Genomic DNA, 57671 nt, shown 5'->3' with positions numbered 1-57671 from the left:
GGAAAGAAGAGACATGCCCCAGTGCAGTGCAGTTACAAAGAACAACATACCGAACAGACCATATACGATAGATGGAATACCGGAAAGTGTCTCTGCGGTAATACGGATCAGCTTTACAAAACGGCTGCCTTTTTTTGCATATTCCACAAGGAAGATCGCTGCAAAGATTCCTACCGGAGCGGCAATCGCCAGAGATACCAGTGTCATGATCAGGGTATTGATCAATGACGGGAGAAGGGAAACGTTCTCTGAGGTATAGGTAAGGCTGAACAGACTTGCATTCAGATAGGGAATACCTTTTACAAGCACATAGCCGATCAGGAAGAACAGCAGTGCAAAAGTGATCACTGCTCCCAGCAGTGTGAGAAATGCCAGGACTCCTGCACCAGGATGTCTTGCATAAGACTTCAGCTGGTCTCCTATGGTAAGTGTATTTCTTTTTTTCATGTTTGCTTCTGCCGCAGGATCTGCGGCTACAGATACGTTAGTTTGCATACTCCGCCCTCCTGTTCAGCAGTGAAAGACTTAAGTTGATGATCAGGATAAATACAAAGAGTACAACTCCTGTTGCGATCAGTGCTTCTCTGTGAAGTCCTGATGCATATCCCATCTCTGTTACGATGTTTGCAGTCATGGTACGGACACCCTGAAGAAGTCCCTTCGGCATACGTGGCTGATTTCCGGCTACCATGATCACGGCCATGGTCTCACCGATGGCACGTCCGATCCCAAGGACAACGCCTGCCAGGATTCCTGACTTTGCTGCCGGAAGCATAACAAAGAAAATGCTTCTTTCTTTTGTTGCGCCAAGTGCAAGTGAGCCTTCATAATAGCTTTCCGGAACGCTTCGTACTGCCGATTCCGTAACTCCGATGATCGTCGGAAGGATCATGATTCCCAGAAGGATACATGCTGCCAGCATACTGCTTCCGGTTCCTCCGAACAACTGGCGGATCAGCGGTACCAGGAGAACCAGACCAAAATAGCCATATACGATGGATGGAACGCCTGCCATAAGCTCAATACCGGATTTCAGTGGTTTATAGATTTTTTTCGGGCAATATCTTGCCATAAATACGGATGTAAAAAGTGCGATCGGAACTCCGATAAGGATTGCTCCTGCAGTTACATAAATACTTGCCACGATCATTGGCAGGATTCCGAATTTATCGTTTGTTGGTCTCCATTCTGTTCCGAAGAGGAATTTTAAGGGACCGATCTTTCCCATTGCAGGAAGGCCGTTTGCAAAAAGAAACACACAGATAAGAAATACTGCGAGAACCGATGCACAGGCCGCAATGAGGAAAACGACCTTCATGGCCTTTTCTCCTAAATGATTCATAAGACACCTTTCTCTCTGTTCCAGTGGATATCCACTGTGCTGATATATAACGGAGCGGCTTTCCTGACCTTGTCATGATCGCCGCTCTTTGTAAGATACTTCAATCGTTTTTTATCCGGGAATTTATTTGGTCACGTCTTCCCAGTCTGTGATGTCACCTGTGAAGATGGATTTTACCTGATCACTTGAAAGCTCCTCAAGGTCATTGTCGTTGTTTACGATGACTGCGATACCATCTTTTGCGATCTCTGTAGCTTTAACACCTTTCTCTGTTTCCTCGTCCTTCAGCTCACGGGATGCCATTCCGATATCACATACACCCTCTGTTGCGCTATTGATTCCTGTTGTGGAGTCGCTGACCTGAACTTCTACTGTGATGTTTTTGTTTGTTTTCTGATATGCCTCCGCAAGCTTCTCCATTACAGGTCCTACGGAAGAAGATCCCATAACTACGACTTTGCCTTTTGCATCTCCGGCTTTGTATGCCTCTGCTTTTTCATCTACTTTGATGTAGCCTTCTTTTTCGATGATGTCCTGTCCGTCAGAGCTCATGATGTAGTTGATGAAATCCTGTGCTGCATCGCTGAGCTTGTCGCCTGTTACGATGTTGAACGGACGTGCTACCTTGTATGTATCATCTGCAACGTTCTCTGCTGTTGCCTCTGCTCCGTCGATCTTTACTGCTTTTACTGTATCGTTGAGGGAACCAAGGGATACGTATCCGATAGAGTTCTCATCGCCTGCTACTGTGGTAAGCATTACATCTGTGTTGTTTGTGATGCTTGCTTCCTGTGTTGTCATATCTACTTTCTCGCCGTCTTTTTCTTCTTCGATCCCAAACAGCTCTACGAATGCTCCACGTGTTCCGGATCCGTCCTCACGGGAAATTACGTCGATCGCTCCGGATGGTGCTGCCATTACAACGGTTCCCATTACTGTAGTTCCGATAAGTGCTGCTGTTAAGATACCTGCGATTCTTTTTTTCATGATTTTTTTCTCCTCATTTCTATGATCATTTTTACTTGCTTACTGCTTAAATACAGGTGTTATTATAGGAATGGAAGGTAAAATATAAAATCGCGGTTTTGTAAAATGTTAGTAAAAAAATGTGATATAAAAAAAAGCTGCTTGCGCAGCTTTTTTTATATGATGTACTCGTCCGCCTTCACGGATTGCCAGTTCATCAGGTCTTCCAATGTTATATGATCCACCACACCTTTGATAGCATCGTCCAGCTTTTTCCAGAGGATCTGGGTGACACAGTTCTCCTCACGTTCACAGAAGGCTCCGTTGTCGTCCAGACATTCCACAGGGGAAAGGCTTCCTTCTGTGAGACGAAGGATCATTCCGACCGTGTATTTATCCGGGGTCTGCTGCAGTGCATAGCCGCCCTGAGGGCCACGGACACTGCGGACAAAGCCTGCTTTGTTCAGGATGGAGATGATCTGCTCCAGATATTTATCGGAGATCTCCTGGCGCTTCGCCACATCCTTCAAGCGGATCGGTTTTCCTGTATAATTTGTAGCAAGATCCAACATCAGTCTCAGCGCATATCTTCCTCTTGTAGAAATCCTCATGTAATATTTACCTCCAATATTTCAGTATTCTTCTGATTTATAGCCTTTTGCTCTTTCTGTTATTGTGCAGCTGTTCGGCCGGAAATATTCCTCTGTATTCCATGACCGGCACCCTTCTCTGTGATGCACAGGCAGCTTCCTGTATCTTCTTTCATAGGAAGCAGAATCTGCTTTGCAGACTTTATTCTTTATATTGTTAATAGGTTTTGTTTGTTTTCTCTATTATACCTGAAAAAGCTACAAGATACAAGCAAGTCCCCACACACTGCTTATTGCTTTTCGCGGGACCTTACCAGTGAACAATAACCACAGCCCCACAGAGGGCTTACTTAATTCGATGAAATCAAGAATAAAACCGGCGCTCCGGCAGCCTGCTTGGACAGGCATTCAGGAGCGCCGTAAATAATCACGCAGAATCACGCTTCGGGGCAAAAGAAGCGGTCTTCGGATCGATTATTTTGTAAACAGTGGTGTGGAGTAGTAACGGTCTCCACTGTCCGGAAGAAGTGCTACGATCACTTTCCCCTTGTTCTCCGGGCGTTTTGCAAGCTGGATCGCAGCATAGAGAGCTGCACCGGAGGAAATTCCTGTAAGGATTCCCTCTTTCTTGGTAAGGAGTTTGGATGTTTCAAATGCATCCTCGTTCTCTACCGGGATGATCTCGTCATAAACCTTGGTGTCAAGTGTGTCCGGAACAAAACCTGCGCCGATACCCTGGATCTTATGCGGGCCTGCTTTTCCCTCAGAAAGTACAGGAGAAGTTGCAGGCTCAACAGCAACTACCTTCACATTCGGGTTCTGGCTCTTCAGATACTCACCTGTACCGGTGATCGTTCCGCCTGTACCAACACCTGCTACAAAAATATCTACCTTTCCGTCTGTGTCATTCCAGATCTCAGGGCCTGTTGTTGCTGCATGTGCCTTCGGGTTAGCCGGGTTCTCAAACTGTCCGGGGATGAAGCTTCCCGGAATCTCCTTGGCGAGCTCTTCTGCCTTGGCAATGGCACCCTTCATTCCCTTGGCTCCGTCTGTGAGAACTACCTCTGCACCATATGCCTTCAGGATGTTTCTTCTCTCAACACTCATGGTCTCCGGCATGGTGAGGATCGTCTTATAGCCCTTGGCAGCTGCGATGGCTGCAAGTCCGATTCCTGTATTGCCGGATGTTGGCTCGATAATGGTTGCGCCTGGTTTCAGGATACCTTTCTGCTCTGCATCCTCGATCATTGCCTTACCGATTCTGTCCTTAACGCTTCCTGCCGGGTTAAAATACTCAAGCTTGGCAAGTACTGTAGCCTCAAGTCCCTCAGATTTCTCTACGTTCTTAACCTCTACAAGCGGTGTGTTTCCGATCAGTTCCAGTGCGCTTCCGTAAATTTTACCCATGATGATATCCTCCTTATTTCCTTTATGTCCATTTCCTTATTTCCTAGTAACTATATATGTTTTCTGTGATTTGATTGAATTATATCATAGTACAGGGATTTGTCAATACATTTCAGCCAAAAAGCGCAGGAATTTTTCTCCGGAAAAACTCCTGCGCTTCATATAATTTCATTTATTCTTTTTTAGGATTTTTACAAGCAGATGCATAGTCAGGCGGATATTCATATTCTTTATTTTTCAGATTCTGTTAATGTAATATCCCCATCGCTGCATTCCACATTTAAAGTCGGTGCTGAAGCACCGGCCTTGTTCTCATAAACAGAGGTGTCTTCCTCATTGTCGGTTTTTCCCCTGGAAAGCCCCTCCGTGTCCACATCTCCGTCTGTAGCTTTCAGATAAATATTGGTTTTCTCTGCACTGCCGTTCTTCATTTCTACAGAAACATCACCGCAAGAGCTATTGATCTTCATATCTCCGTTAAAGCTGCTGTTGTCTATCTGAATATCTCCGTCGCTGAGAGCTATCTGCCCATCTGCAAGCTCTGCCTTTTTTATGGTCACATCTCCGTTTCCGGATTTCAGCTGCATGTTATCTGTACATTGAAGTTCTTTTACATTCAGATCCCCGTCGGAAAGCTTTGCATCAAACTTTTCGAACTCGCCCTTATCCAGCATCAGATCTCCATTGAGAAGTTCCAGGGTCATTTCTTTACACAAAAGCTGATCGGCAGTAAGATCTCCGTCGGAAAGCTGAAGCTCCGCTTCGGAAAGCTGTGCCTTCTCCGGAATGTAAAGAATAACCGTATTCAATGCATCTTTCGTTTCTGTCAGATCCGCATGTGTAGAGAATATCCCCAGATCATAGGTTATATAATAACTTCCACTGCCGCCTGCAGACTCCTCAAGCGTGAGCTCTCCATCCTTATCCTTCCAGGTCAGAGGATTTTTCCTCCCGTTTTTCTCAAGCTTATATTCCATATAATAATGGTCATCATCTGAGGTACGGATATCCAGATCAAAATCATCAAAATCCACATTCAGCTTCGTAAAATCATCAATCTGTTCTTTTTTCATTACTGTAAGATTTTTACGACTGGAAGAATTTCCTCCGGATACATACATATGATCTGAAGTATATGTGAAATCTTTTCCCCCTGCAAAATATCCTGCTGTGGAAAGAACAACTCCCGCTACACAGAGTGCTGTACCTGTCATCAGCACTGTTTTTGCAATCTTATTCATTCTTATGCACCTTCTTTCTTGCAAGTCTGTTAACCAGACGGCCGATTCCCATTGCACACCATTTACATATATATATGGTAAGTACTCCAACGAGGATTCCCGCACCTGCCATCAGAAATCCACTGCCGACCATCATGCAGGCTGCTGCCAGAGATCTTGCGATCAATGTCATGCCGAAACCTGTGAGCACGATACCTCCGGCAATTGCTGATACCCCGGTAACTGCCATGGAAAAGATCACTGCTGCGATGACAAGCACCACTGCTGCCAGTACTGCAAGGCCTGCAAACAGCAGTGCAATGCTCACCGGCGATGCACAGATCACCAGAAATGCGAGAAGAATGATCTTTCCGGGGGAACGCTTCTTTCCTGCGGATGTACTGTACCCTGTTGTACTCAGGTTTCCTGAATCTGTCCGGCTATGTGCATGGGAGCTCTCTCCGTAATATGAACCTGCTGCCGGCAAAGCTGCTGTTTTTTCCTCGGTGATGTCTTTACTGTCACCAACACTCTCCTGTAAAAGGTTCAGAAGCAGTTCCCTTGCCGCCTCTTTAGGTTGTCCCAGTTCTTCCATAACCTGCTGTTCATTCTCAGGTCCAGCCTCATCGAAGTATTCCGAAAAATACTCAATGGCATTGTCATAATCTTCTTTTGGAAGCCGCTTCAGATATTTCTTCAGCTGCTCCATATACTCTTTTCTTGTCATTTTCGAAGTCTCCCTTCCACAATATCGTCTATAGTATCGCGGTATTCTCTCCACTCTTTCCTCAAATATTCCAGCTGCTTCCGTCCGTCTTCTGTGATGGAATAATATTTACGTTTCCGTCCCTGAAATTCCTCTGAATAAGTTGTCAGATAACCATCCGTCTCCAGTCTGCGAAGGATCGGATACAATGTGGATTCCTTGATAGAAGCTACCATCTTCACTGTCTGGCTGATCTCATATCCGTAAGAATCCTGCTGCTCTACAACAGAAAGGATCAGGCATTCCGTCAGCACTGCAGACACCGGATAATAATACATAGGCACACCTCTTTATATAATTATTTTATATATAAAATTTTTATATATAATTATTTTACATATATAGTACCACACTTTTTCCTGTTGTCAAGCACAATTTCGCAATTGCTTTTTCCAGACTCCTTCTTTATAATATTTACAAATACAAAATACTCACCCAGAAAGGACTTGAGCTTATGGAAAAAAAGCCCCGTCTGATGGCGATCGTCCTGTTTTTAACGGGTCTTATCTGTATTGGATTACTTTTTGGACTCAGCTATAAAACCTACCGGAAGATCGATGCCGTTGACCAGAAAATGACCTCTGTGATCAAACCGGTCCAGAAAAAGCAGAAATCCATGAAAGAGGATATCGAACTTTATACAGCCAAGATCGAAAAGAAACAGGCAGCCAACAAATACCTGCAGCAGCGGGCACAGACAGAAAAAGCTGTCAAAAACAACACCGTTGAACATGAACGGGCACCGGAAGCCGAAAACAGTCAGAAAACGACCAAACCCTCTGTTTTCAGTGAAGCCGGTGGTGAGGGATTCACCGATGGCGGTAATGATACCTCTTCTGCTTCCAACAACGGCCATATTGTCGGGATCGATCCCGGACATCAGAGTGAAAATGTTGATATGAGCGCCACAGAGCCGAACGGCCCCGGTTCCTCCACCATGAAGGCCAAGGCTTCCACCGGAACCAGAGGCTCCTTCAGCGGTCTCCCGGAGTATCAGCTGAATCTGGACGTTTCTCTTCTGCTTAAGGATATCCTGGAACAGCGTGGATACCAGGTAATAATGACAAGGACAGACAATGATACCGCTATCAGCAACAAGGAGCGTGCAGAGCTGGTCGCTTCCCAGGGTGCGGAGATCTGTGTCCGTATCCATGCAAACGGGGATGATTCTGCAGATGTCTCCGGTGCTCTGACCATGTGTCCGTCCCAGCAGAATCCTTATGTTTCCAGTCTCTATGACAGTTCCAACAAACTATCCAAATGCATTGTGGATTCCTACTGCGCAGCTACCGGCTTCCAGAACCGCGGGATCATCTACACAGATTCCATGACAGGTATTAACTGGAGCACGATCCCGGTGACGATTGTGGAAATGGGATTTATGACCAACCAGAGCGATGATCTGAAAATGGCGGATTCCTCCTTCCAGCAGACTATGGCAGAGGGGATCGCCAATGGAATCGATGCTTATTTCCAATAATAAAAAGGAGTTTGTTTATATATGAAAAAAAATACATTTCTATATATTGTGATCGCAGTGCTTGTCATCGCACTGGCAGGACTTGGGGCACTGAATGTCCGCTCCCTGGACAAGCTTGCATCTCTCCAGACAAAAGTTAACAAGCTGCAGAAAAGTGTGCAGGAGGTTTCTGATTCTGCCGCTGAGCTCAGCAGCAAAGCCGATCAGCTGGATGCTCTTTATCCTGATGATCCTACCGTTTCCAGCGCTGCTGCCGCAGCATCTTCAACTGAGGTCCAGGGTCCTTCCGCACAGGAAGAATCCACAGATACATCTGCAGCCTCCGATTCTTCCGAATCTTCTGGCAGCAAGGACAGTTCTTCTTCCACTCAGGAAGAAGGAACTCTTTCTCCATCCAGCGGAAGCACTTTCACAGACAATTCGGATTCCAGCATGGACAACCTTCTGAATCAGGTACAGTCTCTTCTTCCCACCGATAACGGAACCTGGTCCGTATATGTATGCAATCTTGCAAAAAATACCGAAGGTACCATCAATGATCAGCAGATGCAGGCTGCCAGCCTGATCAAGCTCTATATCATGGGTGCTGTATATGAGGATTATGACAGTCTTTCCTCCAAATACAGCAAGGATCAGCTGGACAATGCACTGAACTCCATGATCACAGTCAGCGACAATGATGCTGCCAATACACTTGTCAATTATCTTGGCGGCGGGGATAACACAGCCGGAATGGCCCGTGTGAATAAATTCTGTCAGGATCACGGATACACCAGCACTTCCATGGGACGTCTTCTTCTTGCAGATAATTCCAATGGGGATAACTACACTTCCGCAAAGGATTGTGGAAAATTTCTGAAGACCATCTATCAGATCGACAAGGGTACTGCTACCGATAACAATGATACTCTGGCAGGAGCCGAATATATGTATCGTCTTCTGAAAATGCAGACCAGGAAAAACAAGATCCCGGCTCAGATGCCTTCCGAGGTAAAGGTTGCCAACAAAACCGGTGAACTGGATCACGTAGAAAACGATGTCGGCATCATCTATGACACTGCAAAGGGGATCGACCTGGTAGTCTGCTTTATGTCACAGGATCTTAACGATACCTCTGCTGCACAGAACACCATCGCACAGGACAGCCGTGCGATCTATGGATACTATAACGAATAACAAAATAACAGACTTACCGGATCGGACAAAAAAAGGATGATGCGTCACCGAAACGCATCATCCTTTTTTCAGTTCTTTTCTTCTCCCTCTTCATAGGATTTTTCCCAAATCTCGGAAAATACTGCCAGCGGACAGTCTGTCAGCAGGCACATCAGAAGAAAGCACTCATATGGATTCACTATGTAGATCTCACTCATTTCGCAGCGGGCCAGGATCTCCTGGATCTCCTCCAGGAAATGGCGGTATCTCGTATACGGATCATCCTCTGCCATCTCCTGAGAGATTACAAAAAACTCCAGCGTGATCAGATCAAACCGCTCCACCGGAAATTTATGGTTCAGGATATTGTTGATCCTCTGGCGGCTGAAGCGCTTCTGGCTGAAATGCTTTGCCAGAATGGATGCGGACATCTTTTTGAGATTTCCCATTTTATTAATGGGGATCCCGCTGCAGATAACCTTTTCCAGATCCGAAGCACTGATATTCTCAGGCTTCCAGATCTTTTTGCCACCGTTTTCTTCCTCATCTTCCTGATACATGGCTGCAATGATCTTCCTTGCCCGCTCCAGAAGGATCATAAATTCCTGAAAAGCCTGGCTCTTCTCTGATTTCGGATCATCATGTCTTCCTTTCAGAAAAGCCAGATATTCCAGAAGCTTTTCTTCACTGTCCAGACAAAGCCCTGTGCCATACACGATCTCTCCGGTCTTTTTTTCCACCGGAGTCATCTGTTTGTAGGTTTCTTTATATTCCTCCGCTTTATAATAGCCAAGATGATTCCGGTAACAATACCAGTAGATCACTTCTTCCGGATTATGAAAATCAAAATCCTGCTCACGAAGCACCCGGGTCAGAAAATCTGAAACATCCTCTGTACTCATCCGAAGTCCGAACCCCAGCAGAAAAACTGTTTCACGCTTCACAGATGCCTGAGTCAGCCAATTATTCACCAGAGAACTCAGCTTGGCTGATGTAGGTGACATGGATTTCGGTGTGTAGGTTTCCTTGAAGGATTCCACAACGATCTCTCTGTAGACTTCCTGCGGCACCTGGGAAAAAGGCTCCTCAAGCTCTGCACGCTCATACACATATCGTTTCAGATAGTCACCAAAGGAAACCAGTTCCATCTCCTTGTAAAGATAATGAAAAATAACATCTGCATCCTCATCCTCAAAGGAATCCAGACTGACAACCTGGCGGAACTTCTGTGCTGCCTTTCTTGTAAATTCAAAGTCCTTCACTGAATCGAAGGCAACTGTCTGTTCAAAATCAAGATCCTGCATTCGATTTCTCATCGCAAATTTTCTCCTTATCCCTTTTCTTACTCCCCGGGTTTATTACCGTCCGGTACTGTGGCGCTCTGCCCAGCGTTTGAGAATATTTTTTTCTTCATAGCCGCTGATCTGTGCAAGGACCAGTGTCACATTATCTCTGCCGCCTCTTTCCAATGCCTGTTCCAGGATCTTACCTACTTTTTCTTCTGCGGTTTCTGTCCCGTCAAGGATCTTCTGAAGCTCCTGATCAGAAAGCATGTCTGTCACTCCATCTGAACAGATCAGATACGAGCTTCCCGGCTGATAACCGATCTCCACGATAGAAGGCTCCAGTGCCATGTTTTCTTCCTGAAAGCCCAGATACTGCGTCAGCGGAGCTTTTCCCAGCATTTTTCCGCCGATCACATGGTCCGTGGAAATCTGCTGGAACTTCCCCTGAAAATGACGGTAGATACGGCTATCCCCAAGGTTGCAGGCATAGATCGCCTTTTCACTGAAAGACAAAAGTGCCATGGTTGTTCCCATGCTTCTGATACCGTTTTCATTGCTGTAGCGACATACTGCCTCATTCATATTTTCGCAGGCTCCTGTCAGAAAAACCACAGGCTCTTTTTTCAAGGTCTTTTTGTTTTCTTCATAGAAGCCTCCCAGCGCTTCCACAGCTGCAGAAGCTGCCATTTCACCGCAGCTTTCTCCGCCCATGCCGTCAAAAACAGCCAGCATTGGAAGCTGCCAGTGCTGTGTATGACCTGCCAGGATTCCGTCAACCCCCTGGTTGTGCACCGGCAGGCGCACTCCGCAGCACCAGAAATTATCCTCATTATTTGTCCTCACCTTTCCGGTGTGACATGTATACGCATAATCAATCTGATAGGCCATTCTTTTTCCTTTCGTAAAAACCCTTCGACATTACTGCTGAAGCTCCACTACAGAATTACTCCAGTATTTGTCTCCCAGTTCTACATATTTGTCGTTATCGCTCTCTTTATCATGAACCTTACCATCTGCATCGATCCATCGGATCAGAAGGCCGTCCTGATAATAAAAATACTGCTTCTCATCTCCGTCCCATACATAAGTATAAAACATCTGCTCGCCCCAGTAAAAATATTCCTCATAAACGCCATCTGCGGAACTGCCGGGATATACAAGTACTTTGGCGATCTCTCCTGATCCATTATAAAAGCGCAGGCGATCCCCCTCTGTACCTTCACGTCTATAGCTGTCCAGAGCATTTTCTATGGTTGTCGCATGGTCACGTATCGTTTCCATTGCCTGTGCGAAACTTTTATCCGAATTGTCTGCAGTACCGAAATTTCCTTTGTTCAGAGCATCAGAATCATCGGAATCTGTATACGAAGGTTCCCCGTTATCCACAGGTTTCCGTATCGTTCGTACCGCAAGGATCCCGCCGATCAGCACAACAAGGATCCCGGCTGTTATAAGCATTCTGAAAATACCTTTCCGTTTCCTTCTGTCATCGTCATTTCCATCATTCTCTGGCACGGATCCTTCCCACTCCTGGAGATTCTGGTCACGGTCGTCTTCCAGATCTGTGATAGAGGTAACTCTGGGCTTTACAGCTCCGGTTTTTCTTATACCGGGATCTGACTGACGGGAACGTCCTGACGGATAACCGGACAGGCTATCCTTTTCGGATGCTGTTTTTCCGGATGCAGATTTCTGAGGCTTCTGTATTGTGCTCTGAGCCTTTGGCGTATTCCGGGCTGCATTTTTTGCTATTTCTCCGGCTATCGGTTTATCCGGCTGTATGGATACCGGCACAGGATTTTTACGTGCCTGACGGATCGCATCCGTATTCAGCTGACTCGTTCTTGCCAGCTGTCTGGCTGCACCCTCCTGAAGAAACTTCGGCATGGACTCCGGAACAGGTCTTTCCTCCACTGGTTTCGGTTTCTCATGAACTCCCTGTTCTCTGTTTGCCGCTCCATACCGGATTTCTTCCAGTGCTTCCCGAAACTTATCAGGAGTCTGATATCGTTCTTTTGCATCATAAGCACAGGCTTTTAAGATAACGGAGCCGAAAGCCTCTCCTGCATCCACAGGGGGTGGCGGTGTTTCGCCTGACATCCTCCTCGTGAGTGCGTTCTCCTTATCTCTGTATGTGATCAGCTGTTTTTCAAGATTCAGAAACGGAAGCCTGTTATGATTCATCAGTTTATATAACACCAGGCCAAGTGCATAAATGTCCACTCTGCTGTCGTACTGTTCTCCCCTGTACATCTCCGGCGCCATATAGGAATAAGTTCCCTTTTTGGAAAGGGTACTCATGGTTTTTTCCAGTTCTCTGGCGATTCCAAAGTCCCCCAGCTTGAAATCCCCGAACCTGGATACAAAAATATTCTCAGGTTTGATATCCCTGTGGATGATGTGAAGCTGCCCACAGTATTCCAGTGATCTGCAAAGATCGATACCCAGCTTCATCACTTCTTTTTCTGTGAGATTTTTTCCCGCATAATATTCCATGAAGCTTGTGAGATATTCCATGCGGATAAAAATATCCCATCCGATCTCGTCCAGATATTCCATCACCTTGTAATCTTCTACAGATACAATATGGGAATTTCCCCGGAAATACTCCATGGTGCTTACTTCCTGAATGCACTCCTCCACCAGATTTTCAAAATAACCGCGGACAGATTTTTCATCACCGGATTCTGAGCGCACACTGTCCAGCTCCCCTTTACTGGCGGGGATTGTGATTATCTTAATTGCCGAGTAAAAAGAACGTCCCTTCTCAGTTCTCTGAGCTTTATACACTCTTCCAAAAGAGCCTTCCCCGATCTTGCTTACGATCTTCCATTCCGGCCACGGGGAAATTGGCAGTTCCTTGTCCATCGCAATCCCTCCTCTCTCAGAAAATCCCTGCTTATAAACAGAAATCTCCCTCCGGATTTCCGGGGGGAGATTTATTTATATTAGCAAGGTATATCGACTTATTCTTCTACCGGTGCAGTTTCCTCTGCTGTCTCTTCAACAGCAATGGTCTCTTCCTCCGGAGCAGTCTCAGTCTTCTCTTCCTCTACGGAAATTTCCTCTGTATCCTCAGGCTCCTCGGAAGCTGTTTTTACCTCCGGCATTCCTGTGTCAAGACTGATCTCACTGTAACGCTTCATACCTGTACCTGCAGGAATCAGCTTACCGATGATAACGTTCTCTTTCAGACCGATCAGCGGATCGATCTTACCTTTGATAGCAGCCTCTGTCAGGACTTTTGTTGTTTCCTGGAAGGATGCTGCTGACAGGAAGGAGTTTGTAGCAAGGGATGCTTTGGTAATACCAAGCATAACCTGTTTGCCCTCTGCCGGCTGTTTGCCCTCTGCCTCAAGTTTCTCGTTAACTTCCTCAACATCAAGGACATCAACAAGTGTTCCTGGCAGGAACTCTGTATCTCCGTTATCCTCGATACGGATCTTCTTCAGCATCTGATGAACGATAACCTCGATATGCTTATCGTTGATCTCAACACCCTGCAGACGATATACACGCTGAACCTCACGAATCATGTAATCCTGAACTGCACGCACACCCTTGATTCTCAGGATATCATGCGGATTTACACTACCTTCTGTCAGCTCATCGCCGGCCTCAAGAACCTGTCCGTCAAGGACTTTGATACGAGAACCGTATGGGATCAGGTAAGTCTTGGAATCGCCTGTCTCCGGATCGTTTACGATGATCTCACGTTTCTTCTTAGTGTCGTTGATCGTGGCAACACCTGGGATCTCTGTGATGATTGCAAGACCCTTCGGCTTTCTTGCCTCAAAAAGCTCCTCGACACGAGGAAGACCCTGTGTGATATCTCCACCGGCAACACCACCGGTATGGAAAGTACGCATGGTCAGCTGTGTACCTGGCTCACCGATAGACTGTGCTGCGATGATACCAACAGACTCACCAACCTGTACCGGCTCACCGGTAGCCATGTTCGCACCATAACATTTTGCGCAGACACCAACCTTGCACTTACAGGAAAGGATGGTACGGATCTTCAGTTTGTCGATCGGTCCGCCTGTCTGGTTGCTTACGCCCTCTTTCATGATACGGGCTGCACGCTTCGGTGTGATCATGTGGTTTGCTTTAACAAGGATTTCTCCATCTTTATTCTTAACTGTCTCACAGGAGAAACGTCCTGTGATACGCTCCTGAAGGCTCTCGATCTCTTCTTTTCCGTCCATGAATCCACGAACGACCATACCGGAGATCTCTGCTCTGTTCTCACAGCAGTCCGCCTCACGAACGATCAGATCCTGGGATACGTCAACAAGTCGTCTTGTCAGGTATCCGGAATCGGCTGTACGAAGAGCGGTATCAGAAAGACCTTTACGAGCTCCATGAGCGGACATGAAGTACTCCAGTACGTCAAGACCTTCACGGAAGTTTGACTTGATCGGGAGCTCGATGGTATGACCGGTTGTATCAGCCATCAGTCCTCGCATTCCGGCAAGCTGTTTGATCTGCTTATCGGAACCACGGGCTCCGGAGTCAGCCATCATGAAGATGTTGTTGTACTTATCAAGACCTGTAAGAAGTGCCTTTGTAAGCTCATCATCGGTCTTCTTCCAGGTATCAACAACCTCTTTGTAACGCTCTTCCTCTGTGATAAGACCACGTTTGTAGTTCTTTGTGATACGGTCAACAGTATCCTGAGCCTGCTTGATCATCTCCGGCTTCTGCGGCGGCACGGTCATATCGGAAATAGATACGGTCATGGCTGCACGTGTGGAGTATTTGTAACCCATAGACTTAACGGAGTCAAGTACCTCGGCTGTCTTTGTTGCACCGTGAGTATTGATAACCTTTTCAAGGATCTGCTTCAGCTGTTTCTTACCTACAAGGAAATCAACCTCAAGAAGCAGTTCGTTTCCAGGTACGCTTCTGTCCACAAATCCAAGGTCCTGCGGAAGGATCTCGTTGAACAGGAAACGTCCCAGTGTGGACTGAACATTGCCGCTTAAAACAGTTCCGTCCGGCATTGTCTTATGACAATGGACAATGATCTTTGTCTGGAGTGTGATGACCTTGTTCTCATATGCAAGAATTGCCTCGTTGACACTCTTAAAGAATTTGCCCTCACCCTTGTTTCCAGGTCTTTCCTGTGTCAGGTAGTAGATACCAAGGACCATATCCTGTGAAGGAACGGCTACAGGACCACCATCTGACGGTTTCAGAAGGTTGTTCGGTGATAACAGAAGGAAACGGCACTCTGCCTGTGCTTCCTGGGAAAGCGGAAGATGTACAGCCATCTGGTCACCATCGAAGTCAGCGTTGAACGCGGTACAAACAAGCGGATGAAGCTTGATCGCCTTACCTTCTACAAGGATCGGCTCGAATGCCTGGATACCCAGACGATGCAGTGTAGGTGCACGGTTCAGCATAACCGGATGCTCCTTAATGACGTCCTCAAGGACATCCCATACTGCCGGCTCAAGCTTCTCTACCATTTTCTTGGCATTTTTGATATTGTGGGAAGTTCCGTTGGCAACAAGCTCTTTCATAACGAAAGGTTTGAACAGCTCGATAGCCATCTCCTTCGGAAGACCACACTGATAGATCTTCAGTTCAGGTCCTACGACGATTACAGAACGTCCGGAATAGTCAACTCGTTTACCGAGAAGGTTCTGACGGAAACGTCCGGATTTACCCTTCAGCATATCGGAAAGGGATTTCAGAGCTCTGTTTCCAGGGCCTGTTACAGGACGTCCGCGGCGTCCGTTATCGATCAGGGCATCTACAGCCTCCTGCAGCATACGCTTCTCATTGCGGACAATGATATCCGGAGCACCAAGCTCCAGAAGTCTTTTCAGACGGTTGTTTCTGTTGATGATCCTTCTGTAAAGATCATTCAGGTCAGATGTTGCAAAACGTCCTCCGTCCAGCTGTACCATAGGACGAAGATCCGGCGGGATAACCGGGATAACGGTCATGATCATCCACTCAGGACGGTTGCCGGACTCACGGAAGGACTCCACAACCTCAAGACGTTTGATGATCCTTGCACGTTTCTGGCCTGTTGCATCCACAAGCTCTGCCTTCAGTTCTTCAGAATCTTTTTCAAGATCGATAGCCTGAAGGAGCTCCATGATGGACTCGGCACCCATACCTACACGGAATCCTTCTCCGTAAGACTCACGTGCTTCCTGGTACTCACGCTCGGTGAGTACCTGTTTGTACATAAGTCCGGAATCTGCAGGATCCAGAACGATATAGTTAGCAAAGTAAAGCACTTTCTCCAGTGTTCTCGGAGAAATATCAAGGATCAGACCCATACGGGACGGAATTCCTTTAAAGTACCAGATATGAGACACCGGAGCTGCAAGCTCGATGTGTCCCATACGCTCTCTACGAACGGCAGATTTGGTTACTTCAACACCGCATCTGTCGCAGACAACGCCTTTATAGCGAATTTTTTTGTACTTTCCACAGTGGCACTCCCAGTCCTTGCTCGGTCCGAAAATCCTTTCACAGAAAAGACCATCCTTCTCAGGCTTCAAGGTTCTGTAGTTGATCGTTTCAGGTTTTAAAACCTCACCGTGTGACCACTCTCTGATCTTCTCAGGGGACGCCAGTCCGATCTTGATGGCATCGAAAGTCATTGGCTGATATGTTTCATTGGCGTTGGTTGTTTCTGCCATGTATTCTTTCCCCTTTCTTATTCCTCATCATCAAAGGACTCTTCAAACTCGATCATATCATCTTCGTCTTCCATGTCCTCATCTTCTTCTACATTGACAAGCTCTTCTCCGCTGAACTCCTGCTTGGTGTAGCCGTGTTTACCGAAGGACTCCTCATCTCTGCGTCCTCTGGAATCGCCCTCGATGACATGACGAAGATCAGTATCTCCGTAATCAGAGGTTTCCATAATGTGTACCTCTGATCCGTCCTCGCTGAGCACACGTACATCCAGACCAAGAGACTGAAGCTCTTTAAGAAGTACCTTAAAGGACTCAGGAATACCTGGCTCAGGAATGTTGTCACCTTTGATGATCGCTTCATAGGTCTTAACACGTCCGATCACATCATCAGACTTCACTGTCAGGATCTCCTGCAGTGTGTAGGAAGCACCATATGCCTCCAGTGCCCAAACCTCCATCTCTCCGAAACGCTGTCCACCGAACTGAGCTTTACCACCCAGAGGCTGCTGTGTTACCAGGGAGTATGGACCCGTGGAACGTGCATGGATCTTATCATCTACCAGATGATGCAGCTTCAGGTAGTGCATGTGACCGATCGTTACAGGGCTGTCGAAGTACTCGCCTGTTCGTCCGTCACGAAGTCTTACCTTACCATCTCTGGAGATCGGAACGCCCTTCCAGAGTGCTCTGTGAGCTTTATTCTCATCGAGATACTGCATAACATCCGGTGCAAGGATGTCTTTATATTTCTCACGGAATTCCTCAAAGTCTTCCGTATTAACGTAATCGTTGGCAAGCTCCAGAGTATCCTGGATATCAACCTCGTTTGCGCCATCGAATACAGGTGTTGCAATATTGAAGCCAAGTGCTTTGGCAGCAAGGCTCAAGTGGATCTCCAGGACCTGTCCGATGTTCATTCGGGAAGGTACACCCAGAGGATTCAGCACGATATCAAGAGGACGTCCGTTTGGAAGGAATGGCATATCCTCAACCGGAAGTACACGGGAAACGACACCCTTGTTACCATGACGACCAGCCATCTTATCACCAACGGAGATCTTTCTCTTCTGTGCAATATAAATACGTACTGCCTGATTTACTCCAGGGCTCAGCTCATCGCCGTTCTCTCTTGTAAATACCTTGGCATCTACGATAATACCATACTCACCGTGCGGTACCTTAAGGGAAGTATCACGTACCTCTCTTGCCTTCTCACCGAAGATAGCACGAAGGAGACGCTCCTCAGCAGTAAGCTCAGTCTCTCCCTTAGGAGTAACCTTACCGACAAGGATATCACCGGCACGTACCTCAGCACCGATACGGATGATACCGCGCTCATCCAGATCCTTCAGAGCGTCATCGCCGACACCCGGAACGTCACGTGTGATCTCTTCCGGTCCCAGCTTGGTATCACGGGATTCTGCCTCATATTCCTCAATATGGACAGATGTATAAACATCATTCTGTACCAGTTTCTCACTAAGAAGAACAGCATCCTCGTAGTTATAACCCTCCCAGGTCATAAATCCGATCAGCGGGTTCTTACCAAGTGCAAGCTCACCATTGGATGTAGACGGGCCATCCGCGATAACCTGTCCTGCCTCAACATGCTCACCTTGGAACACGATCGGTCTCTGGTTGTAGCAGTTGCTCTGGTTGCTTCGCATGAATTTAGTCAGATGATAATCATCTTTTGTTCCGTCATCATTCTTGATAGAGATATCTGTAGATGTGGAACGAAGTACTGTACCTGCTTTTCTTGCAACAACGCATACACCGGAGTCAACAGCTGTCTTGGTCTCCATACCTGTACCAACAACCGGAGCCTCTGTTGTAAGAAGCGGAACGGCCTGACGCTGCATGTTGGATCCCATCAGCGCACGGTTCGCATCATCGTTCTGCAGGAACGGAATCAGGGCTGTAGCAACGGAGAATACCATTCGCGGAGATACATCCATGTAATCGAACATGTGCTGCTCGTACTCCTGTGTCTCCTCGCGGTAACGACCGGAAACGTTCTTATGAATGAAGTGTCCCTCTTCATCCAGCGGCTCATTCGCCTGTGCTACATGGTAATTATCTTCCTCATCCGCTGTCATGTATACAACCTCATCGGTTACACGCGGGTTGGAAGGATCTGTTTTGTCGATCTTTCTGTACGGAGCCTCTACGAAGCCGTACTGATTGATCCTTGCATAGGATGCAAGGGAGTTGATAAGACCGATGTTCGGTCCCTCAGGAGTCTCGATCGGGCACATTCTTCCATAGTGGGAATAATGTACGTCTCGAACCTCGAATCCGGCTCTGTCTCGTGACAGACCGCCAGGTCCCAGTGCGGAAAGTCTTCTCTTGTGAGTCAGCTCTCCAAGCGGGTTGTTCTGATCCATGAACTGTGACAGCTGGGAAGAACCGAAGAACTCTTTTACTGCTGCAGTTACAGGTTTGATATTGATCAGGGACTGCGGAGAAATACTCTCTGTGTCCTGTGTTGTCATTCTCTCACGTACCACACGCTCAAGTCTGGAAAGACCGATGCGGTACTGATTCTGAAGCAACTCACCGACAGCACGGATACGACGGTTGCCCAGGTGGTCGATATCATCATCGTTACCAAGGCCATACTCCAGATGCATATTGTAGTTAATGGACGCAAGGATATCTTCCTTGGTGATGTGTTTCGGGATCAGGTCGTGGATATCACGTTTGATCGCATCACATCTGTCCTCAAATGTGTCATTTTCTTCCAGAATTTTTTCGAGCACTGGGTAGTATACTAATTCTGTAACACCCAGGGACTTCGGATCCTCAAGCTCCGGCAGATAGTGACGGATATCAACCATAAGGCTAGAAAGAACTTTGATCTCTCTCTCCTCACCCTGGATCCATACGTACGGAACTGCGGAATTCTGTAATGTATCAGCAAGCTCTTTTGTAACAAGTGTCTCAGCCTCAGCAAGGATCTCACCTGTTGTTGTATCTACAACATCCTGGGAAAGCTTGTGGCCTACGATACGTTTATTGAAATGAAGCTTCTTATTAAATTTATAACGTCCGACTTTGGCAAGGTCATATCTTCTCGGATCGAAGAACATTGCCATGATCAGGCTCTCTGCGCTCTCTACTGCAAGCGGCTCGCCCGGACGGATCTTCTTATACAGCTCAAGGAGACCTTCCTGATAGTTTGTGGAGGTATCCTTTGTAAAGCTGGCAAGGATCTTTGGCTCTTCACCAAACAGATCGATGATCTCAGCATTGGTTCCAATGCCCAGTGCACGGATCAGAACAGTGATCGGAACCTTTCTTGTTCTGTCTACACGTACATAAAATACATCATTTGAATCTGTCTCGTACTCCAGCCATGCACCTCTGTTCGGAATTACAGTACTGGAAAACAGTCTCTTACCAAGCTTATCATGAGCGATCGCGTAGTAGATTCCAGGGGAACGTACTAACTGGCTGACAATAACACGCTCAGCACCATTGATAACAAAGGTACCCGTAGCTGTCATCAGCGGTAAATCTCCCATGAAAATCTCGTGTTCGTTGATCTCTTCTGTTTCCTTATTGATCAGCCTTACTCGAACCTTCAAAGGTGCGGCATAAGTCACGTCACGTTCTTTACACTGCTCGATGGAATATTTTGCATCTTTTTCATCGTATGTGAAATCGATGAATTCCAGACTGAGCTTTCCGCCGTAATCTGCGATCGGAGAAATATCATCAAATACTTCTTTTAAACCTTCGTCAAGAAACCACTGGTAGGAATCTTTCTGAACTTCGATCAGGTTTGGCATTTCCAGGACTTCTTTTTGTCTCTGGTAGCTCATACGCATGCTTTTTCCAGTTTTTACAGAACGAATTCTGTTTTTTTCCATTGACGTTTCACCCCTGTTTTTTTATTATTTATTACAACATGATCCCGCCTGACCTTTAGGCAGGCATATCTAGCCATAATATAGCATCCTCCACTTTAACATAAGAAAAAAAGTGTGTCAAGCACTTTTTTTGATTTTTTTACATTTTTCAAAAAAAAGATTCTGTTCCTTCTATACATACGATGTATGGATATCCGGAACAGAATCTTTTTTATCACACATACTTACTTCACAACAGTATTTACTGTTACTGTATTTCCGTATTTATCTTTTGAGACAAGTTTCAGAGCAGTATTCTTTTTTTGCTTCTTTATTTTAATAACGTACTGTTTCTTTTTGTTTACGGATGATACACCCAGCTTTGTCTGTTTTCCGGAACGCTGCACATATGCAATAACTGTCTGGCTACCTGATGCAGTTCCGCTTATAGCTGTACTTCTTGATGTAACAGTTCTGCATGAAGGACGGTTGATGCCGTTCCATCCTTTGCAGCTTTTTACATATACCGCCTGAACCTTTCCGTTTTCGCAAAATGTATTCTTTTTCATGACCGGTATTACAGATGCATATGCATAAACACCATTCCCCGTATTTTTCTCCGCACGGTTTCCTGATACTTCGAATACTTTTGATTTCCAGAGCAAAATACCACTTTTTGCATTTGATGTCACACGATTGCTTTTTACCCTGACTCCGCCGGCCACATACTCAATTTTCACGCCATGATTTTTGTTGGATAAACAGATATTACCAAGAACATTATTGTTCTTTCCTGCATTTACACGTATTCCCGAGCCGGCCACTGATTTAACAGTATTCTTCTGTGCAGTGGATGAAGTATTTACAGATTGCAGATAAATTCCATCTCCGCCTGCTCCGGAAACAGTATTCTGCTCTACAAGATTTCTCTGTTCTGATCCTGCTGCATAGACAGAACCGGAGAGATAAATTCCCGTATTTGCAGTTCCGGACACTGTATTCCTGCTGATAACGCTTCCTCTGGAATCCTGGGCATAAATCCCAAAATTGGAATATGAAGAAGTTTTTTTCATTGTTACCTGATTATCTGTTACGGTATCTGTGTCAGTAAGAGACATGCTGATTCCGTTTCCATATCCGCTGATCTGATTATCTTCTACAGTCACACCTTTCACCGGATATATCTTTTTAGGGATCACAGCTCCATCTTTTTTCATATTATAGCCTAAAACTTTTATACCACTGCAGATCCATGCAATTCCACCAATGCTGGTAGTTCTGGCAAGACTGATGTAGTTTCCTGCCACACGAAGATTCCTGTTTTTCAGCATGTCCGGCCCATCATCATAGCCTGGCGTCTGGTGTGTATTGCTGCTCACAGAAGAAATGTCCACTCCATTTCCCACATTTACCATGGTATTATTTTCTGCTGTAGAATCTTCATAATTCATAAACCTTATACAGCGTTTTTTTACATTATGGAAAGTATTATTCGTAACTGTGATCCTTTTATATGTTTTTCCGGACATCATACTGTGCGTTCCCAGCCCTGTAAAGACATCTTCGAACACATTTCCATCGATCACAAAATCTTCACAGGTCGTTCCATCATAAGGTCTGTACTGCGGAAAAACATTGCTCTCATCTGTACAGCAGTCGATCTGAATACATTCCTGTCCGCCTTCCACATAATTCTTATAATAGCCACTGAATGTACAGCCTGTGATCTTGGCATTTTTCACTCCGCCAAATTCCAGAAAATGAGATTTCAGATTATTAAGAAATGTAGCATTTTTAATCGTAACATTCGTAGCATGTCCAATGCAAAATCCCACAAATCCGCCTGGTGCATCCTTATTTTCCACACACTGATAATTGTAGTCCCAGGTTCCTCCATCGATCACAATGTTGCGATATCCATCATATCCGCCTTCTGAATCTTTGGTATTTCCAAGACGGAGGATCAGATGTTTGGTGGTAGACGTTTTTGTAATATTAGCGTCTCTTGCATATAAGTACATATTACTGTACATGCAAAGTGTACCTGTCAGTTCATAATTTCCCGGTGGAATTATGATCTTGCAGGGATTTTCATCTGTGGCCTGATCTTTCAGTTCAAGAAACAGTGTGTTCAAGGGTGCTGTGATATCCTGTCCTTCCTCAACTTCCAGAGTCACAGTCTGATAAGTTCCAAGTTCTCCATCTGAAGCATCTCCTGCGGAAAAATCCCCAGCAGCATTGGCATCATCTGTAAAATCAGCCTGTGCCTGACCTGCGCCTTCATCAGCTTTATTATTATCCGGCTCTGCGACGTTTTCTACATTACCGTTTTCCTGCTGAAGCTGAAGTTCTTCGGAACCGTTATCGCCGTTCTCCGTTCCTTCGGAAAAATCTGCCGGCAATTCTCCGCTGATACTGCCATCTGCTGTCTGAATATCCTCACTGCCAGCTTCCGTTGCTGCATTGTCAGAAATATTCTTATTTGTGTCAAAATCTCCATCTGTGCTTCCATCTGAAAATGTGTCTTCAGTTGAATTTTCCGATATTTCCTCATCCCCCGGTGCCTCTGATACATCCACTGCTTCTACAGCACCTGACTCTATTTTTGTCCAGGATGCCTGTGATGCAGGAACCACACTGCCATCGTTATCCAGCACAAGCGGATCCAGATCCTGTTCCGGCATATTTTCCTCTTCTTCAAGCTCCTCCTGCTGCTGCATTGCAGCTTCCTGAGCCCGAAGTTCATCCAGAGGATTTTTCACGTTTACATTTATATTTTTTACATTTTTTCCGACAGACACTGTCTTGGCTGCCGTCGGAAAAGAAACTCCTGTGATTCCCAACGCAGCAGCAAGGATACAGGCCATTATTTTTCGTTTCATATTCCATCCACCCTTTCCTGTCTCCTTTATTATCCTTTCTTTTTCTTCAAAAAGCAAGATTTACCCTGGATTTTTTCACTAAAAAAGCTGCTGTGCCGCCGGTAAACCGGCAGGCACAACAGCCTCAAAGCTCTTATTCTGACTGGATTATTTAAGTGTAACCTTAGCTCCCTCAGCCTCAAGTTTAGTTTTGATGTCCTCAGCCTCAGCTTTGGATGCGCCCTCTTTAACAACCTTCGGAGCACCATCAACGATAGCTTTAGCCTCTTTAAGTCCAAGACCTGTAACCTCACGAACAACTTTGATAACTTTAACTTTGTTAGCGCCAACCTCTGTAAGCTCTACGTCAAACTCATCTTTCTCCTCAGCTGCCTCGCCTGCTGCACCTGCTGCTGCTACAACAACACCTGCTGCTGCGGAAACGCCGAACTCTTCCTCACAAGCTTTTACAAGGTCATTTAACTCTAATACAGATAATTCTTTGATTGCTGCAATAAATTCTTCTGTTGTTAATTTTGCCATTTTAATTTCCCTCCATTTATAAATTTTAATTAATAATCATGCGGTCGTTATGCCGCCAATTGCACGTTGCTGGGATTACTCAGCAGCTGCTGCGTCAGCTCCGCCGTTCTGCTCTGCGATCTGATTAAGCACACGAGCGAAGTTTGCGATCGGAGACTGCATGCTTCCAAGCAGTTTTCCAAGAAGTTCCTCTCTTGAAGGAATTGTGGACAGTGCCTGAATTCCGGCCTGATCATTGTAGTTACCTTCAACTACACCTGCGATCAGCTCCAGTGCCGGGAACTGTTTTGCATATTTAGCAAGGATTCTTGCCGGAGCAGTTGCGTCTGTCTCGGAGATAGCGATCGCATTTGTGCCATGTAAATGATCACTGAGGCTCTCAAATGCTGTACCCTCGAATGCACGACGCATCATGGTATTTTTATATACCTTGTACTGAACACCAGCTTCTCTTAACTCTTTACGAAGAATTGTATCCTGCTCAACTGTAAGACCGCTGTAGTTTACAAGTACAACAGACTGTGCGTCTTTAATGCTGTTAGAGATCTCTTCTACGATTGGTTGTTTCAGTTCTACTTTTGCCATGAAATGGTACACCTCCTTATAGATTTTGTATACCGCCGTCGCAATAAGTCAATCTGTTTAAAAAAAGACCTTACTGCTTCGCAATAAGGCCTTGTGTAATCTTAACTCAGAATACTTGGACCTCGGTAGGCGTTTTGATCCTTATGCCTTACGGCACCTACTGTCTTCGGCAGCGTTCTTAGGTACAATACCATAACAGTGCCGGGTGTGTCAAGTATTTTTTTAGATTTTTTCAAAATTATTTAGTACCAAAAATACGGTCTCCGGCATCTCCAAGTCCCGGGCAGATATAAGCGTTCTCATTGAGCTCTCTGTCAAGGGAACCACAGTAGATCTGTACATCCGGATGTGCCTCGTGAAGTCGTTTCAGTCCCTCAGGAGCTGCGATGATGCACATAAACTTGATATTCTTTCCGCCCTGTTTCTTGACAAAATCAATGGCAGCTTCGGCAGAACCGCCGGTTGCAAGCATCGGATCAACGATCACTGAAATACGCTCGTCAATAGATTCAGGAAGCTTACAGTAATACTCATGGGGCTCATGTGTTACCGGATCACGGTAAAGTCCCACATGTCCGACCTTTGCAGACGGTACCAGTGTGAGAATGCTGTTTACCATTCCAAGTCCTGCACGGAGGACCGGGATCACTGCCAGCTTCTTACCTGAGATCATCGGTGTCTTACAGGTTTCTATCGGTGTCTCGATTTCCACTTCCTCTGTAGGAAGATCACGAAGCGCCTCATATCCCATCAGGATTCCGATTTCCTCCACCAGTTTACGGAACTCGTTTGTTCCTGTATTTTTATCACGGAGCATTGAAATTTTGTGTTTGATCAGCGGGTGATCCATAATATAAACATTTTTCATTTTTTCCATCGTGATTTCCTCTCTTTGTCTGTGTTTTTTGTAAAGCGAAACTTCTCATTCCACTCTGCTTCATACACCGGAACGCAAGCCTTTCGCTTTTCTGTATTCATCTTTCTACATTATAATATATATGACACTTTTTCAAAAGGGGGAAAAACTATTTTCCCTGGCGTTCCAGAACCTGATCAATAGCATAGGCCACACCAAATTCATTGTTGTTCTTTGTGATGTATTTTGCTGCTCTTTTAATCTCCGGAACTGCGTTTTCCATTGCAACAGTTGCGCCGAAATCCATGGAAATCATGGAATAATCATTAAGGCTGTCACCAAGGACCATCACCTCATCCATGGTATAACCCAGAGACTCGATATATTCTTTCAGCACCGGGCCTTTCTGCGCCTCTACTGCTGTAATCTCCTGATTATATATAAAGGAAGAAGCCACTGCAACGGCTGGATTTTCTTTCAGCTCATCGCTGAGTTTCTCCAGCTGCTCCACATCTGCCGCAAAAATGAAGATCTTATATACCGGCGCACCGCTGCTCTCCAGGGAACGGATATCGGAAATCCCTTTCGTGTTTCCGGCGATCCTGCGGTACTGCGGGGATTTCCGTACAATCTCCTCGCTGGTATCTATGTCCATATTGAAAAGACGGATCTGCTGAATGATCCCGTCTTCAATTTCTTTCTTTGTTCCAATACGGTAATCATAGCGATCCGTAAAAAATGCTACAGATACCGGGTATTTTTTTGCCGTATTGTAAACCTCCTCACACAGCTCAATAGAGATCGGTGTACTCTTTACAACCTCCTGCTGCGGATTTCGTACTTCAGCACCGCTGCTCACCACATAATCACAGGTCAGCTCTGTTCCCTTCAGTTCCTCCATGGCACCGGGGAAATTCCGGCCGGTGGCAACCATAAAGCGGATTCCCGCATCGCAGGCACGCCTGACCGCCGCAAGGGTTTCCGGTGCGATCCTGTGGTCATCACCAAGAAGTGTGCCGTCCATATCACTTGCAATTACTTTTATCATGAAAATTTTCTCCTTTTATCTGTAAAAATTCCGGTCAATCATTCGGATCCATAGCATCCATAGCAAATATGTCCTTTTTTCGGAGAAATTATATCTTATATTATTGCAAAATACAATGATTTTTGCGACAGGCATATGCCTTTCTGATTTCAGAAATACATGGTATAATGAGATTTCATAAATCTGTCCGATGTCGGTCAAGCGTATATCCGCAATCCGCGTCGCTGCTTGATCCGGTTAAGTGAATAACCCCATCCACATGTACTACATAGATTTGCATCAAATAAATGCTCTTCAGTTAAGTCAGTCAATCAGAAAGCAGGAGAATATTATGTCAACTTATTTTTTTCATTCCAAAAGAAGCCGCTCGCATTCCCGTTTCTTCTATTTAATATTGTGCACAGTCCTTGTCTGTCCAATGCTCCTTTTCACAGGCTGCGGAAATATCACGGATGCAGATACATCCACCACCGGAAATCAGCCCATCAGTATCAGCAGTATCAAATTGAATACAGCTGTACAGATCACAATTTACGATTCTCAGGATAAAGCTCTCCTGGATGACTGTCTGGCACTGTGCGATAAATATGAGCTGGTCTTCAGCCGGACAAATGAGAAAAGCGAGCTTTATAAATTAAATCACCGCAAAGATACATCGGATAAAGATTCCAATACCGACCGGCAGACTACTCCATATCCGGTCAGCGGCACAGCAGACACCTGGCATATATCTGAAGACCTTGCCGCTCTGCTTTCCGAAGGACTCGATATCACCAGGGAGTCCGACGGTGCCTTTGACATCGCCATTGCGCCTTTGACCTCTCTCTGGGATTTCACAGCAGAAGACCCGAAGGCTCCGGATGATGCAGATATTCAGAAAGTTCTCCCCCTGTGCAGCTCCGACGGCGTCACCATTGGCGGGCAGGATATCACACTTCCCTCTGATGACATCCAGTTCGATGTAGGCGCCATTGCCAAAGGCTATATTGCAGACCGCCTGAAAGATTTTCTGGTAAAAAAAGGCGTAAACAGTGCTATCATCAACCTTGGCGGCAATGTCCTCTGCATCGGCTCGAAGCCTGACGGCACTCCCTTCAAAGTAGGCATCCAGAAGCCCTTTGCAGATCGCAATGAAACAGAGGCTGTTATGGATATCGCCGGAAAATCCGTTGTATCCTCTGGGATTTATGAGAGGTGCTTTAAGCAGGGCGGTAAATTATATCATCATATCCTGAATCCCCAAACCGGCTATCCTTATGATAACGGCCTGATTTCTGTGACGATCATCTCCGACCAGTCTGTGGACGGCGATGCCTTAAGCACCACCTGTTTCGCCCTTGGCCTGAAAGACGGGCTGAAATTTGCAGAGAAAAAAGGCGTGCAGGCCGTTTTTATCACAGAAGATTATGAACTGCATTATACTGACGGATTCCAGGATGAGATCAATGTCACTGATGTGGAATCCTGAACCATGAAATCTTTTTCAGTAACAACCAAAAACCTTACGGATAGACCATATTTGTCACATAAGTCTGCGGATAATCTTTCAGAAGATTTGCCATTGCTGTCTGTGTCTGTGTCGTTGAAAATGGCTAAGATGGACCGTTCCACAGACATTCATAATCTGCTCCCAAGCTTCTTCATATTCCTTATCCGGAAGTTCAAAACACCATGGGATAAATCCGAGCAAACAGTGATCTTCTGGAAGCAGATAATGCCGAAGATGGCCTGAAGATCATTCTCAAAGAGCATCCTGACATTATTATCACAGATATGAAAATGCCCGTCATGGACGGAATACAGCTCTAAAAAAAGCCGGAAGAACTTCACATCGACAGCAAAATCAGTGTGATCAGCGGATTCAGCGATTTCAAATATACAAGACTTGCGATCCAGGCTGGTGTTATTGATTACATACTGAAGCCTGTTGATCCCCAGAATTTGAACAATGCGCTTTCAGCCACAATTTCTCAGTTGGAAAGTGAAGCAGGCAAAACTGGGACTTCCGATTCTGCTTCATCACCCGAACTCTGCTCTGCATTCACCAGTAGGGTAATCAGTGATGTTTTTGATTATATCAATGCACATTATCTGGAAAATATCTCCCTGGCCGATATTGCAGAATCTTTTTTCTAAGTAAGGAGCATCTGTCCAGATTGTTTTAAAAAAACGTCAGAATCTTTTTTCCTATGCTATGCAGTTAAAGCTCACCGAGGTGAAACGGCTTCTGCAGTCTACGGATATAACTCTCGACGACATTGCCTGGCATCTTGGTTTCAGCAATGGAAATTACTTCAGCAAGGTTTTTAAAAAGAACTGTCAGATGTTTCCCAGTGAATACCTGAACGTACAGCTATAGTTCTTCAGAAAACTTTTCTCCGATAAAAAGTAGCTGTAACTGAGCGTATTCGTTCAGTTACAGCCACTTTATTCAATATTATTATATTCAGTTATTGATCATATCCGGCCAGGAAAGAATCTCTGCAGAAATCTTCTCTTCATAATCTCCGTCAATGTCCTCACTTCTTCCAGCCGCATAAATATTGGTCTCGGCACCCCAACCGTTGTCCTCGTATTCCCATACATGGAATTTCAGTCCACGGAACATGAAATCCAGACTTCCGCAACCATCTTCCTCTGTGTATTCGAATTTGATATTTTTTTTGTTCAGAGCATCCTGTACTTTCTGTAAACGCATATAATATCGCTCCTTCCACGCCGAAAATCTTCCTTTATACACAAAGTATAACATGTTGTGATTTTTGATACAAGTCAAGGATGAAAGTGCCTGTGAGCTGCAGATAGCTCAGGCCCAGTAGAGTCTCATTCCAAACTCATGGCTCATACGGTCCGGATGCCCATCAACTCTTGAAAGCAAAGTACAGATATCCTGATAGGTATTCTTTGCCATACATTTACCGCTATTATCAGAAAGAATTAGTGTAAGGTTCCACTTCTTGCCTTTTCCGTATTCTTTCTCAAAGGTTTTTACCATGACACGGCTGTCTGCCGGAACTTCTGCTTTAACACTTCCCTTTTCCACCAGTTCTCCGTTCAATGTTTCTGTAATGATCCATGTAAGTTCACACTCTCCCAGAGCTCCATCTGTATCATTTACAATATACAGACTGTCCAGATGGTCTTTGTGCTTTGCAAAAACACCCACTGGTGCGTTGCTTTCCAGTATAGCCTGAAGACCCTTTTTGGGAATTCCCCACCAGTCATATAAACCGTAGAAGCTCTGAGGACACAGGTCGATAAACATAAACTGTACATATCCTGAGCAAGGTTCATATTTCTGGATCCTGTAATGCTCTGTATAATATTTCAGAAGCTTATACTGATATTCCTGGATCTTCGGGATATCATCCACCAGTTTTTCCAGACGATGATATACCGCCGGAACAGTTTTCAGATTTTCACTGCTGCCCGGTGCATCAAATCCGTACTCTGTATTCAGCTTTTCTGTCTGCTCATAAATATCTGCATATTCTCCACCGCTTAAAGAACCCAGATAATTGTGGCTGTCCCCGCTAAGCGGATCATCTTCGCAGAAAGAACCCTTGATGATCGGTCTGCCCGGATCCATCTTCTGTACCTCCCTATACAGAGCAGGTCCCGGATTTTCCTCCATAAATCTCCTTCTCACATTTCCATCCGGATCAACACATCCCGGTTCATTCATAATGATCCAGCAGATCAGAGACGGATGATGCTTCAGAAGTTTCACATTTTCTCTGTAAACATCTGCAAATCTCTGCGCCCATTCATCTGTTGAAGGATGCGTCCAATTGTACTCCGAATCCTGAAGAACTGCAATTCCCAGCTCGTCACACAGATCATAAAAAACTTCCTGCTCTGTGTGGACATGTACTCGTACCAGGTTAAAACCTGCCGCCTTTACATTAAGAAGATCTCTCAGGTACCGTTCCCTTGTCATTGCGGAAATATAACAATCCGGAAAATAAGAGGTTCCTCTTATATACAGCTTCCTGTTATTAAGCCAGAATCTTGTTATTTTTTCATTACGCTCAATCTGAATGTCCCGGAAAGCAAAATTCGTTGTTCTGCTGCTCAGTATGTCTTTTCCCCTGCTTAACGTAAGTTCTGCCTGATACATCCAGGGATAACCATGATCCCATGTGGACCACAGTCTGACATCTTCCACTTTAAGCTCACATTTAAAGCCTGTCTCTGCTTTCTCTGCCATTATCTGAACAGTTTTTTCTGCCTTTATAAGACCGGACTCTTTTTCCCGGATCTTTACATTAAAATCATATGTCTCCCCGGATTTCAGACCTCGCGCTTCAGTTTCCACATATACGTCTGCTTTCTTTCCATCTGGATCCAGTTCATACTTCAGATCTGTCTGATCTTCCAGAACACCTTCTTCTGTCAGGATCAGCTCCACTTTTCCGTAGATTCCTACAGGATTTACATCTCTCTGGATAAATGTATCAGAATGTTCGTAGGTACCTTTTACCATATTTCTTTTTACCAGGGTGGTTCTGGAATCCTGTGCATCCAGCTCCACCTCATCATCCCATGGAGAACTTACCTTTACAATGAGATAATTTTTCTTTCCAAAAACAAGCTTATCTTTTACATTAAAGGAAAATGGAGCGGAATATCCTTCATGCTCTCCAAGAAATTCTCCGTTAAGCCATACTTTTCCATAATAATCCACATTGGTAAATTTAAGGACAGCATCCGTAACTTTCTGATCCGGAACTTCAAACTCTGTTTTGTACCACCAGGGTGCCTGATTGAAATATCTCAGTTCACGCCCGAAATATGGCTGTCTGGCATAGATAAGCTGCAGATGTTTCAGTTCCTCCAGTTCCTCCCATTCAGACACCTGGGAACCTACGGAAGTATCTGCTTCCCTGGCAGCATAAAGCCCGATCTTTTCCCCTGTATCATGAACATCCTGCAAAATTTTCCATCCTTGTTTCAATTCAATCCTTGTTTCCATTTCAGCCTCCTAACTCTTGACCGCACCTGCAGCCATACCTTCGATTATGTTCCTGTTAAGAATAAAATACACGATCAGTGTAGGCAAGATCGATATTACGATCGCCGCAAATGTACTTCCCCAGTCCACTCTTCCGAACTGCCCCACAAAGTCATTCAGGCCAATTGGCAGAGTTTTCATATCAGAAGATGAGATAAACGTATTGGCATAGGTAAATTCATTCCATACAAAAACAAAATTGTATGTAAGAACTGTCATTGTAGTATTTTTAGCCATAGGTACCACGATCTTGCGGAATGTGGTTCCCATTGTGGCACCGTCAATAACTGCCGCTTCCAGAAGAGAATCCGGCATAAATTTAAAAAATCCGGTGTAAAGATAGATACACATTGGAAGTCCGAACCCGATCTGCGGAAGCACCAGTGCCCAGTATGTATTTCTCAGTCCGATCCTGTTATAAATCTGGAACATGGGTACAAGGCAGGAAAAAATAGGCACCATCATTCCAAACAGGAAAAATGCCATCAGTGCATTGGCATATTTTACCTTTACCTTACTGATCACAAATGCAACCGGGCATCCCAGGACTACGATGCCAAGAAGTGTGAGAACTGCCACAACCGTACTGTTAAGAAAATATCTTGGAATGGATGAGATCGTCAGTGCGCTGATATAGTTTCCAAGATAAAATCCTGATGGCAGGGCATACTGTGCAGTATATGTCATTTCATCCGGTGTTTTCAGACTGGAGCAGATAACCCAGAAAATAGGGTAGACCTGTATCATGACAAAAATAAGGATCACTACATAGAACACAGCACGAATAGGTATATTTTTTCTTGATTTTATCATTCTGACCCATCTCCTTTCGCCGATCCCAGGCATTTCTGTATAATCCCTACTGCTACCAGACATTCAATGACCAGAAAAACGGACAATGTACTTCCATAGCCAAAGTCAGCCGAATTAAAAGCGGTTTTATACATATAAGTTGCCACCATCTCTGTTGATCTGGATTTATTGTCAAGAATATAGAATACATCAAAGGTTTTCAGACAACCATTTACAAGCATTACAATGACAATGCTGAATATATTTTTCACCAGTGGAAGCTTTATGTAACGATACTGTTGAAAAACATTGCAGCCATCCATTGTAGATGCCTCGATCACATCCTTTGATATGGATACAAATGCGGAATAAAAAATGATCATGTACAGACCACAGTATTTATATCCATCGATCAGGGTTATGGTAATCAGCGCTGTATGGGAATTTGCCAGCAAAGCGATAGGTTCCATTCCCAGTTTTTCCATCACATAGCAAACCAGGCCCTGGGGCTGGACAGAAAGCATTTTGGAAAAAATCTGGCAGATCGCCATAGATGAAATGATACATGGAATAAAATAAATAACCCGCAGAATATTTCCACCTTTGGAAATATGTGTAAGCAAAATTGCCAGGATCAGTCCTGCACATAACTGGAACAAACTTCCCAATACAACAAATTTAAGATTATTTACAACAGCCTCACGAAATGTCTCATCCTGAAACATCCTCACATAATTTTCCAGTCCGATAAACTTCATATCACCGATTCCATTCCAGGAAAAAAGACTGTAACCCATTGACCACAGAATTGGGATGATAACAGTAAGAATATATACGAACAGTGCAGGAAGAACAAACGGTAAAGGCTGGATTTTATTTCTGGGCTTCATATCCTCTCCCCTTTCATACGCAGATGCAGATAAAATTCCGCATCTGCGTATTCTCTCAGTTATTCTTCAGTGTCAAAATAATCAGATGCATACTGTTCTACAGCTTTGTCCATGTTTTCGCAGAACTCTTCAGGAGTTGATTCTCCCATTCCAAGGCTTGCCAACTCTTTTCTGTAAACCTCGTTTGTAGAAGGATCCAGACGAACATCCCAGCACTGGGCAAAAGTGCCGCAGTTCTCAAGATCACTTAAAATCTGCTGTGTAAGCTCCGGAAGCTTCTCCGAATCACTTGGCATCATGGATGGAAGCATATTGAACTCATACATTGCCGTATCAGCAAAATTATCCCATACATAACTGATGAAATCTTTCATCTCATCACTCATGGAATCCTTGAGAATGGCAGTTCCGATTCCACAATTCGCATAGTAATCATTTTCTCCTGTAGCGGTTCCTTCGCTGTCTACAGGAAGTTTGAACATGGAAATGTCATCTTTAAGATTTCCCTCATCATCTACAAGATCCGGTGTATCCCATGTTCCGGTGTATAACATTGCCGCACCACTGTTCAGAAACAGATCCATCTGTGCGGTAGTATCTGAACTTGTCCATCCTTCACTGAAATACTGGGCTATATCCTGTGTATACTGGGCTGTTGCGATACCTGTCTCAGAATTAAATTTTTCTTTTCCCATTCTTGCATTGTCAATGAAGTCATTTCCTTCCAGTCTGAAAGCCTTAAATGCAGGATAACGCATGATCATGTCGTAATTTCCTGCGGATATCGGGGTCATTCCCGCATCTTTCAGCTTCTTGCACACATCCAAGAGGTCTTCCAGTGTCTGAGGTGTTTCAGTAATTCCGGCTTTTTCAAACATGTCTTTGTGATACCAGAAATACTCTACATTTCCCTGCCAGGTCATAAGGTAATTGCTTCCGTCACTGAGTTTCGGATAATTCAGTGCAATATCAAAGAACTTGTCTTTGATACCCAGTTCATCATAAAGGTCATCCACACTGTAGATCAGATCCTTTTTGCAAAGTCCTTCAAAAAATGCCTCCGGATCTGCGTCAAACCAGTCCGGCAGTTCATTGCTGGATGCAAGGATCTTGATCTTCTGAAGATATGTTTCTCTGTCTGCAATAGACTCTACATTGAATTCAAAATCCGGGTGATCTTTTTTATAATCTTCTGCAAGCTTCTTCAATGTTTTCAGTGCCGCATCTGTTTCGCCCCTGGCACTGATATAATTGATCACAAGTGGTTCGGAATCCTCTTTTTTATCTGCCCACACATTCATCATGCTGAATGAAGAGAGACACATCATTGTGGCAAGTGTAGCAGCCATCACTTTTTTTAATTTCATTTTCGTCCTCCTTTTGGTACATTTCTATTCATCCGGATTGAATATTTTGTTCCGCTTTCCTTATCGATGAGACCATTATATTAAATCCGTCCGGAAAAATACATGGAAAATCTTCGCTGTACCTGGAATATTTTCTCCAATCTTTCCCCCACACTTGTGAGAATTTTTCCCTTATTATATAATGTAGCCAATAAAACCAGAGGGGGGATTCCATGATAGAAAATCTGAAAAAAAAGGTGTTTCACTTATTTTTAGGAATCAGTCTGAAACGCAGGCTTTTTATTACATATCTGCTGCTCAGTTCTCTGATACTCATGCTTACTTCCGTGTTTTTTTATACTGCATCCAAAAAAGTACTGATCAAGCGTGCCGCACTTTCCAGTCAGCAGCAGCTATCCCTGATCACCAGCAACCTTGGAGAAAAGATCGATAATATATCAAACTATGCCATCACCCTTTCCATCAACAGCAATATCGCCGATGTTTTAAAAGAAAATCCCACAGTTCCCGAAAACACACTGGAACATTTTCTGGTAAATTCCGAGCTTACAGACCAGGCCCAGCGTATCATCGGACTTCACAAAAACATCTATGCCTGGGATATCCTGGATACAGAAAACCACTGGTTTCACAGCAGTACCACAGAAACAGATCAGCTTGATTCCATTTTAGGTCCCGAAGTCCTTGACAGCCTTCAGACTAATCTGGCCTTTCAGTTTCTCGGACCCTTCCAGATAAGTGGGGAGCCAACCTTTGTAGCCTTAAAAAGTATTACAAACATTGATAACACCAAATATCTGGGCGCCCTGGTCCTTCTGATCAGAGAAACAAATATTTCCTCTGCATTCCGCGACCTTCCGGACAGCTCTTCCAGGGATTTCTATATTACTGATGAAAATGGACAGATACTTTCCTCTTCTTCATCCGGAGGTATTTATAAAGACTTCTCATCCTATACAAAAATCAGTTCAGAGAATTATAAAACCCTGACAGAAACCGACAGGCAGTTTTTTTCCGTAGACGGCACTGACACTCTTTTTATCTGCAAATCCTATCCTGACCTAAACTGGAATGTGATCAACCTGATTCCTCTGGAAAGCCTGACTCTGGATCATATGGTGATCCTGCACAACATTCTTCTGATCAGCATTGTAGTGTTTATTTTATCTGTATTTTTTTCCATATTATGTACAGGTACTGTCACCGCACCTATACAGAAACTTGTGGAAAAAATGAAATCTGCATCTGCCGGAAAGCTGAATATTTCTGCCAGTTACTCTTCAAATGATGAACTTGCAGTTCTCTATAACCAGTTTAACCTTATGATGCAGAAGATCCAGACATTACTTAACGATATCTATGAGGAACAAAATGCCAAACAGAAAATGGAAATACGTCTTTTACAGTCCCAGATCAATCCCCATTTTCTTTATAATACTTTAAACACCATCAAGTCTCTCATAGAAATTGATATGAATGATACCGCAGTAAAAGCAGTGTCTGCCATGTCATCTTTCTACAGAAACTCTCTTTCAAAGGGACAGTTTATCATTCCTCTGCGCCAGGAGCTGCTTCTTACAGAACAGTATCTTTATATCCAGAATCTGCGGTATATGGATTTTGTTGATTACGAGATCATCTATGAGCCGTCCTGGGAGGATCATGGGGCAGAGATACCCAAGCTGACCATACAGCCTGTTGTGGAAAATATTTTTGTCCACGGACTTACCAGCCAGATATGCCATATTCACTTAATTGTTTCTATCAAAAATGGTACCATCTGTATTTCTGTTTCTGATAATGGTTCCGGTATCCCGCCGGAAAAACTTGCCGAACTTAACCGTTCTATCAGAGACTTCAAAACTGCCCGACATTCTTTCGGGCTTCCAAGTATCAACCACAGGATTGCTCTTCTCTACGGTGAGAATTACGGACTTACCATCGAAAGTTCACCTGAAAAGGGAACCACTGTAACCATAGTAATACCTGACAAAAATCTGATCGAGGGGGAAATATAAAGTGAAAACACTTGTAATTATTGACGACGAAGTTTTTTTCAGAAAATCTCTGATCAATTTTCTTGAAAAACAAAACCTTTATAACATTGCAGGGGAAGCTAATAACGGACAGGCCGGAATCCGGCTTATTGAAAATGTTAAACCCGATATTGCCCTTGTGGATATATCCATGCCGGTTATGAGCGGTCTGGATATGATCGCAGCTCTTGGAACAGACTGTCATACCAGGTTCATCCTTTCCACAGGATACGAAGATTTTGACTATGCCAAAAAAGCCATCTCTCTTCAGGTCCGCGGATACCTCCTGAAGCCATTGGATCACCGGGAGCTTATGGAGACACTCCAGAAAGTAAGTGACGAGATCGATCAGGAAAATTCCAGAAACAGTTATGTGAATAATTATTTTCAGTTCCGCGATCTGTATACACGGCAAATGCAGCTTAATTTCTTCCAGAAGGTGATCAGCGGAACAACCATTTCCCCGGATGATCTGGAAAAAATTCCGATTCATAAAACTTCCGATTATCTTACCATTCTTATGGAGATCCACAATGCCAATCCGGAAATATGGGATGAAAAAGGTGATTTTCTCTGCTCCACACCATCCTGGAAAATATATGCAGGGAAATCTTACAGCCTGTGTGCAAAGAGCTTATTTACATTGACTATTCTCAGATGAGACAGTATATCATCATGGAAAAAAGCTCTGATTTTTCTTTTACCGATCTGGAACAATCCTGTCTCAGACTTGCCGGGATATATGATAATATCGCACAGATTTCCACTTTTTTCTGCTGTGGAACACCTCATGAAGGCGTGGAAGGAATCCGCTATTCCTATGAAGAGGCTCTTTCTGTTTTTCATAACAGAACTGCGTCTTCTTCCGGATTTCTTTATTTCACGCCCCAGTCCCATTCCGGTGATTTTACATTAAAGCCTCTGGTTTATAATGATATCCTGATCTTTCTGCGCCAGCAAAATTCACCGGCTCTCTGTAAATATATTGATGAATATTTCAACGATATCATCACCAAAAAAATCCATATCCGGCAGACCTGGAGTGTAGCTGCTGCTTTTCTTACTGTACTTGACGGTTTTATCACGGAGTGCAGTCAGCGTGAAACGCTTTTTCCTCTTCTGGAAAACGCCCTGAATACTTACCAGAACTGCCAGAGTGCCCTGCAGTTAAAACAACTGCTCCAGTCTACCTGCAAGGCAGTTCTGGATTCTCTTGCTGATGAAAAAAATCCGCGGAAGTCAGCTCTTGTATCCCAGGTTCAGGAATATATCTGTCTGAATTTTAATCAGCCGGATCTTCGTCTTGAAACCATTGCTTCCCATTTTTTTGTCAATCCCCAGCATCTCTCTGCTGTATTCAGTCAGGAATCCGGAGTTACACTTACCTCATATATCAATGTCTGCCGCATGAAAAAAGCCAGACAGTTTCTTCTGGAAGACAGCCCTTCCATTCAAAATGTAGCTTCTTTATGCGGATTTTCTGATTCCGGATATTTCAGCAAATGTTTCCGGAAATATTACGGAATCTCTCCAAAAAACTTTGTATCCCTGACTGAAAAGAACAGTTATCCAGGTTCTATCGGCATATGATCTTCATCTAATTAAAGCGTAACGTTTCACCGCTTCATCTCATTAAAATTACATTTTACTCTAACATATGTTTTATGTAAAATGCAAGTTCTTTTTATTGTGCAATATCCCGGAATGTGTTAAGATAAAACCTGCGACTTTATACAAATAGCAGTTTACCATACTGCAATAATGAGGTGAGTTATGAAAGAAAGAGAAAAACTTGGATCCCGTCTGGGATTCATTCTGATTTCTGCTGGCTGTGCCATCGGAATCGGAAACGTCTGGAAATTCCCTTACATGGCCGGACAGGGCGGTGGCGGCACATTCGTACTGTTTTACCTGATCTTCCTGGCCCTTCTTGGACTTCCTGTTATGACTATGGAGTTTTCTGTTGGACGTGCCAGCCAGAAGAGTCCTGTCAAAGCATATTACGCACTGGAAAAACCAGGACAGAAATGGCACATCCATGGATATATCACTCTGATCGGATGTTATCTCCTGATGATGTTTTACACCACTGTTACAGGCTGGATGCTGAATTACTTCTATATGACAGCCACTGGTAAATTCCAGGGACTTGATTCCGACGGTGTTGCAGGACAGTTTACCAACATGCTTGGCCAGCCCGTTACTATGGGATTCTGGATGATCGTTGTTGTTATTGCAGGTGTTTTTGTCTGCTCCCGCGGTCTTCAGAACGGCCTTGAAAAAGTTACCAAGGTTATGATGATCTCTCTTCTGGTGATCATGGTTGTTCTTGCCATCAACAGTTTTACCATGGATGGTGCCAAAGAGGGACTGAAATTCTACCTGATCCCGGATTTCGAGCGTATGAAAGAGATCGGTATTATTTCTACCATTACCGGTGCTATGAACCAGGCATTCTTCACTCTCAGCCTTGGTATCGGTGCCATGGCGATCTTCGGAAGCTACATCGGAAAAGATCATGCACTGCTTGGTGAATCCGTGAATATTGCGCTTCTGGATACTTTTGTTGCGATCACCTCCGGACTTATTATTTTCCCGGCATGTTTCACATTTAATGTTGACCAGACTTCCGGACCGAGCCTGATCTTCATCACACTGCCGAATATTTTCAACCACATTCCGCTTGGAAGACTGTGGGGAAGCCTGTTCTTCATCTTTATGTCATTTGCAGCTTTCTCTACCATCCTGGCTGTATTTGAAAATATTATTTCCTGCGGTATGGAGCTTACCGGCTGGAGCCGTAAGAAATCCAGTCTTATCAACGCGATCGTGATCATCCTTCTTTCTCTGCCATGCGTTCTTGGTTACAACGTATGGAGCTGGAGCGGATTCGATGTATTCGGAGGTGCGGTTCTCGACTTCGAGGATTTCCTGGTAAGCAACCTTCTGCTTCCGCTTGGCTCTCTTGTATACCTGCTTTTCTGCGTTTCCAAACGTGGCTGGGGCTGGGAAAACTTCACAAAAGAAGCCAACACCGGAAAAGGCATGAAGATCCGGAAATGGATGCGCGGATACATCACTTATATCCTGCCGCTGATCATTCTGTTTATCTTCTTCTTTGGTCTGTACGATAAGTTTTTTGCATAAAATAAAACACCTCTGACGGATATCGTATGTAATTTACACACGCGATTTCCATCGGGGGTGTTTTTGTTGAGTCAGGCGGATATTCACAGCCTGCATTCTTCCCGATACAAGCAAGTCCCCTCACCGCGTATTGCTTTTTGTAATTGAAGCAGGGAACTTACTTGATTCAGTTAAGAATTTTACCTGCCTAGCAGCTCCAGTACTTCCTCTCTGCTGATCAAAGCCTGGCCGATTCCCTCGCCGCTTAAGATCTCATCAGCCAGTTCCCGTTTTCTTTCCTGAAGAGCCCGGATTCGTTCTTCTATGGTGTCTTTCATAAAGAGGCGGTAGACACTGACAACGTTCTGCTGACCGATGCGGTGGACACGGTCTGTTGCCTGATTCTGCACGGCAAGATTCCACCAGGGATCGTAGTGGATCACAATATCAGCTGCCGTAAGATTCAGGCCTGTTCCCCCTGCTTTCAGAGAAATGCAGAAAACAGAAGTATCATCCTCATTAAATGCATGTACCATCTGCGCCCGTTTTTCCTTGGAAGTCGATCCGGTCAACATATAAAAAGAAACTTTTGCTTTTTTCAGACGGACAGCCAGCACATCCAACATGGTAGTAAACTGGGAAAACAACAGGAGCTTATGTCCGCCATTCACCGCATTCTGAACCAACTCCATGCACATCTCCAGCTTGGAAGAATTCCCTTTGTATCCTTCATATACCAGTCCCGGATAACAGCAGATCTGCCGCAGCCTCGTGATCTCTGCAAGGATCTGCAGTTTAGAAGTGCGAAACTCCGCATCCGACTGCATCCCAAGCATCAGGCGAAGCCGTTCCGTATGGGCCTCATACAGCTCCTTCTGCTCGCTTTCCAACGGGGAAAACATATCTTTTTCCAGCTTATCCGGAAGATCCTTCAGCACATCCCTCTTCAATCTCCGCAGCACAAAAGGACGGATCATTTTCTGCAGACGCTCCATCGCATCGGAATTGCTGTACTGCACAGCTGGAAGCTCTATTTCCTTGCGGAATTTCTCATAAGAATACAAAAATCCCGGCATCAGAAAATCAAAAATACTCCACAGCTCACTGAGCCTGTTCTCCACCGGTGTACCGGTCAGCGCAAGCCTGAATTCCGACCGGATCTCTTTCACAGCCTTTGCCACCTGAGTTCCGTGATTCTTGATATACTGCGCCTCATCAATGATCTGCACAGCAAAATCCAGATTCTGATAAGCCTTCAGATCCCGTTTCAGAAGGTCATAGGAGGTGATCAGAACCTCCCGTTCTCCCGCATTTTTGATCAGTGCTTTCCTCTCCTTCACATCACCTGTCACAACGGTAGCCGGAAGTCCCGGCGCAAAACGTTCGATCTCGTTCATCCAGTTAAACACCAGCGAAGCAGGCGTTATCACAAGGGCACGTCTGTTTTCTCCCGGCGCAGATTCCTGAAATTCTGACCAGAGAAATGTGATCACCTGGAGGGTTTTTCCAAGTCCCATATCATCTGCCAGGATCCCTCCAAACTGATTATGCTTCAGAGTTTTGATCCAGTAAAAGCCCTCTTTCTGATAGCCCCGGAGGATTTTTTCCTGCTCCCTGGGAATCTGAAATTTATGTTCTTCCATTGTCTGCATGTTCCGGATCAACGCACGAAAGGCATTATCCTTCTCTACTTTGATCAGATCGCCGCCCTTCAGCTGACTGTCCAGATACATAGCACGATAGGCCGGAACCTGAGTCTTTCCTTTTTTCAGTTCACGATCACTGATCTGCAGTCCATTTTTCAGAGCAGAAAGCTCCCTGAGCTGACCATCGGAAACATCCAGAAAGCTGCCATCCTTCAGGCGGAAATATTTTTTCCTGCGATCGTACCTGGAAAGAATATCAAAAAGCTGCGCCTGATCCATCCCCTCCACATCCAGATCCAGGTTCAGAAGTCCGGCTGACAGAGAAACGCCAAGACGGATATTTGGCAGCTTTGTCACCCGCATCTGTTTGATGGACTGGGAAATATAGACAGCTGCAACTTTCTGCATGGCGGGGATCCCTTCAGTAAGAAGCTGATAGAGCTTTTCTTCGGAATCTTTCACACTGTCAGGTTTCCCTGAACCTTCCCTGCACAAAGATTCCAGTTCCTCGGCACGACAATCCAATGCCAGCTCCATCCGCTGGTCATCATATCCGTTAAAATATTTTGACAGCAGCGCAAACACACCAAGCTCTCCCGGAATATCCCTGGTGCGGGCAGACACATCTCGGTCAAAAACCGAAAATTTATCCTTCCCGTAAACAGAAAATGCCTTACAGGTGATCCAGTCACGCTCCGGCGCATCCAGATAGATCTCATATGCAGCCTTGTAGCATTCAAGACCTGTTTCTTCCGGGAAATCCCTGAGATCACAGTGAAAAAATTTTTTCAGGGAAGGAAGCAGCTCACGCACAAACGCAGGCACATCCGGTTTATCAATAAAGCCTCGGCCTGCAGGAAGCCGCTCCAGACAGGCAACAAATTCCTCCACTGCTCCAAGCTCCTGCCTGGAAACCAGATATACCTTCGCATTATCAAAATACATATGATACCGTATACCTGTCACACTGTATACCGGCGCGATCTCAAGAGATAACCCCTGATCCTTCTTCCGGATCATCAGCGTCCTGTCTGGAATTTCTCTGACAGAATGCCATGTTGTCTCCGGATCATTGTTCATTTTGAACTTGAAACTTTTTTCGCCAAGTATAAGAAGCAGATCCTCAAGTTCTTTTCTGTCAACGGTAAGATCCCTCACCTTTTCCACAGCTATATTCTTCAGCTGTTCATATCTGGACATGTAAGTGCCGTGATGATTCTCGACCCATTCCCTGATAAAGGCCAGCACGCTTCTGGATCCTTCTGAAAAAGCTTCATCTGAATGGATAAATTCCAGATTTTTTCCATAAGAAACCTTCTCATTATGATCCAGATTCCACACAAAGGCCAACACATCCTTGAGGATATATTTTTTCTCACAGCCAACGCGGAATTCCACGGTAAAACAATTTCTCACAGAATTAAATTTCAGGCAGGTTTCCAGCTCCACCCTGCCAAAATACGGATCCCCGGAAAACGGAAGCATACGGCTGTATAGCTGGCGATTAAGGAGGCTTTTCAGCTCAACGGTGGTTTTCGTTGCAGGCTGCCCTGGTCCGGATAAAGCAGCCGGAAATGCTGTTCCGCTGAATAACTCTGCCTGCTTCTGTTCCTCATCCTGCTGTCTGCGGATTTCCACACGCTCATAGGCCTTACGGTCTCCATATTCCAGAAGCACTGCCACGCAATGCTTACAGATCCCGGAATAGCTGCGAAAGGCCGGGCAGTCACAGTATGCTTCTTTTATGCGGTCCGCTTCTGTATCATACTGAAAGCCTGTATTGTATACATTACGCCCACTTCCCTTCACTGCTGCAGATATTTTATCCACAGCTCCTTCCGACTTAATATCCAGCGACTGGATCCTCTTTCCGGTACGATAAATATCAAGACCTCTCTGATATACCGTTGTATTACAAAGTACCCGTATGGCTGTTCGTTTAAGCATGTATCTTTCCCTTCTTTTCTTATCGCATTTCTTCCATTATAAAAGGAGACCTGCACTGTGACAAGTCTCCTTATAGTACTCATTGATATCTCATTCCTGATCTGCCTATAGCATTTCCATAAAATCCCGCATCAGGTTCAGCTGCTCTGAAATGAATTGCTGCATCAGACGTTCCCGTCATACGTTGGTACAGATAACTTTCTCAGCAGGCTTTCCTTCTTGCTTCATCCTCTTTCCGCTCTTCTCCGACTTCTGTCATCAGATACGGATCAAGAACCTCTTCCAGCTCTTTCTCAGTCATGATCCCTTGTTCCAGAACAAGTTCCCGGACAGACTTGCCGGTTTTTACTGCAGTTTTTGCGATGGTTGCAGACGCCTTGTAGCCAATATGCGGGCAAAGAGCCGTTGCAATTCCTGCACTGCTTTCCATCAGGTCTTTGCAGTGTTTGCGGTTTGCGGTGATTCCTGTGATGCAGTTTACGCTCAATGTATCCACTGCTTTTTCCAGAGTCGTAATGGATTCAAAAAGATTACAAAATACAACCGGCTCAAAAGCATTCAACTCCAGCTGTCCGGCTTCTGCCGCCATGGTAATGGTGGTATCATGTCCTACGATGTGGAAAGCGACCTGGCTTACTACCTCCGGAATGACCGGATTTACCTTACCTGGCATGATGGAAGACCCATTCTGCTTTGCTGGAAGATTGATCTCCCCAAATCCGGTTTTCGGGCCGGAAGACATCAGTCGAAGATCGTTGCACATCTTGGAAAGATCCACCGCACAGGTTTTTACTACACCGGATACGGCAACAAAGCCGTCCAGATTTTCTGTTGCGTCAAAAAGGTCCTCGGCCTGTTTCAGCGGATAACCTGTAAGCTTTTCCAGATTTGGCACGATCTTATAAAAATAAGAATCGGAAACGTTGATAGCAGTTCCCACTGCAGTTCCTCCAAGGTTTACGGTGTACATTTCCCTGTGAGCCTTTTCGATACGTTTCCTGTCTCTGGAAACCATGGACGCATAACCGTGGAACACCTGACCAAGGCGGATCGGAACTGCATCCTGAAGCTGTGTACGTCCCATAGTGATCACATCATCGAACTCCTCTGCCTTTTTTGCAAGCTCCTTCTCAAGTCTTACCAGTGCTTTTTCCAGAGGTGCAAGAAGATCCAGAACGGTAAGCTTACCGGCCGTCGGGATCACATCATTGGTGGACTGCGCCATGTTTACGTGATCATTTGGATGGACCATTTTATAGCTACCCTTCGGACATCCGAGGATCTCACCGGCTCTGTTTGCGATCACCTCATTCATATTCATATTTGCGCTGGTTCCGGCACCACCCTGAATGGCATCTACGATAAATTCCTCAGCCAATTTTCCTGCGATCACTTCATCACAGGCTCTGACAATGGCATCTGCCTTATCCTCCGGAAGAAGCCCTGCATTATTATTAGTGATAGCTGCTGCTTTTTTAATCTGTGCCAGGTTCCTGATAAATACCGGATGAAGCTTTGTACCTGTAATAGGAAAATTCTGTTTTGCCCTTAAAGCCTGAACTCCGTAATAAGCCTCTGCAGGCACTTCCATAGTTCCGATCGAATCTGCTTCCAGTCTTGTTTCTGTTGTCATTTTGTCATCCCTCTTCTTTCTTCTGATCCTGTGCACATCTGATTTGCTCCGCCCTCTGATCTCATTTTTTCGGTCCGACGGATATTCACTGTTTACAAATCATTCTGTTATTTTCATTTTTATCAGCAGCTGTTTTTCTGATGCCTAAGAAACTAACACTTTCTTTGTGGCTTGTAAATACTTTTAATTGAAAACCACGATTATCCGTGTTTTTCAATAGTTTATATTAATCTTTTTAAGAATTTCTTTTATTTTTCTTATTTTTATTAAGTCGTTTCTTGTGTTGTGATAACACACGCAGTATAATCAATACAGAAATACCTATTTTCAATCCACTTCCCTACGCAGCTCTGTACCAGTTACAAATAACATTTTTTTCATTGAAAGGAGACATTCTACATGGAACACAAACTCGACAACATCGACCGAAAAATCATCGAAATGCTTCAGAAAAACGCCCGCACTCCGGTAAAGGAAATCGCAAAGGAAGTCTTCCTTTCCTCCCCCGCTGTCTCCGCCAGGATCGAACACCTCGAAAAAAACGGGCTGATCACAGGCTACCATGCCCAGATCAACCCGGTATTTCTCGGTTATCATATAAAAGCATTCATCAACCTGGAAGTAGAACCCAACCAAAAAAAAGACTTCTATCCCTTCATCCAGTCCATCCCAAACGTCATCGAATGCAACTGCGTCACCGGCGATTACTCCATGCTCATCGAAGTAGCCTTCCGCTCCACCATGGAACTGGACCACTTCATCAACGAACTCCAGCAGTTCGGCCGCACCAAAACACAGATCGTATTCTCCACCAGCGTAGAACACAGAGATCTGCCGGTGGAGTAACCACCCTCCCCTGCCGCCTTGAAAAACCAGCCCGTGAGGCGTGTGCTGCCTGTCGCCGGACTCTGCAGGAGGGGAGCTGATTCTTGGCTGGCGGAAATCTGCGTTGTTTTTCAAAAGTCCGCTGTCTGAGCGGCTGCAAGACGCGAGTTCGGACTTTTGGAAAACGGTTTTAGCAGAATTCCGCCAGCCTAGAAGCCAGCCCCCGACGAAGCTCCGGCGACAGGCAGCACACGCCTCACGGGCGTCCGTATTTCAACAAAAAAAGAACAGCAATGAACCTCAAATCCACCACTGCTCTTCACTCATGTCCTAAATCACTTTCCCATCAAAGCAACAATCTTCTCCTTCAGCTCCCGCGCATTCTTCTTCGGATCCTCCGCCTTCATGATCGCAGAAACAACCGCCATACCACTCATACCGGCGCCCTCAAGCACATCCATATTCCCGGCATTCAATCCCCCGATCGCAACCACAGGAATCGGAACCGCCTCACAGATATCCTTCAACGTAGAAACCTTGGTAAGGATCGTCACAACCTTAGTAGTAGTAGGATAAATCGCCCCCACACCAAGATAATCCGCACCATCCTCATAAGCCTTCACAGCAGCCTCCACCGTCTTGGCAGTAGCCCCCACGATCTTATCCGGTCCCATCAGCTTCCTTGCCACAGCAACCGGAATATCAGAAGCTCCAACATGCACACCAGCCGCATCACAGGCCAGCGCCACATCCACACGATCATCAATGATCAGCGGCACATTGTAACGATCTGTGATCTCCTTCACCTTAAAAGCCTTATCCAGATACTCCCGTCCACCCTTATTCTTCTCGCGAAGCTGGACCAGAGTCACACCACCCTTACAAGCCTCCTCAACCGTACGGAGCAAAGACTCCTCCGTATGATAAGAACTATCCGTCACCAGATACAACGTTACATCCAAATCTTTTCTATCCATCCTAATCCCCTCTTTTTCAGTACATTTCAATCTTCAACAGATCCAGCAGCTGTCGATCCGAAAGCCCATAGATCTCATCCAGCAGATTTACCTGAAAGCTTCCCGGACCGCGGGAAATCTTCTCCGCTTCCTCGCCGGCGATACCCATAAGTGCAGTACCAAGCACTGCCGCAGCCAGATAATTCCCGGATCTCCCATTTAATTCCATCTCAACGCCAGACCAGACACCTGCCTCTATACTATCCGTCATCTCTTTCGCAATATTATCTTCGCACCCCGGCAAAAACGCCGCAGTCAGTGCACCGACCATACAGCCGGTTCCTGTGATCCCGGACAGCGCCGCACTGCCATTTTGTACCAGAACAACCCGTTCACCATCCGTAACAAAATCCTGTTTCCCGGTAGCCAGCACGATTGCCTGATTATTTCTGGAAAAAGCCTTAAGCACTTCACTGACTCCATCGATATTTTCCTCAGTCAGAGCATCCTCGACACCCGCATCGATTCCGATCGCATGAGACGGCAGCCCGGAAACAGCCAGAAGCTCTGACATATTTCCCTTCAGCACTGCCGGATGACCGATCCTTAAAAGCTCCCGTGCCAGATCCAGCCTGAGATCACTGCAGGCAACCCCTACCAGGTCCAGAAGAACCGGAATCTTATTTTCCATCGCTGTTCTCATAGAACGCTTCATTGACTCGATCCTGGCATCGGTAATATTCCCGAGATTCAGCATCAACGCACCAGCCGATGCCGTAATACCTGTCACCTCTGCCGGATGCTCCGCCATGATCGGCCTTGCACCTACTGCAAGGACCACGTTGGCACAGTCATGGATCGAGATCGGATTGGTGATGCAATGGATCAGCGGCTTTTCTTCTTTAATTCGCTTTCGCAGTTGTAAAATTCTTTGTCTCATATGTTTTTGAACCCAAAGCTGCCTGGAATTTCACCAGAAGACCTGCTTTACTCAGAGCCTTCAGGAAAATATAGGCAACACATCCTCCCATTGTGGTTGCTGCAAGGAACATCGGCGTATAATAAAATGCTGTCAGTCCGCCTCTTCCCATCAGGAATGCCATCACCGGATAAGAAACCATGGATCCGATGATACCCGTTCCAAAGATCTCACCGATCACCGCGCAGATGATCTTGCCTTTGGAAAGTCTGTAGAACACACCTGAAAGGAATGCGCCAAATACTGCACCGGTCAGTGCAAGTGGCGGGATTCCCATGAACATCATACGGATCACGCCGATCATGGTCGCACAGAGAAGGGAATACCACGGTCCCATCAGAACCGAGCATACGATATTGACAAGATGCGCCGTGGGGCACATTCCCTCAATCCTCAGGATCGGTGAAATAACGACACCGATCGCAACCATCATTGCCAGCATTACCATACGAAGCGTGTGCATCCTTTGTTTTTCCATAGTGTTTTTCCTCCCTGAAATATCAGGCAGAACCCTGTCAGATCCGGGCAAAAGCTTCCCGTCTGCTGCAGTCTGCCCTTAGATTTTGGCGGTCGAAGTTCCCTTACTTCCTCTCACTCCGAAAACACGGATTCCCATCGCTTACATGATCCTTCCGGAAAAATCCTCCGGAATATCACTCTCCTGCCAGACATTAAGGCGCTCCCCTTCCTGCCCGCTCTTTCGCAGAAGCTCCACATGCAGTCTCTGTCACTTTCACATCCCCCCATTGTCAGACCATTCCAGTTCCATTCCTGCATCCGAAAAGAGCGCATCCCATGGCAAACTCCACGGAGACACGCTCTCAGATCACAATCCCTCCGTTGGCATTACCCAAATCAGGTACGGTCGAAGATCTATCTTCCTCTCAGCCTGTCACACAAGCTCCCGCTGGCTCTTTTCTTTTCTGTTTTTCAATATAGCACACACCTATCCCGTTGTCAAACCTCCACTGCTTATTGCTCTTTGCACTCCCGCCGGAGACGTTACTGTTCACTCCGTTCTCAGCAACACGCTTCGCGATGCACAGAATTTATGCTAATCGCATAAATTCGCGCGGTATGTCTCGGGTTTTCTGTGACCTTCGCTCACAAAAAACACCTCGCGGAATATTACCAGTAAACAGTAACCCGGAAACTTTCCTAATTCAGTTAAACAATTATTTTGGCATAAAAAACTCCCTGCTTCACTACTTTTCATAGTAAAACAGGAAGTATATAAATCTTATTTTGAAATCTCGTCGATCAGACGCAGCTCCTCAGCTGTAAACGGTGCACAGTGGATCGCTTTCACATTATCAAGGATCTGCTGCGGCTTGGAAGCTCCGATCAGAACACTGGTAACTTCCTTATGCTGAAGCAGCCAGCCAAGTGCCATATCAGCCAGCTTCTCTCCACGCTGGGCTGCCAGATCGTTCAGTCTCCGGATCTGATCCAGACGCTCCGGCGTCAGCACACTTTCCTTAAGGAATCTTCCATCTTTGCGGATACGGCTGTCCTCCGGGATCCCGTTCAGGTAACGGTCTGTCAGCTGTCCCTGAGCAAGAGGGCTAAAGGTGATCAGACCTTTTTTCAAAATGCCGGTGGTTCTCTTGAGACCGTTTTCTTCCACTGTTCTGTCAAAAATGGAATACCGGTTCTGGTTGATCACAAAGGGACATTTCAGATCCTTCAGGATCGCTGCCGCCTGGCTTAAGGTTTTTCCATCATAATTGGAAAGTCCCACATAAAGGGCCTTGCCCTGCTGAACCGCTGTTGCCAGCGCCCCCATAGTCTCCTCAAGCGGAGTCTCCGGGTCCATTCTGTGATGGTAAAAAATATCCACATATTCCAGACCCATGCGCTTCAGGCTCTGGTCAAGGCTTGCCAGAAGATACTTGCGGCTGCCCCAGTTTCCATAAGGGCCCTCCCACATATCATAGCCTGCCTTTGTTGTGATGATCAGCTCATCACGGTATGGCATCAGTTCTTCTTTCAGGATCTTGCCGAAATTCCGTTCCGCACTTCCATAGGCAGGTCCGTAATTATTGGCAAGGTCAAACTGTGTGATACCATTGTCAAAAGCTGTAAAGCACAGCTGCTTCATGTTTTCATAATCAGAAGTATCTCCGAAATTATGCCATAATCCAAGAGACACCTTCGGAAGCATCAGGCCGCTTTCACCGCAGCGGTTGTACTCCATAGTTTCGTAGCGTTCCTTTGCAGGTGTGTACATAAAAAAGACCTCCCATAATGTAGCATGATTTACATTTTCTGTAACTACTTTTACTATACTTCACCGGCCCTTATTTCGCAAGACGGATCATATTCCAGCTGTGTTTTGCAAAAACTGCTTCCAGTTTTCCGCCGTCCAGCTTTGAGCATTCTGCACTGGCTTTTACAGGAACTACATTCTCCGGCTGAGCCTCTGTATTGGCTGCCTGAAGATCGTCATTATTAAGTACAATATGCTCTACGATCTTATATCCCTCAAACTGTCTTAAGTCACAGGAAACTTCCATATCCTCATCCAGACTCTTATTCACTGCAAAGATCGTCAGCGTATCCTTTTCCTCATCCCAGACACACACAGAATCCAGATATGGCGCTTCGCCATAAGTTTTGCTCTCGTATACCGGTGTGAGAACCTGTGTATTAAGGACGGTTCCTCTTCCAAACACACTTGTCAGCATATACGGATAAAAGATCGTCTGACGCCATGCGCCTGTATCGGATGTCATGATCGGCGCAATAACATTTACCAGCTGTGCCATGCAGGCGATCTTTACACGATCTGCATGACGGAGAAGTGTGATCAACATGCTTCCCACAAGAAGTGCATCCTCAAAGTTATAAACATCCTCCAGCTGATGGGGCGCCTGTACCCATTTTTCCAGCTTTTTATCCTGTTCATTGCTGTGGTACCATACGTTCCATTCGTCGAAGGAAAGATTGATCTGTTTTTTTCCATGCTTCTTTGCTTTTACAGCATCGCAGATGGAAACCACTCCTGAGATAAAATCATCCATACCCTTGGAGCTTGCCAGAAAATCGGCAGTGTCTCCCGATGCATTTCCATAGTACTGATGCAGGGAAAGATAATCCACCTGATCGTAAGCCTCGTCAAGAACCGTATACTCCCAGGAGCCAAAGGTAGGCATTTCCAGACTGGAGCTTCCGCATGCAACAGTCTCAACCTCCGGATCCATAAATTTCATCAGGCGGGCAGTCTCTGCTGCAACTCTTCCGTACTCTGCCGCAGTTTTATGTCCCATCTGCCACGGACCGTCCATCTCGTTTCCGAGACACCATAATTTGATATCATGCGGCTGTTCATAGCCGTGAGCTTTACGGAGATCACTGTAATAGGTACCACCCTTAAAGTTACAGTATTCCAAAAGATTTTTCGCATCCTCCGGTCCTCTTGTTCCCAGGTTTACTGCCATCATCACATCGCTGCCGGCTTTTCTGGACCAGTCCACAAACTCATTGAGTCCAAACTGGTTTGTCTCGATGACACCCCAGGCCAGCTCCGGTCTGGACGGACGCTGAGTTTTCGGCCCGACACTATCCTCCCAACGGAATCCGGATACAAAATTTCCGCCCGGATAACGAACGATCGGTACCTGAAGCTCCCTTACCAGTTCCAGAGTATCCTTCCGAAATCCCTGCTCATCAGAAAGGGGGCTGCCTTCCTGATAAATCCCCTCATAAACCGCACGTCCGAGATGTTCTATAAAGGAACCATAGATCCTTTTGTCTGTTTTTCCGGTGAGGAAATATTTGTCCACGATGATCTGCGCTTTTTTCATTGTAAAAATCCTCCTGTAAATTATTATTTTCTGCCTGCCACTGCATTGGACTCTGTTTCCGATTCCGCCATATACAGGCTCTTACGCCTCTGTTCGCTCACACACTCTCAGACAGATCGGAAATCAACCGTTTCTATGTTTCATTTTACCATCCTGTTCTATCCATACCAGTGATTATCTTCCGAAATAGTTGACTTTTTTTCCGGTAAGATTTATCGTAAAGACAATCTTACCAGACGGACGTCCCTCTGTCACTTTACTTTATACTTCCAGACAGAAAGTTCTTTACAATGCCACAGTCGGATTGTCTGATCTACGTAATGAAAGGAGCGCAGCATTTTCATGGATTTCACCTTAAATTTCTGCGAATACAACCGTTCCAACTCCGATTACGACAGGATTTTCCGGCCGGAGGGAAGCGGAGATTTTCTTTTTCTTTTATTTAAAACACCAATGAAGGTTTATCTGGGCGGTCAGCTTACTGTCACCCGGGATAATGCCTGCATCTTTTATATTCCGGGAAATCCCCAGCATTATCAGGCTGTGCGAAAATTCCGGAACAGTTATGTCCATTTTTCCTGCGGAGAAAACCTGGCAAAACGGTTCGGACTTCCCTGCAACGAAATTTTTTACCCCAGTGACTGCCAGGAGATCGATCACTGTATCCAGAAGCTGCAGCATGAATATCTGAACAGAGAAGTTTTTTCCCGGGACTACGAGTATGCCCTGCTCTGCCAGCTAATGATCACAGCCTCGCGGGAACTCCGCAGTACAGATACAGGCAAGTCTTCAGACTCGGAGCTCTGCAGCCTGTTCCAAAAAATCCGTCTGGAAATGCTTACAAATTACGAAAAGCCATGGACAACAGAAAAGCTCTGCGCCATGGCTAATCTCGAAAAAAGTCAGTTTTATTCCTGTTACCGGAATTTTTTTGACAGCACCCCTCATGCTGACCTGAATCTGCTCCGTCTGGAAAAAGCCAAAAATCTGCTCACCAACGAAGCTCTGCCTGTTCAACAGGTGGCTCTGCTGTGCGGATTTTCAAATCTCTCCCACTTCAGCCGGTACTTCCGAAAGAACTGTGGCTGTTCGCCCAGTGAGTGGGCACGCCGCCCCTGACCAAAAGGATATTCACACTCTGCATTCACTGCGCAGGCAACTTGTCTGATCTGATCACCGTGCCGCATTACACTTCTCATAAGCAAACAGTGCCGCACCAAGCGCACCACAAAGCTGTGCCTCATCACAGATATAAAGCTTCGCACCCAGCTTCTCCTCCAGTGCCTGGATGATACCTTTATTTCTGGCAACACCACCGGTCATCATGTATTCCCCCGGATTCTTTTTGCCAAGGCGGGCTGCAAGAGCTCCTACCTTGGAAGCAACAGATACATTCAGACCATGGATGATATCTGCCACGTCCTTATTCTGGGCAACCAGGGAAACTACCTCGGACTCTGCAAATACAGTACACATGCTTGAGATCACTACGTTCTCTTTCCACTCCAGACCACGGGTACTCATCTCCTCCAGGGAAAGTCCAAGAGTACGGGCCATCATTTCCAGGAATCGTCCGGTTCCTGCTGCACATTTATCGTTCATCAGGAAATTTTTTACCGCACCGTTCTCGTCAATGCTGATCGCCTTGATATCCTGACCGCCGATGTCGATAACTGTACGCACATTCGGATTCAGATAATGAGCTCCCTTTGCGTGACAGGTAATCTCTGTGATACTGTCATCACCACTGTCAATATAGGCACGTCCATATCCGGTAGTAACGATACGCACGATATCTTCTTTCCTGATCCCTGCTTTTTCCACGGCCATCTCCAGGCTCTTCTCTGCACTCATCATAGCGCCGCCGCCTGTGGGAATGATCATGGTCGATTTAATTTTTCCGTCTTTATCCAGGATCACAACATCCGTACTTGTGGAACCGCTGTCGATCCCTGCCACATAATAAACTCCTGATTCCATTTTTTTCCTTATCTCCTCGCTGATTCCTTTTGATGGGTCCATATCCTCAGAGCCTTCCAGGGTCTCCGCAAAAGCCTGCACTCTGGTAAGGAGCTGTCCTGCACTCTGGCTGGTAAAATCTGTCTCGATCTTCAGAAGCGGAACCTTGATATCACGCTTGATGCTTGCATACTCAAATCCGTAATAGTCGCAGAATTTAATAGTATGATAAATGATCCCCTTTAGGTTCGGATCCAGATACAGCCGGTTTCTTCGGGTGCTGTTGTTCATACGAAAGCAGGGCATCTGTGAAAGAAGTGCATCCGCATAAGCCAGGAACATGGCATCGTCTTCCATTTTTTCCAGCTCCTCACGGATCACTGCAAGACGTCTTCCACCTGTACAGGTCAGGTTTTCCACATCCATGCGGATATTATCCCGGATCATTTTTTCCAGGATGCCGCTGACACGGACACCCAGAACACCGATATACGGCTGGTTATCCACAGTCTCATGGGAAAAAGCATTCAGAAATCCACTTCTGTCGAAGGTTTTCCCCGAAAATTTCTCATAAGCTTTCTTCAGACGGTGGATGCCCTGGGCAAGCTTCACCTTTTCACAGTCGTTATCCTCATGAGGCATGTCCAGCATGTACAGAAATTTACATTTACCGGTACTTTCCACAATGTCGTACACACGGCGCATGGAATCGCAGCAGTTAACAAGAACAAGCTGCTCTACCTTTCCCTCCAGCACTGCCTGGATCACAGATTTTCCGAAGCCACAGAGATTAGCATGGGCGATCTGGTCCGAAAGCTCAAAATTCTCCGGCATTTCCTCAAGAACCGCACATTCCTCGCCAAAGCCCTTAAACAGCTCCAGCGGTGTATATTTACAGACGTAATGTATCATGACCGTTTTTCCTCCTTACCTTCTGACAGCATTTCCAGATATGCCTGAAGTCGTGTGGATACCTGGCCGTCACTGGAATTGGCCGGGTTACAGCCGTCACCGTCCAGGACCATGGTTGGAAGTCCTGCATTTTCCAGAGAATTTTTGATCAGGCTGGAAGCTCCGATGGTTCCCTTGCAGCCCCAATGCGCAAAAAGGATCCCGCCGTCTGCCTCTGTAAGGTTCGCCAGCTCCTGGGCACGCCGGATCCTCTGCTTCACACTTCCGTTGTAAATGCAGTTGACCATTTTTTCCGCAAGGGCCTCATAAGGATCCGAGGCCTGCATCCGCTGAAAACCGTCTGCAACAAAATCACAGGCACGGATATGCACGTTCTGGCTGTAATTAAATACATCCTTTACCGGCTCCTGCAAAAACGGCATCATATGCATCCACAAAATATGAAGACCTTCCCCCTTTGGTGCCTTCTTCACATCCTCAAGAAGCATTTTTGTGTATTTCAGGGATTCCTCTGAGCCCGCCAGAAGATGGCACATAAAGATCGCATACAGCTCATTTGTCAGGGAAGTCACCGGATCGTGATCCTTTCTGAGGGCAAGCTGGCTGCTGTAATAGGAGGCCGCTTCATTGCTGTTGGCAACTGCACGCTGTACCGACTGCTCGGAGATTTTTTTCCCGCCTACATCCTCCAGGAATTTCTTCAGCTCACGGAGCTGATCTGCAACATAGCTGATGGAATCCTGATTTTTTTCATAGGGTACGTCAATATAAAAGCCCGGGATCTGATATTTCTGTTTCAGATAAGGAAACGTCATCATGTTTCCATCGCAGGCAAGGTTTGTGTAGATGGTACATTTGGGCTTCGGTACCAATCCTGTCATGGACGCTCCCAGAAAAACTCTGTGATAGGAGCACATGGTTTCCGGAAAGCCCTCTGATTCCGTCTGTGCCAGAAATGCCTGCTCACATCTGGTTCCGGCGATGAAGCAGGACATTGCCTCCACGGAATACGGAGTGATCCCTGCTGCTGTCAGAAGCTCTCCCGGTACAAAAATGCTCACCAGAGCGGTATCGTCCGGTTTTGCAAGAGCTTTGATAATATTCTGCATGACTACACGGGCTACATACTGTCCCGAAGCCGGAAGCTTCCTGTCAGGAAAAAGCTGCAGACGTTTTTCCTGAAGCCGGTATCCAGTGAGAAGAAGTTTTCGTGCTTTTTCCGGATCCCTGATGGATTTCTCTCCCACCATATCCCCGAATTTCTTTATAATATCCAATCTGTCACATCCTCCGTCAAATCAAAAAATCTATTATAAGTCTGTCAGACGCTTACCCGAAATTTTGTCTCAGACAAAATCCTGTAGCATTATCATCGTCTGGATGGTATAAAGGCTCCACCTGTCAGACCAATATTTTTATTATAAAGATATTTTTTTCAAATGTAAACACGCTAATTTTTACAAATTTGAAGCCTTTTGCACATATCAAAACATCAAAATGCAGATTTTCCACAAAACTCTCATTCCTTTTCATGGAAAACCTGCATTTGTCTTATCATATTATTTTCTGCTCTGTTTTTTCCGTTACTCTGTATCACATCTGATGACGTACCACCTTATATTCATCTCCGGAACGATAATACGGACATTCCTTGTAATCACTGCTCACAAAACGATAATATTCATCCTCATCCAGATTGACATCACAATAATATTCGTCACACTCTTCATCATATGTATAGTTTGCACAGTATTCGCAGCTGGTTCCCTTCATATTTATTTCTCCTCTCTTTGCAGGAAAGTATTTCTCCCTGCTGTTCTCCTGATTATATAATAAAAAAAGGAAGAATTCCATTACTGAAATCCTCCCTCTTTTTTATATATCAGAACATTCCGTTCACAGTCTTGTATTTGTAAAGCATCTCCGCATGATTCTGCTCTTCCACCTGGATATCTGCCAGAAGCTTCCTCACACCACTGTCTTCAAAAGCAAAAACATCCGAGTTGTATTCTCCGGAAATCAGCTTTTCTGTTCCGATACAGTCTGTTGCAAGAAAAGCATCGTGTTCCTTATCCTCTGAGGACATCACCGATGTGTAAGCAGCCTTTGGCTGGTAATCACGGCCGTCACTATCATTACAGTTTACCTGTGGAACTGTACCGGAAAGCACCTGGCTCAGGGAATCGTAATGCTCCTGCTCTTTTTTCTGAAGAGTCTGAAATAAGCTTTTAAGCTCCGGATCCCTGGCCTGCTGTGCATATTTTCCATATTTTTCAATGCAGCTTTTTTCCTGTGTCTGAAGATCCTGGATCACTGTGCGCTCTTTTTCCTTTAATATCATTATGATCATCCTTTCTTTTGATAATAATGATAGTATGGTTTGGAAACGCGATTTTATTCATATTTTACGCAGTCAGTATCTCCATCAGTGCTCCGTAAAGATCCTTGTCCAGCTCCATGGACTGAAGCTCCGACAGAAGAACCGGCAGCTTCTTTCCTGCTGTGATCAGCTGATATAATCTGTCCTTCAGCACAAAACCGATCTCTGCCTGGTTCAGGAAATCAAAGACACGCTCTTTTGTCTGATTATCTGCCACTTCGCCAGCGAGAATGATCTGCACCTCTGCCGCTGTGTCTGCTTCCACTTCCACACAGATCTTCTGAAGCTTCTCTTCATATTTTACAGCAGCCTCAGTCTCTGCTCCGTTAACCAGAACCTTCACAGTATCTGTTCCTGTTTTCGCAAAATTACAGAACTCCACGGTATAAGCTCTCTTTGCCGGGATCAGCTCTGTTTTTCCCTGTGCGGGATGAATGGTAAACACTCCCTGATCCTTTTCCTTATAATCCATTTCCGTAAATACACAGGTACCATTTTCGTAAGCACAGGTTTCGTTGTCATCCTCATACAATCTGAAGCTTCCGTCAGCCCCCGGGAATACCCGGATATTCAGGCTTTCCGGATTCTTTTCCGCCTCTGTTCCACGGATCTCATCGGTCATCACCAGAATACCGCCTGCTTTTGCAAGAACCGGAATACTGTCCAGAGTACGGTACATATCCACCATTCGTCCACCCTCATAGCGCAGACCTGTTTGACACTCCCCACAGCTAAAGCAGGGGGATTCTTGCTTCTCCCACTACTGCATTGGCAAACAC

General features: G+C 45.4%; 46 protein-coding genes, 1 riboswitch and 1 other annotated feature (1 of these 48 running past the window's edge). Of the genes, 11 read left to right on the top strand and 35 right to left on the bottom strand.

Annotated features, from left to right (window positions below):
* From pstA to NE671_RS12730, 8 genes are all read right to left on the bottom strand, one after another.
* A protein-coding gene (gene pstA, locus NE671_RS12765) for a phosphate ABC transporter permease PstA (protein ID WP_147602687.1) crosses the window boundary here: on the bottom strand, positions 1 to 495 show its 5' portion. Its footprint begins 420 nt before the window's first position; 495 of the gene's 915 nt are visible here — the first part of the coding sequence; it begins with the start codon at positions 493 to 495; the stop codon falls past the left edge of the window.
* A complete protein-coding gene (gene pstC, locus NE671_RS12760; RefSeq protein ID WP_021652474.1) occupies positions 485 to 1342 on the bottom strand; it encodes a phosphate ABC transporter permease subunit PstC in 858 nt (285 codons plus the stop codon). The genes pstA and pstC overlap by 11 nt, the downstream gene beginning before the upstream one ends.
* Positions 1343 to 1465: 123 nt before the next feature.
* Entirely contained in the window at positions 1466 to 2329 is an 864-nt protein-coding gene (locus tag NE671_RS12755; RefSeq protein ID WP_021652475.1) for a substrate-binding domain-containing protein, read from the bottom strand.
* 155 nt (positions 2330 to 2484) lie between these two features.
* Positions 2485 to 2919, bottom strand: a complete 435-nt coding sequence (locus tag NE671_RS12750) for an RrF2 family transcriptional regulator (RefSeq protein ID WP_021977005.1) — start codon at positions 2917 to 2919, stop codon at positions 2485 to 2487.
* A gap of 453 nt (positions 2920 to 3372) precedes the next feature.
* A complete protein-coding gene (cysK, locus tag NE671_RS12745) occupies positions 3373 to 4305 on the bottom strand; it encodes a cysteine synthase A (protein WP_022427027.1) in 933 nt (310 codons plus the stop codon).
* A 230-nt stretch (positions 4306 to 4535) separates the two neighbouring features.
* Positions 4536 to 5546 (bottom strand): DUF4097 family beta strand repeat-containing protein, encoded by a 1011-nt coding sequence (locus NE671_RS12740; RefSeq protein WP_173740514.1) that lies wholly within the window; start codon positions 5544 to 5546, stop codon positions 4536 to 4538.
* A complete protein-coding gene (locus tag NE671_RS12735; protein ID WP_173740513.1) occupies positions 5539 to 6252 on the bottom strand; it encodes a DUF1700 domain-containing protein in 714 nt (237 codons plus the stop codon). The genes NE671_RS12740 and NE671_RS12735 overlap by 8 nt, the downstream gene beginning before the upstream one ends.
* Positions 6249 to 6569, bottom strand: coding sequence for a PadR family transcriptional regulator (locus tag NE671_RS12730; RefSeq protein WP_015526294.1), 321 nt, complete (start codon positions 6567 to 6569; stop codon positions 6249 to 6251). Before NE671_RS12730 ends, NE671_RS12735 begins: the two co-directional genes overlap by 4 nt.
* 176 nt (positions 6570 to 6745) lie before the next feature.
* Between NE671_RS12730 and NE671_RS12725 the strand changes: the two genes are divergently transcribed.
* On the top strand, positions 6746 to 7771 hold the full coding sequence (locus NE671_RS12725) for an N-acetylmuramoyl-L-alanine amidase family protein (RefSeq protein ID WP_243113494.1): 1026 nt from the start codon (positions 6746 to 6748) through the stop codon (positions 7769 to 7771).
* Positions 7772 to 7792: 21 nt separating this feature from the next.
* Entirely contained in the window at positions 7793 to 8947 is a 1155-nt protein-coding gene (locus tag NE671_RS12720; RefSeq protein WP_173740512.1) for a serine hydrolase, read from the top strand.
* A gap of 68 nt (positions 8948 to 9015) precedes the next feature.
* Here NE671_RS12720 and NE671_RS12715 read toward each other — a convergent pair whose 3' ends face one another.
* The 10 genes from NE671_RS12715 to NE671_RS12670 form a co-directional block, all read right to left on the bottom strand.
* Positions 9016 to 10242, bottom strand: coding sequence for a hypothetical protein (locus NE671_RS12715; protein ID WP_015526296.1), 1227 nt, complete (start codon positions 10240 to 10242; stop codon positions 9016 to 9018).
* 42 nt (positions 10243 to 10284) lie between these two features.
* Positions 10285 to 11100, bottom strand: coding sequence for a PP2C family protein-serine/threonine phosphatase (locus NE671_RS12710; RefSeq protein ID WP_173740510.1), 816 nt, complete (start codon positions 11098 to 11100; stop codon positions 10285 to 10287).
* Between the two features lie 30 nt (positions 11101 to 11130).
* Positions 11131 to 13080 carry a serine/threonine protein kinase gene (locus NE671_RS12705; protein WP_015526298.1) on the bottom strand — a complete coding sequence of 650 codons (1950 nt, stop codon included), beginning with the start codon at positions 13078 to 13080 and terminating at the stop codon, positions 11131 to 11133.
* Between the two features lie 98 nt (positions 13081 to 13178).
* Entirely contained in the window at positions 13179 to 16877 is a 3699-nt protein-coding gene (rpoC, locus tag NE671_RS12700) for a DNA-directed RNA polymerase subunit beta' (RefSeq protein WP_015526299.1), read from the bottom strand.
* A gap of 17 nt (positions 16878 to 16894) precedes the next feature.
* Positions 16895 to 20752, bottom strand: a complete 3858-nt coding sequence (gene rpoB, locus NE671_RS12695; RefSeq protein ID WP_021652198.1) for a DNA-directed RNA polymerase subunit beta — start codon at positions 20750 to 20752, stop codon at positions 16895 to 16897.
* A gap of 224 nt (positions 20753 to 20976) precedes the next feature.
* Positions 20977 to 23613 carry a right-handed parallel beta-helix repeat-containing protein gene (locus NE671_RS12690; RefSeq protein WP_147420726.1) on the bottom strand — a complete coding sequence of 879 codons (2637 nt, stop codon included), beginning with the start codon at positions 23611 to 23613 and terminating at the stop codon, positions 20977 to 20979.
* Between the two features lie 147 nt (positions 23614 to 23760).
* Complete coding sequence (gene rplL, locus NE671_RS12685; protein ID WP_015526302.1) at positions 23761 to 24135, bottom strand: 50S ribosomal protein L7/L12; 375 nt, start codon at positions 24133 to 24135, stop codon at positions 23761 to 23763.
* Positions 24136 to 24210: 75 nt separating this feature from the next.
* Positions 24211 to 24720 (bottom strand): 50S ribosomal protein L10, encoded by a 510-nt coding sequence (gene rplJ, locus NE671_RS12680; RefSeq protein ID WP_021652200.1) that lies wholly within the window; start codon positions 24718 to 24720, stop codon positions 24211 to 24213.
* 51 nt (positions 24721 to 24771) lie between these two features.
* Positions 24772 to 24908: a sequence feature (ribosomal protein L10 leader region), on the bottom strand.
* 50 nt (positions 24909 to 24958) lie between these two features.
* Positions 24959 to 25588, bottom strand: coding sequence for a uracil phosphoribosyltransferase (gene upp, locus NE671_RS12675; protein WP_044961929.1), 630 nt, complete (start codon positions 25586 to 25588; stop codon positions 24959 to 24961).
* A 157-nt stretch (positions 25589 to 25745) separates the two neighbouring features.
* Positions 25746 to 26624, bottom strand: coding sequence for a Cof-type HAD-IIB family hydrolase (locus tag NE671_RS12670; RefSeq protein WP_021652201.1), 879 nt, complete (start codon positions 26622 to 26624; stop codon positions 25746 to 25748).
* A 331-nt stretch (positions 26625 to 26955) separates the two neighbouring features.
* Here NE671_RS12670 and NE671_RS12665 point away from each other — a divergent pair, with 331 nt between their 5' ends.
* From NE671_RS12665 to NE671_RS16090, 3 genes are all read left to right on the top strand, one after another.
* Positions 26956 to 28092 carry an FAD:protein FMN transferase gene (locus NE671_RS12665; protein ID WP_049947012.1) on the top strand — a complete coding sequence of 379 codons (1137 nt, stop codon included), beginning with the start codon at positions 26956 to 26958 and terminating at the stop codon, positions 28090 to 28092.
* 212 nt (positions 28093 to 28304) lie between these two features.
* Positions 28305 to 28433: a response regulator gene (locus tag NE671_RS16210; protein ID WP_084449174.1), complete on the top strand. Its 129-nt coding sequence runs from the start codon at positions 28305 to 28307 to the stop codon at positions 28431 to 28433.
* Positions 28434 to 28779: 346 nt separating this feature from the next.
* Complete coding sequence (locus NE671_RS16090; RefSeq protein ID WP_227945655.1) at positions 28780 to 28983, top strand: helix-turn-helix domain-containing protein; 204 nt, start codon at positions 28780 to 28782, stop codon at positions 28981 to 28983.
* Between the two features lie 87 nt (positions 28984 to 29070).
* Here the strand turns inward: NE671_RS16090 and NE671_RS12655 are convergent, their stop codons facing one another.
* From NE671_RS12655 to NE671_RS12635, 5 genes are all read right to left on the bottom strand, one after another.
* On the bottom strand, positions 29071 to 29322 hold the full coding sequence (locus NE671_RS12655; protein ID WP_044961921.1) for a hypothetical protein: 252 nt from the start codon (positions 29320 to 29322) through the stop codon (positions 29071 to 29073).
* A 108-nt stretch (positions 29323 to 29430) separates the two neighbouring features.
* A complete protein-coding gene (locus NE671_RS12650; RefSeq protein WP_092069699.1) occupies positions 29431 to 31599 on the bottom strand; it encodes a glycoside hydrolase family 2 protein in 2169 nt (722 codons plus the stop codon).
* Positions 31600 to 31608: 9 nt separating this feature from the next.
* Positions 31609 to 32451 (bottom strand): carbohydrate ABC transporter permease, encoded by an 843-nt coding sequence (locus NE671_RS12645; RefSeq protein ID WP_021976595.1) that lies wholly within the window; start codon positions 32449 to 32451, stop codon positions 31609 to 31611.
* Complete coding sequence (locus tag NE671_RS12640; protein ID WP_015526310.1) at positions 32448 to 33320, bottom strand: carbohydrate ABC transporter permease; 873 nt, start codon at positions 33318 to 33320, stop codon at positions 32448 to 32450. The genes NE671_RS12645 and NE671_RS12640 overlap by 4 nt, the downstream gene beginning before the upstream one ends.
* Before the next feature lie 59 nt (positions 33321 to 33379).
* Positions 33380 to 34687, bottom strand: a complete 1308-nt coding sequence (locus NE671_RS12635) for an ABC transporter substrate-binding protein (protein WP_092069690.1) — start codon at positions 34685 to 34687, stop codon at positions 33380 to 33382.
* Positions 34688 to 34899: 212 nt separating this feature from the next.
* On the opposite strand from NE671_RS12635, the gene NE671_RS12630 reads away from it, so the two are divergent.
* From NE671_RS12630 to NE671_RS12615, 4 genes are all read left to right on the top strand, one after another.
* A complete protein-coding gene (locus tag NE671_RS12630; protein ID WP_118368587.1) occupies positions 34900 to 36705 on the top strand; it encodes a sensor histidine kinase in 1806 nt (601 codons plus the stop codon).
* A 1-nt stretch (position 36706) separates the two neighbouring features.
* Positions 36707 to 37384, top strand: a complete 678-nt coding sequence (locus tag NE671_RS12625; RefSeq protein ID WP_256164053.1) for a response regulator — start codon at positions 36707 to 36709, stop codon at positions 37382 to 37384.
* 14 nt (positions 37385 to 37398) lie between these two features.
* Positions 37399 to 38313: a helix-turn-helix transcriptional regulator gene (locus tag NE671_RS12620; RefSeq protein ID WP_255621158.1), complete on the top strand. Its 915-nt coding sequence runs from the start codon at positions 37399 to 37401 to the stop codon at positions 38311 to 38313.
* Positions 38314 to 38496: 183 nt separating this feature from the next.
* Complete coding sequence (locus tag NE671_RS12615) at positions 38497 to 39870, top strand: sodium-dependent transporter (protein ID WP_256164052.1); 1374 nt, start codon at positions 38497 to 38499, stop codon at positions 39868 to 39870.
* Between the two features lie 179 nt (positions 39871 to 40049).
* On the opposite strand, the gene NE671_RS12610 is transcribed toward NE671_RS12615, so the two are convergent.
* Positions 40050 to 43442, bottom strand: a complete 3393-nt coding sequence (locus NE671_RS12610; protein ID WP_256164051.1) for a DEAD/DEAH box helicase — start codon at positions 43440 to 43442, stop codon at positions 40050 to 40052.
* A gap of 202 nt (positions 43443 to 43644) precedes the next feature.
* Complete coding sequence (locus NE671_RS12605) at positions 43645 to 45075, bottom strand: aspartate ammonia-lyase (protein WP_110103606.1); 1431 nt, start codon at positions 45073 to 45075, stop codon at positions 43645 to 43647.
* Positions 45076 to 45474: 399 nt separating this feature from the next.
* Between NE671_RS12605 and NE671_RS12600 the strand changes: the two genes are divergently transcribed.
* On the top strand, positions 45475 to 45921 hold the full coding sequence (locus tag NE671_RS12600) for an Lrp/AsnC family transcriptional regulator (protein WP_021652217.1): 447 nt from the start codon (positions 45475 to 45477) through the stop codon (positions 45919 to 45921).
* A 314-nt stretch (positions 45922 to 46235) separates the two neighbouring features.
* Here the strand turns inward: NE671_RS12600 and thiE are convergent, their stop codons facing one another.
* The 5 genes from thiE to arfA form a co-directional block, all read right to left on the bottom strand.
* Positions 46236 to 46877, bottom strand: a complete 642-nt coding sequence (thiE, locus tag NE671_RS12595) for a thiamine phosphate synthase (protein ID WP_256164050.1) — start codon at positions 46875 to 46877, stop codon at positions 46236 to 46238.
* Between the two features lie 16 nt (positions 46878 to 46893).
* A complete protein-coding gene (locus NE671_RS12590) occupies positions 46894 to 47796 on the bottom strand; it encodes a hydroxyethylthiazole kinase (RefSeq protein WP_118609114.1) in 903 nt (300 codons plus the stop codon).
* Complete coding sequence (gene thiW, locus NE671_RS12585; protein ID WP_015526323.1) at positions 47759 to 48313, bottom strand: energy coupling factor transporter S component ThiW; 555 nt, start codon at positions 48311 to 48313, stop codon at positions 47759 to 47761. Before thiW ends, NE671_RS12590 begins: the two co-directional genes overlap by 38 nt.
* A 337-nt stretch (positions 48314 to 48650) precedes the next feature.
* A riboswitch (TPP riboswitch) is annotated at positions 48651 to 48753 on the bottom strand.
* Positions 48754 to 49075: 322 nt separating this feature from the next.
* Positions 49076 to 50065 carry an aldo/keto reductase gene (locus NE671_RS12580; RefSeq protein ID WP_059086650.1) on the bottom strand — a complete coding sequence of 330 codons (990 nt, stop codon included), beginning with the start codon at positions 50063 to 50065 and terminating at the stop codon, positions 49076 to 49078.
* Between the two features lie 70 nt (positions 50066 to 50135).
* The gene (arfA, locus tag NE671_RS12575; RefSeq protein WP_256164049.1) at positions 50136 to 51641 is read right to left on the bottom strand and encodes an arabinosylfuranosidase ArfA; all 1506 of its coding nucleotides are present in this window, start codon (positions 51639 to 51641) and stop codon (positions 50136 to 50138) included.
* A 342-nt stretch (positions 51642 to 51983) separates the two neighbouring features.
* Here arfA and NE671_RS12570 point away from each other — a divergent pair, with 342 nt between their 5' ends.
* Positions 51984 to 52760, top strand: coding sequence for a helix-turn-helix domain-containing protein (locus NE671_RS12570; RefSeq protein WP_147602698.1), 777 nt, complete (start codon positions 51984 to 51986; stop codon positions 52758 to 52760).
* A gap of 54 nt (positions 52761 to 52814) precedes the next feature.
* Here NE671_RS12570 and NE671_RS12565 read toward each other — a convergent pair whose 3' ends face one another.
* From NE671_RS12565 to NE671_RS12545, 5 genes are all read right to left on the bottom strand, one after another.
* Positions 52815 to 54512 carry an acyl-CoA dehydratase activase gene (locus NE671_RS12565; protein WP_256164048.1) on the bottom strand — a complete coding sequence of 566 codons (1698 nt, stop codon included), beginning with the start codon at positions 54510 to 54512 and terminating at the stop codon, positions 52815 to 52817.
* On the bottom strand, positions 54509 to 55789 hold the full coding sequence (locus NE671_RS12560) for a 2-hydroxyacyl-CoA dehydratase subunit D (RefSeq protein ID WP_092073479.1): 1281 nt from the start codon (positions 55787 to 55789) through the stop codon (positions 54509 to 54511). The genes NE671_RS12565 and NE671_RS12560 overlap by 4 nt, the downstream gene beginning before the upstream one ends.
* 316 nt (positions 55790 to 56105) lie before the next feature.
* Entirely contained in the window at positions 56106 to 56285 is a 180-nt protein-coding gene (locus tag NE671_RS12555) for a DUF6472 family protein (RefSeq protein WP_015526328.1), read from the bottom strand.
* Positions 56286 to 56394: 109 nt separating this feature from the next.
* Positions 56395 to 56853: a ferritin-like domain-containing protein gene (locus tag NE671_RS12550; RefSeq protein WP_044961927.1), complete on the bottom strand. Its 459-nt coding sequence runs from the start codon at positions 56851 to 56853 to the stop codon at positions 56395 to 56397.
* Positions 56854 to 56917: 64 nt separating this feature from the next.
* Entirely contained in the window at positions 56918 to 57580 is a 663-nt protein-coding gene (locus NE671_RS12545; protein WP_256164046.1) for a DUF5110 domain-containing protein, read from the bottom strand.
* Positions 57581 to 57671: the final 91 nt, after the last annotated feature.

It is taken from the genome of Blautia sp. DFI.9.10 (genome assembly GCF_024461705.1).
Lineage (GTDB): Bacteria > Bacillota > Clostridia > Lachnospirales > Lachnospiraceae > Blautia_A > Blautia_A fusiformis.
Note: the sequence above shows the minus strand (reverse complement) of the source record. Positions and strands in the feature narration are given on the sequence as shown.

Coding starts and splice junctions, on each gene's coding strand:
- NE671_RS12600 (WP_021652217.1), top strand. CDS start 45,475: ATGGAACACAAACTCGACAACATCGACCGAAAAATCATCGAAATGCTT.
- NE671_RS12755 (WP_021652475.1), bottom strand. CDS start 2,329: ATGAAAAAAAGAATCGCAGGTATCTTAACAGCAGCACTTATCGGAACT.
- rpoC (WP_015526299.1), bottom strand. CDS start 16,877: ATGGCAGAAACAACCAACGCCAATGAAACATATCAGCCAATGACTTTC.
- NE671_RS12640 (WP_015526310.1), bottom strand. CDS start 33,320: ATGAAGCCCAGAAATAAAATCCAGCCTTTACCGTTTGTTCTTCCTGCA.
- thiE (WP_256164050.1), bottom strand. CDS start 46,877: ATGGATAGAAAAGATTTGGATGTAACGTTGTATCTGGTGACGGATAGT.
- NE671_RS12580 (WP_059086650.1), bottom strand. CDS start 50,065: ATGTACACACCTGCAAAGGAACGCTACGAAACTATGGAGTACAACCGC.
- NE671_RS12750 (WP_021977005.1), bottom strand. CDS start 2,919: ATGAGGATTTCTACAAGAGGAAGATATGCGCTGAGACTGATGTTGGAT.
- NE671_RS12720 (WP_173740512.1), top strand. CDS start 7,793: ATGAAAAAAAATACATTTCTATATATTGTGATCGCAGTGCTTGTCATC.
- NE671_RS12670 (WP_021652201.1), bottom strand. CDS start 26,624: ATGATAAAAGTAATTGCAAGTGATATGGACGGCACACTTCTTGGTGAT.
- NE671_RS12610 (WP_256164051.1), bottom strand. CDS start 43,442: ATGCTTAAACGAACAGCCATACGGGTACTTTGTAATACAACGGTATAT.
- cysK (WP_022427027.1), bottom strand. CDS start 4,305: ATGGGTAAAATTTACGGAAGCGCACTGGAACTGATCGGAAACACACCG.
- NE671_RS12740 (WP_173740514.1), bottom strand. CDS start 5,546: ATGAATAAGATTGCAAAAACAGTGCTGATGACAGGTACAGCACTCTGT.
- rpoB (WP_021652198.1), bottom strand. CDS start 20,752: ATGGAAAAAAACAGAATTCGTTCTGTAAAAACTGGAAAAAGCATGCGT.
- rplJ (WP_021652200.1), bottom strand. CDS start 24,720: ATGGCAAAAGTAGAACTGAAACAACCAATCGTAGAAGAGATCTCTAAC.
- NE671_RS12735 (WP_173740513.1), bottom strand. CDS start 6,252: ATGACAAGAAAAGAGTATATGGAGCAGCTGAAGAAATATCTGAAGCGG.
- NE671_RS12635 (WP_092069690.1), bottom strand. CDS start 34,687: ATGAAATTAAAAAAAGTGATGGCTGCTACACTTGCCACAATGATGTGT.
- rplL (WP_015526302.1), bottom strand. CDS start 24,135: ATGGCAAAATTAACAACAGAAGAATTTATTGCAGCAATCAAAGAATTA.
- NE671_RS12555 (WP_015526328.1), bottom strand. CDS start 56,285: ATGAAGGGAACCAGCTGCGAATACTGTGCAAACTATACATATGATGAA.
- NE671_RS12630 (WP_118368587.1), top strand. CDS start 34,900: ATGATAGAAAATCTGAAAAAAAAGGTGTTTCACTTATTTTTAGGAATC.
- arfA (WP_256164049.1), bottom strand. CDS start 51,641: ATGAAAAAAGCGCAGATCATCGTGGACAAATATTTCCTCACCGGAAAA.
- NE671_RS12725 (WP_243113494.1), top strand. CDS start 6,746: ATGGAAAAAAAGCCCCGTCTGATGGCGATCGTCCTGTTTTTAACGGGT.
- NE671_RS12545 (WP_256164046.1), bottom strand. CDS start 57,580: ATGGTGGATATGTACCGTACTCTGGACAGTATTCCGGTTCTTGCAAAA.
- NE671_RS12590 (WP_118609114.1), bottom strand. CDS start 47,796: ATGAGACAAAGAATTTTACAACTGCGAAAGCGAATTAAAGAAGAAAAG.
- upp (WP_044961929.1), bottom strand. CDS start 25,588: ATGAAAAATGTTTATATTATGGATCACCCGCTGATCAAACACAAAATT.
- thiW (WP_015526323.1), bottom strand. CDS start 48,313: ATGGAAAAACAAAGGATGCACACGCTTCGTATGGTAATGCTGGCAATG.
- NE671_RS12565 (WP_256164048.1), bottom strand. CDS start 54,512: ATGATACATTACGTCTGTAAATATACACCGCTGGAGCTGTTTAAGGGC.
- NE671_RS12730 (WP_015526294.1), bottom strand. CDS start 6,569: ATGTATTATTATCCGGTGTCTGCAGTGCTGACGGAATGCCTGATCCTT.
- NE671_RS12650 (WP_092069699.1), bottom strand. CDS start 31,599: ATGGAAACAAGGATTGAATTGAAACAAGGATGGAAAATTTTGCAGGAT.
- NE671_RS12715 (WP_015526296.1), bottom strand. CDS start 10,242: ATGAGAAATCGAATGCAGGATCTTGATTTTGAACAGACAGTTGCCTTC.
- NE671_RS12570 (WP_147602698.1), top strand. CDS start 51,984: ATGGATTTCACCTTAAATTTCTGCGAATACAACCGTTCCAACTCCGAT.
- NE671_RS12665 (WP_049947012.1), top strand. CDS start 26,956: ATGTCAACTTATTTTTTTCATTCCAAAAGAAGCCGCTCGCATTCCCGT.
- NE671_RS12710 (WP_173740510.1), bottom strand. CDS start 11,100: ATGGCCTATCAGATTGATTATGCGTATACATGTCACACCGGAAAGGTG.
- NE671_RS12690 (WP_147420726.1), bottom strand. CDS start 23,613: ATGAAACGAAAAATAATGGCCTGTATCCTTGCTGCTGCGTTGGGAATC.
- pstC (WP_021652474.1), bottom strand. CDS start 1,342: ATGAATCATTTAGGAGAAAAGGCCATGAAGGTCGTTTTCCTCATTGCG.
- NE671_RS12605 (WP_110103606.1), bottom strand. CDS start 45,075: ATGACAACAGAAACAAGACTGGAAGCAGATTCGATCGGAACTATGGAA.
- NE671_RS12620 (WP_255621158.1), top strand. CDS start 37,399: ATGGAAAAAAGCTCTGATTTTTCTTTTACCGATCTGGAACAATCCTGT.
- NE671_RS12550 (WP_044961927.1), bottom strand. CDS start 56,853: ATGATATTAAAGGAAAAAGAGCGCACAGTGATCCAGGATCTTCAGACA.
- NE671_RS12615 (WP_256164052.1), top strand. CDS start 38,497: ATGAAAGAAAGAGAAAAACTTGGATCCCGTCTGGGATTCATTCTGATT.
- NE671_RS12655 (WP_044961921.1), bottom strand. CDS start 29,322: ATGCGTTTACAGAAAGTACAGGATGCTCTGAACAAAAAAAATATCAAA.
- NE671_RS12645 (WP_021976595.1), bottom strand. CDS start 32,451: ATGATAAAATCAAGAAAAAATATACCTATTCGTGCTGTGTTCTATGTA.
- NE671_RS12705 (WP_015526298.1), bottom strand. CDS start 13,080: ATGGACAAGGAACTGCCAATTTCCCCGTGGCCGGAATGGAAGATCGTA.